This is a genomic window from Candidatus Chromulinivorax destructor, from assembly GCF_003366055.1.
Classification (GTDB): Bacteria; Babelota; Babeliae; order Babelales; family Chromulinivoraceae; genus Chromulinivorax; species Chromulinivorax destructor.
Window position 1 is genome coordinate 1,095,759 of the sequence record NZ_CP025544.1, and the last position, 57,671, is coordinate 1,153,429.

Consider the following 57,671-nt stretch of genomic DNA (forward strand, 5'->3'; position numbering starts at 1 on the left):
AAAAGCTGGGACAACTGACTTAAATATAATGCTACCTGATTATAATAAATATAGAGTAATGCATTGTAAATTTTATTCTAATCGGTGTAATGACCTAACCCAATTTAATTTAACAACTGATAATCATGTAATTCCAGAAGTGGATGCAAAAAATGATGATAAATCACGTTATTATGTTGAAAAAAATACAGGAGAGGCAGGTTGGGTTCCAGTAGCTAAAAAAGGAGGTCTATTAGGTCAAAGTCAAAATAAAAAAGATTCATATTTTGGAGCGGGAGACTTTAAGGGTTATGCTGGCTGGAATTTGAGAATTGATGCAAATGGCAATGTAGTTCGTGAAGGTTTAGATTCGGATAAAAAAACAATTTTGTATCAAGAAGTTAATGGTAATGTAACTTATGATAAAAGAAAAAAATAGGTGTATGATAAAAAATTTTATCATACAAAAGTAGTAAAAGAAAAAGCGGAATCACTGTGATTCCGCTTTTTCTTTTATTATCTTTTTAAAATCGCGAGGAAAGCTTCTTGTGGAACTTCGATGTTCCCAACTTGCTTCATACGCTTTTTACCTTCTTTTTGTTTTTCAAGAAGTTTACGTTTACGCGTAATATCACCACCATAACATTTTGCTGTTACGTTTTTACGTAGTGGAGAAACTTGGTCGCGTGCAAGAATTTTTGCACCAACCGCAGCTTGAATCACCACTTCAAAAAGTTGACGATGGATTACGGTCTTTAATTTTGCACATAATTCACGACCGATGGTTTGTGCGTTGCTTCTATGCACAATGCATGAAAGAGCATCAACCGATACGCCGTTAAGTAAAATGTCCATTTTAACAAGATCAGAAATCTCGTAACCAGAAACTTCGTAATCTAAACTTGCATAACCAGATGTTAATGATTTTAATTTATCATAAAAATCTGTTGCAACTTCGTTTAACGGAAGTTTGTAGTTGACAATAACACGGTTTTCGTCCAAAAATTCCATTTTTGTCTGGTGGCCACGTTTTTCTTGGCAAAGCGAGAAAACGTTTCCAAGGAATCTTTCTGGAACAATAATCGTCGCATCGATCATCGGTTCTAAAATCGACTCAATTTTTGCAGGATCTGGGAAGTCTGATGGATTTTCGATTTCGATTAAACCACGATCATGCGTCAACTGAATTTTGTACAGTACGCTTGGTGCAGTCGTAATAATAACTAAATCATACTCTTGCTCAAGACGTTGTTTAAACACGTCCATGTGTAATAAACCAAGAAATCCGCAACGAAACCCAAGACCGAGTGCAGTTGATGATTTTTTTTCAACCGTAACGCTGGCATCGTTTAACGTTAATTTTGAAATCGCATCAGCTAAATTTTCAAAATCAGTGTTAACAACAGGAAATATACCGGCAAACATCATTGGTTTTGATGGTGAGAACCCCGGAAAAGGTTCTATTTTTGTATGTTTGTGCCCAATCGTGTCACCAATTTTTGCTTCACGAACTGTCTTCATACCGGTGATAATGTAGCCTACTTGTCCTGCATATAATGCTGGCATCGGTGTTTCTTCTGGGTACATTAAACCGATTTCAAGTACTTCGTAGTACGTGTTTGTTTGCATTAAGAAGATATCGTCGCCTTTTTTAATGACGCCGTCTTTGACTGCAATTAAACAGATTACACCACGGTAATCATCATAACGAGAATCAAACAAAAGAGCTTTAAGCGGTTTGTTGATGTCTGATTCTGGTGAAGGAATTCGAGTGATGATGTTTTCTAAAACGTCTTTAATCCCGATACCTGATTTTGCAGATGTTAAAATTGCATCATTTTCATCAAAATCAAAAAGCCGGTTTAATTCACCGGTAACTTTTTCGATATTTGCTGTTGGTAAATCGATTTTATTAATAACTGGCAGCACTTTTAAATCTTGATCAAACGCTAAGTAAAAGTTTGCCATGGTCTGAGCTTCAACGCCTTGGCTTGCATCAACAAGGAGTAATGCACCTTGGCATGCGTACAAAGAGCGAGAAACTTCATACGTAAAATCAACGTGGCCTGGAGTATCAATTAAGTTTAAGAGATACAGCTCGTTATTATAGGTGTACAACATTGAAGCTGTTTGAGCTTTTACGGTGATTCCACGTTCTTTTTCTACTTGAAGTTTGTCTAAAAATTGTTTGTTTTCGCCAGTACGCGTTGAAAGTGTTCCTGTAAATTCTAAAAGGCGGTCGGCAAGGGTTGATTTGCCGTGATCAATGTGTGCAATAATTGAAAAGTTTCTAACATGATCTGGAGCGATATCTTGAAGGTTTATTTTTTTTATATCCATACCGTCGCAAAAGTAAGAGGGACGCAATATCTGATTAACATATTAAGTGTATGCAACAGTCGTACATTTGTAAATATATACAACTTTTTTTTAAACTTCTTTGGATGTTGATCGTCATAAAATCAGCTCAATATTTTAAAGACTCAGCTCTGTTCTCATGAGATTGTTTATGATATAATTACGTATGGAAATATTTGTGTAATAATCGTATGCGAATTTCGTTAGTATGAAAACTTTAAAAAAATATGCTTTATCAATTTTAATAATCGTTGCCACCGTGCAGATGTGCGCTATGGAAGAAACGAAAAAGAAAAAGCTCAATAAAAACATTCCAACGTTACAATCGATTGCAGGCAGAGCTGTTGCGTGTGAGTTTAAACGTATGATTGATGCAAGAGAACAGTTTGAAGATGGCCAATTTCAAGAATTTGTTAATTATGTACAACTCCATGCAGATACATTAAAGCCATTTTTGAGTGATGAGATATGCTTACATACTGGTGAAATTCTGATAGAAAAACGAGAAATATTCAATGAAGCTGTCAAAGCTCAGCATAGTCAGGTGGTTGCATTGCTTCTTGCCGCAGGAGTTGATGTAAATCTTCATGATTATTTTGATGATCGTGTAAAGAATTCGGAAAGAAATGTAAAAAGAGTAAAATTATTGCTTGATCATGGAGTGAATGTAAATTTGCAGACTGATCGTGGTTGGACACTATTGCATACAGCGGCTTATTATGGACATGTAGATCTAGTACAACTGTTGCTTGATCATGGAGCAGATAAGGATAGTCAGAATAAAAAAGGTCGAACTGCCTTGCATCTAGCTATTTATAATGTGGATTTTGCTGAATATGATGGTAAATTATCTCAACATGAAGATCCTATAGGTGTTAGGACAAAAATAGTTGCATTATTGCTTGAGTATGGAGCGAATGTAGAGACTCAAGATCATAATGGCAAGACTCCATTGCATCTAACAGGGTGTTCTTATACGAATCAAGAAATAATAACCATGTTGCTTGATTATGGTGTTCATCTAGATGTTCAAGATACGAGTGGTAAGACTCCTTATGATTCTGAATTGATACAAACTATAGTCTTTTCAAGAAAGCTACATCAAATAGCGTTCTATGTTTTTGAAACAATACAGGCAAGGTAACTAGGCTGTGTGAAGCAAGTTTAAAAGTAGCGTGCAATCATATGATATAGTTTTGCTCATCTCCGGAAATATAGGTGGCGGCCACGTTACGCTTTTTTAGTTTAAAAAATAGTGCATCAGGCCCACTGGCCTGCAGATTCCCGGAGTTTTCATAGAAAACGTAGGGCAAAACTCTTTGGTAAAAAATTGGTTCACACAAGCTAGTTTAAAGTTAAAAATAATTAAATATTTTGATAGGTTTATATGAAAATTGTAAAAGTCTCTTTGTTTTTATTAGTAATTTTTGTAAGTTCATGTTCGTTACAAGCAATGACTCGTAGTAGAAATGTACCTATAGTTGATAGAAGACTTATTTGCCAGTTGCCTGATAATCACAATGCAGCAACTGATGATGTGGATGATGTTGATAGTCAAGCACCAACTCCGTTGACTACTCCCCGAAACATTAATAATGAAGATGAAGAAGGGTGTACTCCTTTATATGAAGCTGTGTATTGTGGGCACATAAAAGAAGTGAAAAAATTATTAGGCGAACATGCTTCTCTGTACTGCTCAGCTCTTCAAGGCAGAAACCTTGAGGATATGACTCGTAACAAAAAAATTAAACATTTGATAAAAAATGCTCGAGAAGACAGAAACATGGTTTTGGATCTATTTGCTGATTCATTGCAACAAAAGTAAATTGATACATATTGCTTGCAGGGTATAAACTCAATCTTTATATCAATTTTTCCCTCCTTTCTTTATAAAAACTCCGGTTTATAATCGCATGAATTTCAACAACGCACTTTTATTAAAGTTGCGCACGTGAAACTCATGCGATTATTTATTTATTGTATTATTGACTATTTGAAAGCTTATTTGATAAGTTGTGTGTAGTTATAAATTATAAGGGGGAAGTATAATGAAACTACAATTCTATATCACTGCATTTCTTACACTCGCTCATGGTGGGTATAGTCATGCTTCACAAAATATTTGTCCATCGCCATTACCTGAACAGTATCAGTCATTAAAGCCAGGAAAAATGGTATCTGCATACGTTGCTAATTGGGATATGTATGGCCAACAAAGTTATAAGATTGATGATATTCATCAGATTGCGCATCGTTTAACGCATGTTATTTATGCTTTTATGAAGCCAGATCATGTGACGGGAAAATGTCAGCCTCATGACCTTTGGGCTGATATTGGCGCAGTTGATGATTTTCAGTCAAAAGTAGGTGGAAATTTTGCAAAATTATTAGCATTAAAAAAGAAATTTCCGCATTTAAAAATTTTATTATCAGTTGGCGGTGGGACTTATAATAAAAATTTTATAGCACTTGCGCAAGATCCAAAAGTGTTGAAAAAATTTGCTCAATCGTGCGTTAATATGCTTGATTTTTATGACCACACTTTTAAACATTTTCAAGATAAGTCATTGCAAACAACTCACTTTACCTATACAGGTCTATTTGATGGTCTTGATATTGATTGGGAGTGGGATGCAGGTGCTTTAAATCCACAATTATCACAAGCTTTTACTTCCTTTATTCATGAATTACGTCGATTGCTTGATATTCGAAAAAAACAGACCAAGCAAAATGCTTTGTTGTCTATTGCATTGCAAGTGACGCCAAGTATTTATAAAAATCTAAATTTAGCTGCAATAGCAAAAGATGTGAATTGGTTTCATGTGATGGCGTATGATTTTTTTGGTCCTCAAAATCCTATTATTGGTTTTAATGCTCCAATTTGTAGTACATGGTCAGTTTATTCAATTGATGGTGCTGTACAAAGAATTATGGAGCAAGGTGTTTCGCCAGCTAAGATGGTGTTATGTGTGCCTTTATACGGCTATTTGTATGAAAATACTGATGGGTATCAGGCAAAAATTGATAAAAAAAATAAAAGCAAAGCGGTATCGTATCGCATTATTAAAAGCAAATATATTGACGATCCTGATTTTACAAAACAATGGGATGATTTTTCTCATGTTCCTTCTTTGTACAATGCAAAAAAACGAACATTTATTAGTTATGATGAAGAAGCATCGATGATAAAAAAAGTTGAATTTGCTCAAGATAAAAAAATGAAGGGTGTTGTCGTATGGCGTTTATCGGGAGATGATAACGAAAATACGATGCTGCATACGATTGCAGATAGTTTACATGTATAAGATGTTTTGATTTTTGATAGTACAACGATACATCTTGCTTTGAGTAAGCAAAATATTGACTATAAATTTTTGAACGAGGTTGAGTAAACACAATTTTTATGAAAAAGTTATACTCTACGTTTTCTATGAAAATTTTGGGAATTTGTTGAGCGGTTGGCATGATATACTGTTATTTCAACTAAAAAAGCGTAACGTGGCCGCCGTAAACAATGTTTTACAAAATAAGCGCAACGATATCGCTGATTTTGTACTACCTTTGAATTTGGTTGAGGCAGCTTGATCAAGTAGCGCAAAAAACCTTAATACAAGCTATGTAATGGATTTGTACTTTTTTTTATATTACACTTGAAGCGTGTAAAACTTATATTTCAAAATTTTATAAAAAAAGTGCTTTCATTCATGACAAAATATTTTTTGTTGTATGCTCTTGTCGTAAATATATCAACTATATTTGCAAGTGAGGTACAGTTACCTTTATTACAAAAAGAAAATCGAATATCTATGAAGGCTGCTGATTTCCCTATTATTCAAGAAGGGTTTGAGCTGTGTGGCCGTTATAATCTACAAGAGTTTTTGGATCAAAAAGTAGAAGAATTTATTGCTAATAACGTTAGTCATGATGAAGATGAAGAAGATACGTATGTTTTTGATACGATTATTTCTGCGCAAGATTTAATCGTTTCAATATTGTCAAAGGATGCTGCTTGTTTGCAAAAATTTTGTACAATTTTAGATGAAATTCTTGAAAATGATCTTGATCTTAATTCTAATCCAGGTTTTTTTGCGTGTAAAAAAGTTTCATATGATTCAGATATAGTTGATTATGATAGCGTTAGATTTATGGGAAAGCTTTATCAATATCGTACATTGAGTAGTAGGTTTAGTTATTTATATCACTATACGAGATTTGAAAAATTTTCTAATCATGCGACTGATCAATTTTTTCAATATTGTATACAAGCTTCTTTTATGAATCCTGTTGTAACTCACTATGTACGTACCTATAAAGATAAAAATAATAGAGGATTTTTAGAAAAAACTATTATGAAAAATAATTCTCAGATTATGCAATTTTTGATTGATAAAGGGGTTGATGTTGAAAATACTAAATTTCATCCACATGGATGGACTCAATCAACTGTTTTTACACCATTTGCATTTGCCATGGAATGCTCTGCTGATAAAATTATTCCAATATTAGCTGCAGCTCAAGAACATGATCAAGTTCAGGGAACGTTATGGAATTTTGTAGAATTAAATAATTCTGTCATGATGCAAACCTTAATTGATGCAGGCGCAGATGTGAATGCAGTCAATCAAAAGGGGGAAACACCTTTGCATTATGCAGCAAAAAATCAATATAATACTCTCATTCCTCTACTTATTGCGGCCGGTGCAGACTTGCATGCAAAAAATAAAGATGGAAAAATAGCATGGGATGTCGCGGCAGAAAAAAATAAAGATCCTTTAAATTTGCAGCATACGCGAGATTTATTAAAACCCGTAGCAGCTCTTATCCATAAAAAATAAGGTTATTTTCCCTTCATGAATATATTTAAAAAAACCGTCTTGTTTTGCACTTTCATCATAAGCCCATGTTTATATAGTTCTGCTGACACTGACTCAGAAACAGTTCCTTTATTAGGAGATAATCCACGAGCTGTTGTCATGAAGGCCACTGAATTAGGAGATAATCCACGAGTTGTTATCATGAAGGCCACTGATTTCCCTGTTCTTCAAGAAGGGTTTGAGCTGTGTGGTCGTTATAATTTACAACAGTTTTTGGATCAAAAAGTAGAAGAATTTATGGCTAACAACGTTAGCCATGATGAAGGAAATGATGCGGGGGAATATGCCTTTGATACCTTAGCGCATGCTATAATTCCGGCACAAGATTTAATCGTTTCAATATTGTCAAAAGATACAGCTTGCTTGCAAAAATTTTGTACAATTTTAGATGAAATTCTTGAAAATGATCTTGATCTAAACTCTAATCCAGGTTTTTTTGCTTGTAAGAAGTTGCATCTATCTGACAATTATTCTGATGATGCAATTGTTGAATGTTGCGATTTTTATTGTGTACTCACTCCTTGTGTTCGTAATATTCGTTATTTGTGTGTTTTTGAAAAGTTTTCTCATCATGCCACAGATCCATTTTTTCAATATTGCATACAAGTTTCTTTTATGAATCCAGTTATAACTCACTATGTACGTACCTATAAAGATAAAAATAATAGAGGATTGTTAGAAAAAACTATTATTAAAAATAATTCTCAGATTATGCAATTTTTGATTGATAAAGTGATTGATATTAAAAAAACTAAATTTCATCCACGTGGATGGACTCAATCAACTGTTTTTACACCATTTGAATTTGCTATAAAAAGCTCTGCTCACAAAATTATTCCAATATTAGCTGTTGCTCAAGAACATGATCTAGTTCAGGAAAAGTTATGGAATTTTGTAGAATTAAATAATTCTGTCATGATGCAAGCCTTAATTGATGCAGGCGTAGATGTGAATGCAGTCAATCAAAAGGGGGAAACACCTTTGCATTGCGCAGCAAGAAATCAATATAATACTCTCATTCCTGTGCTTATTGCTGCCGGTGCAAATCTTTATGCACAAAATAAAGATGGAAAAATAGCATGGGATGTCGCGGCAGAAAAAAATAAAGATCCTTTAAAGTTGCAGCATACACGAGATTTATTACAACCTCCAGCAGCTCTTACCCATACAGATAATTCTTGGAGGATATTCTAAAATATTACAGAAAATTGCATCATAGAGCTTATGAAGAATTAAAAAAATACGATAAATAAAATGGTCTTGTACAACATACAAGGCCATTTTTTTTTTAGGCTTAGGCTGTGTAAACCAAATTTACATGTGTACAAAAACCTACGATATCGCTTCGCTCATCTCCGGAAGCAGTGGTGGCGGCGGCCACGTTACGCTTCTTTAATGAAAAACTACGTCAATCTATGCAAAAAACGAAGCAAACTTTGAGAAATTAAACCTGGCTAAGATTTAAAAAGAGTGCATCAGGCCCACCGGCCTCCCGACCCCCGAAGTTTTCATAGAAAACGAAGGGCAAAACTCTATAGTAAAAATTTGGTTCACAGAACCTAGATTATTTTTAGATATCAAAAAATATCCATAGATTGAAGATTTGCAAGGTGAGGCTATACTGGTAGTAATCTTATGTATAAAACATCTATATATTAAGTTTTATATTTTTTATCTTATTTCTCTTTTTTATGAAAGTTTTCATGATACATTCTTTTCGATCATCGTGGTTCATTCTTCCGTTATTTGTACTGTGCATGACGGGTTGCGCAAAAAAAAATATAAAAATTAGTTCTTTAGAGCAAATAAAATCAACGCAAGAAAAAATTACTGATACATCAGGTAAGGACCGAGTTTTAGAAATTATAACGACGATTGAACATAACGTTGTTCCTGCACAGAGTCAACCAGTTCAGTATGCTCATGTGCAAAATATACAACAAGATCTTTCTCTAGAAAATATAGCTGCATATTTTGATTGCAAAACCGTGATGGGTAAATCTTTTTTAACTCAAACATTAAATCATCCAGTTTGTGCTGTTGATGAAAGTGGTATTGTGGCACATCGCAAAAAAGCTATTGAGCAGTTAGTCAATAATCCTGAACTGAAAAAGCAAGTTGATGAAATTTTACAGCTTGCAGCGCAGCAAGAGCAGTTGATTATTCAATTAATGTCAGATTTTTTTATTGGAAAAACGTGTCCTGAGTTACAAAATCTTGCATTGTTAAAAAATCAAAATCCGTATGTATACCCGTTTGCGGAGTTCTGTACAACGAATAAGTCTATGCAAACAGCAAAAACAGTTTTGCAAATGTTATCATTGTTTGGTTGCACTGCAGGGACCATTGGTTTTGGAATTACTGCAGCAAATGCTGCTCATATGGGTGCTGAGTACGGCCAATTAGCATGTCTTTCAGGATATTTTGGTATTTTAACAGGTTTGTATGGCTACATTATTTATGACGATTTTACCAAAGCAGGTGAAAAACGTTCTAAAATACATGCGTTAAATCAGTTAATTCATGTTGCAGAACAAATTGAGCGGTTGTGTGATACGTACCAGATAGATAATCAGTTTAAAATGAGTTTAATTCAAGATGCACAGGGTGCTCGGTTAGTCAAAGAGTTGAAACATTGTCGTTATACTCAAAAGAAAAATTACTGTTTTAGTACACCTGCAGTGCATACATTGCTCTATAAAGTGTATAAAAATGATAAACACTTAGCACAGATGTTTGCTTCTATTGCAGAAATGGATGCTTATCATGCAATCGCAACCAAGATGCTTGCAAGCCAAGACAGTCGCAATAGATTTTGTTTTGCAGAGTGTATAGAATCAGAAAAGCCCTTAGTGTCTTCAACTGGATTTTGGAATGTTTTAATTCCTCATGCAGTTCCTAATACCTTGTTACAGTATCGTAACATTATATTAACCGGGCCAAATGCCGGCGGTAAAACAAGTCTGATTAAAGCTATTTTGCAAAATATTGTGTTAGCTCAGACCTATGGTGTCGCAGCAGCTGAAAAATTTGAATTCACGCAGTTTGATGTTATTCTTTCGTATCTTACGATTTCTGATGATTTGATACATGGACAATCATTATTTCAATCAGAGATCAATCGAGCTCAAGAGCTGTTACAAACCATAAAAGCATTGCAGCCTCATCAAAAATTATTCTTTGCACTTGATGAATTATTTACTGGTACGGCTTCACAAGGGGGTGAAAGAACTGCGTATAAATTCATCGATAAAGTTGCAAGTTTTGATAGAGTGCTTTCTATCTATGCAACTCATTTTGATGCATTAAAAGATCTTGGCGCAGCTCATTCGTCATTGATGAATTATAAAGTTAATGCACCAGTTAAAAACGAAAAGAATAAATTTGTATACCCATACACAGTAAGTGCAGGGCATAATGATATTTGTATTGCTGTCGATATGGCAGAACAAGCAGGTTTGTTTGATTAGTTTATAAAGAAAAAACCCCTGAAATAATTTCAGGGGTTTTTTCTTTTAATTTTTTGAATTAATTATTTTTTCATACATATCTGCTAATTTATATTTTCGAGCTTTGTTAGAAGGATTAGCTATTTTTAAAAATCCAATTTTAACCCATTGAGCAGATAGCTTAGCAGCTGTTCTTGGAGCAAATCCAAATAATTTTGCAATTTGACTTGTTGTTATCATCGTAGAGTCTATAAATAATTCTACTGTTTTGCGTTGCCGAGGGTCTAATGTTCGAAGCAACTCACTTTGATCAGACATTGGTTGTTCTTGTTGCATTCTTTTATAAACATTTTCAAAGGATTGTGTCATACCTTGGATAAAATAATCGATCCATTTTGTGATGTCAGCCTCAGCTCTTCCCATGTAGTAATTATGAGACGAACCAATGGTAATAGCATCATAATAGCCACCAAGATTTTGTGCGTAATATTCTTCTAGAGAGTACAAGCCTTTTAAATCATATCCATGCCGATGAAGGATGAGTGTTGTTAGTAATCGTGCTGTTCTGCCGTTGCCATCATAATAAGGATGAATTGTTGCAAATTGATAATGAATAATCGCAGCAACAATTGGATATGGGGTTTCAGTTTGTTCATTGAGCCATTGCACCATTGATTGGCATAAATTAGCAACATCTTTTGCTTCGGGCGGCATATAAATAATTGATTTTGTTATACCGTCACGAATAACATTTTGGCCATCGCGATATTTTGTCGGAGTAACTTTTGTAGAGCCGTTGCCCATTACCAATGCATGTAATGTTTGAACCATTTCCTCCGTTATTTTTGTTGCATTATGAGCCCATAGTTCAACTTGTTCTAACGCCGTATAGTAACTTTTCACTTCATGTTCATCACGTTCTCGGCCTGGAAAATGGCTATTTTCTTTAATGACCGCTTCAATTTGCAATGGATCAAGTTTGTTGCCTTCTATCATAGTAGAGTAATGTGTTGTGTATAAACGAGCTGTCTCTCGCAAAGAGCGTAATATATGAGGAGTTAAAGGGAGGTGTTGAATCGATTGTTTGACCGTTTCAATCTTGAGTAAGTTTTGAGCTGTTTTTACGGTGATAGTATAGTTTGGTTCAAATTTTATCAGCACTTTATCGGCCCTTTATCGGCCCTTTATCGGCCCTTTATCTGCATCAGTTATAAATTTCGATACATATAAGATGCTGATAAACTTTAAAATAATCAATAATTCTTTTGAAATGGTTTTTTATTAAGGTATGCAGCTCAATTGTTCACATGACCTACATAAGGGTGGCCTTTGCTCAAAAGTAAAATTATTGGTATGTTCAATGTGTAGATGATCTTGTAACTATATAATTGAATATGTAAGAAAGCAGGTGTCCTATGTATAAAAAAATAATGGTATGTGTACTTTTCAATTTTTTTGGAACTCATACAGTAAGTGCATCGCAAAACTTTGGTTCTGTAACAAAACAACATGAATTTTTATACAAGCAAGCATGCCTTGAGGAATTACGAGAAGGCGTTAAAGATCATGCGAAAAAATTATCAGTTGGGCAGGAAGTTATGTATGCAGTAGCTCGATGTCTTATGCCAGTTGCGATTGAAACAATAATCAAAACATCACATGAAAAAATAACACCAAGTGAATTAAAACGTCATAAAGCTTGTGCTGTTGAAATAGCTCAGTTCTACAATAAAACTCGTCGGCAAGATGAAGTGACTCAGCAGGCTGAGATAGAAAAATTTGTGGATCGTTATATGGAATGTTCTCAACTGGCGCAAAGTCGCACTTTTAAATTATAAATATAAAAAAGAGGATCTAATACAGATCCTCTTTTTTTAGTCCAGGCTATGTGAACGAAATTTAAAATAAGTATGTGAACCTACGATATCGCTACGCTCATCTCCGGAAATATGGGTGGCGGCGGCCACTTTACGCTTTTTTAGTTTGAAAAATAGTGCATCAGGCCCACCGGCCAGCAAGTTCCCAGAGGTTTCGTAGAAAACGTAGGGTAAATTTTTAGAATTTAAATTTGGTTGAAAGAGCCTAGTTTCTAAATATTTTGATTATGCATTATTTTGAGCTTGTGTTAAAAACTCAACTATTTGCGTATAGCCTTTTCGTGTTGCTATATCAAGCAATGTCTCATTATGAATTGTTATATGATGATGAGCACCTGCGTCAAGTAAGAGCTTAACCATTGCAGGATTATTTTTGAATATTGCTATATACAAGGGAGTCCATTTGTTACGATTAGCTATTTCTGTATCTATACCAGGTACACTCAAGAGTAAAGAAACAATTTCTAAATTTCCTGACTGTATTGCAGCTATTAAAGGAGTTATGCCATTACTATTTTGTTCATTAATAGCAATGTTTTGTTGCCTTAATAAGAGAACAACGATATCAAGAGAACCGTTTTGTGAGGCTGTTATTAAATAATTTGAAATTTTTAATTTTTCTTGATCAGCATCATCTGCGTAATTATCTTGTAGATACAGTAAAAGTAAGAATGCGTCTGAATCATTTGCCCTGATTATTGTATGATAGGAATGAAGGGTTACGTATTTTTTAATAGCAGGTATTTTATCAATCCAACTATCAATAAATTTTTTCATAAAATTATTTTTGTCAGCCATGATATATGAAAATACAGGGTCTTTTTTTATTGGTTCACTTTGATCATTATTTATAAAAAATTTGTTATGTATCATACGTTGTGCAACAGCTAAGAAATTTCTTTCCATTTTCTCAGCAATATATTGCTGAGCTTTTTGAGTTCCAGTAATAATATTAAATCGTGAATCAGATAAAAGATCTTGAAAATTTTTAAATGTTAGATCGTATTCAGATTTATAAACAAGATTAAAGCCTTGACTCAAATGATACGTATCTTCTATCCATGTACAAATAAAAAATTTCATAAAATCATGTTGATATGAGACAACATATAAAAATATTGAATCATTAATAGCAGATAATGGAATATTGTTTTCGATTGCATGTTCTAAAACTGTTAAAAATTGTTGTTTCATTCTTTCAGCAATATATTGTTGGGCTGTATGAATTGTTATTGCGGGATCAAAATCTTCTTGTACAACAGCTTTTTTTAAAAAAAATTCGAAAGAATTTTGAGTATTGGGTCTGTAGTTACTAACTAATTGAAATCCTGTTATCAGGTATTTGTAGTTTTCTATAATGTAGTTATATGTTTGAAGTTGATCTTCAGTAAAATTGATATCATGTACTTCCTCGTAATTTTCTTCTGGATTAATGACAACTTCATATTCTTGTACTACAGGTTTGAAGTTTGGATGGTCATAAATGTAAAGATCATGATTATGTAGATCGTATGCATCTTTATGGAGAGCAATATATGTTGCATGATCAAACAATTTTGGCCATACAATATCGTATTCTCCGTGGTATTCAAGATTAGATTTTACAATATCTTGTAAATAAGGGATCTTTGGATCATCTTGATGTAACGAATTATAAAATTCAACAAGAGGTTTTTGAGCAGAAATTGACCAGGTAATAAATTCTTCATTTTGACGTACGAGTTCTTCTGGTTGACTTGTTAATTCTTGACCAGAGCAGGTAGTACATTGATACGTGCTCAGTAAAGATATGATGAGTAAATACTTTATATTCATAATAAAAACTTTTTTTACAATAATTGATTATATTTGTAAAAATATTATACCAGGATGATCTATATTGAATCAATCTATTTGTGTGTATGTTTTCTATCTGTCTGTTTTTGATCTGTGATGCATATATCTTGATATGAAATTGAGAAATTTGTTGAAGTTTTAATTTTTGTAAGATAAATGGAAAAAAGAGCAACTATTCAAAGTTGCTCTTTTTTAATAACCATGATGTTTGTTAACTATATCTACGTACTGCTATGCATGAGCTCTTAAGTTATTTTGATTTGCTTGAGCAAACATTGATTTTTGAAAATCTTTCTTTGGGATACATATAATCCCAGAAGCTGTTTGTCCAGGAGCAAGAGTTTGTTTGCGTAATTCTTTATTACTCAGTATGTCATCAATGGTATCATTAAAATCTTGCGCTCCAACGCCTTGCACTATTGCTGTAATAATAAATGGAGACATAACTACAAGAGCTGGAAGGCATAACCCGAATAAAACAGCTCCAGGAGCAGCTGAGCTTGCTGCTGCCATAGCACCACCATAGACACAAGCCGCGGCAACTGGTGCGCCAACAACAACTGCTGGTGCAGTAAAACCAAGTCCTCGAGCAAGATTATTTCTATGCAGTTTTTCTGCAACTTGTAATGCTGGGACATGTATTGGAGTAAAATCTTGAGGCGAAATAATAATATCATGAGATGTACTATTTTTTACAGTAATTTGTATCGGTTGATACCCTTTGCGTAAAATACTTCCTGATTTTAAATATTTTTTACAATATTTTTTGTTAAAAACTTTATAGTCCCATGTAAAATCTTTTTGTGTTGCATGATCCGCTTGTAATTGCAAATGTTGTAAAGGGATTTCTTTATATCGAGCTTGCAAGTTGTAACTCATGACTGTCATAAAACTCAGCATAAACGTTGTTGATATTTTTAAATTCATATGAGATCTTTCGATTTTTATTAAAATAATTCATGCTTAACGCACTCTTACATAAGCATGTTGAAAAATATCTAGGTTCTGTGAACCAATTTATTATGAGAGAGTTTTGCCCTACGTTTTCTATGAAAACTCCGGGAATTTGTAGGCCAGTGGGCCTGATGCACTATTTCTTTACACAAAAAAAGCGTAAAGTGGTCGCACCACCAATATTTGCAAAGATGAGCACAGCGATATAGTAGGTTTTTATTCATATGTAAATTTGGTTCACGCAGCCTTAGCAAACATTGATTTTTGAACATCTTTTTTGGGGATAAATATAACGCCAGAAATTGTTTGCCCAGGCGCAACAGTTTGTTTTCGTAGCTCTTTATTGCAAAGTATTTCATCAATAGTATCATTAAAATCTTGCGCTCCAACGCCTTGAACTATTGCAGTAATAATAAATGGGGACATAATTATAAGAGCTGGAATAAAGAGAGTAGTGAAAATATTTCCAGCGGCATATGAGCTTACTTTTGTCATTGCTATTGCATATACAAAAAGAGCTCCCATTGGTAAGCCAATAGCAATTGCTGGTGAAGCAAAACCAAGCCCTCGAGTAAGATTATTTCTATGCAATTTTTCTGCAACGTGCAATGCTGGGACATACATTGTAGCAAAATCTTGAGGCGAAATAATAATATCATGAGATGTACTATTTTTTACGGTAATTTGTATCGGTTGATACCCTTTGCGTAAAATACTTCCTGATTTTAAATATTTTTTACAATCTTTTTTGTTAAAAACTTTATAGTCCCATGTAAAATCTTTTTGTGTTGCATGATCCGTTTGCAATTGCAAATGTTGTAATGGTATTTCTTTATATCGAGCTTGCAAGTTGTAACTCATGACTGTCATAAAACTTAGTATGAAAACATTTGATATTTTTAAAGTCATATAAGATCTTTCGATTTTTTAATAGCTTTGTATGGTAAGATCTTAATTTTTTTTGAAATAATTAATGCTTAAAGTATTGTTACATAAGCATGTTAGAAAATATGTAGTATCACTGTTAGTTTTATGTATGAGGTGAGAGTTGTCAAAAGGGTGGCTTTGTTTTGATTTTTTAAAAAAGAAAAGAGCACTTTTATAAAAATGCTCTTTTGTATCTTGAGTTATATAATTAATTATTTACTCAGAAATGGATTCAGAATCTTGTGGTTCTAATTTTTTTGGAATTTCGCGTGCTATATAATTACATTTTGCATTTTTTATTACGTATGAATCTTTTAGTTTTCGTAATGTAACAGAGCTTTTATACAATATACCTGATTTTATATCTTCTTTCATATTGCCTGTGTTATATAGCATAGTATATTCAGCAGATTCTTTAAATCTTTGTAAGAATGGACGATTATCAGCTCGTTGATTTTCTTCCTCAATCAGCTTTAAGCAGGCAAACATTTCTTGGTAACAGTTAATCAGATCATCTTTTTTTTGTTCACGTACGTCATCAACGGTAATAGCAAGAAGATTTACTGATGGGGCTGTTGTAAAAATGAATGTTGCGATGAGTAAAAAACGTAGATTTTTCATATAATAATTCCTGGTTAAATTTAATACATTATACATAATAATAATATCTATTTGAAATTACTCAACAGCGTGGCTTTGTTTTGATTTTTTGAAGTAAGTATAGGCAAATGTTTTAAATATATCTATTTGCCATCTGCATAAATATTGTGAATTAGTTCTATTGCAAGCAAAAAATATTCTTTTGCTCTTGTTAATGACAATTATTTTTGAATAATTTAATACTATACAGATCTCTTTTTTATGATGTTTGCAATCTCTTGCATTATAGATTGTGTCTATATCATGATATTTTCTACGTAACGATTGTTCTATCAAATTGTTTAAGAAGAGGTAACTTTCCATAAACATTTTTTTTGATCTTGATAATGTAAACAAATTTTTTAAATACGAAGGTATATATGAAAATAGTATCACACTATAAAAAATTTTATCCTGAAATTGCAGGAAGCTTGATCTGCTTGTCGCTAGGAATGTTCTCTGGATTTATTTCCCATGCATCTGATTCTGTATGGTATCAACAGCTTGATAAGCCATTTTTTAATCCACCATCATGGATTTTTGCACCTGTTTGGACAATTTTATATTGCATGATGGGTGTTGCGCTTGGAATTTTATGGAGAGACAAGCGTAAAAATAAAAATCTTATCTCTCTTTTTTATTTACAGTTTTTGTATAACTTTGCATGGTCTCCACTATTTTTTTATGCGCACCGTATTGATATTGCTTTATTAGATCTTTTGGCGTTGTGGCTTACCATCATAATATTTATGATACGTGCACGAAAACAACAAGCAGTTTTTATGCTATTTGTTCCGTATCTTGTATGGGTTACTTTTGCATTCATACTTAATTTGAGCATGTTTATAATGAACTGATAGAGTGGTAGCTTGTAAAAAGAGTATGCAAGATTCTTACATATTCAAGGACATTCTTCATAAAGAATGTCCTTATTTTTTATGAAATTATTTTGTCAGTAACCAATATGAGCTCTTGTATTTTTAGAAATATGATGCAAATTTTCTATGGTTTCTTATTTCGAAAAATTCTGAATCACATTTGTTAATCGTGTTTTGTAAAAATATAAGGCAAATATTTATCATGTAAAATTGATACAGGCTGTTTTATGATATTTTAAAATAGGTTTGACCCATTTGTGAATTATTGCATGCCTGGTAGTATTTATTACAGATAGTCATTATATTAAGTTTGAAATTTAAGGAATTTCTTATGAAGAATCTAAAATTATTATTTTTATTAGCAATGAGTGTTGGTTTTACCGTACAAGCAAATGAATTACATGACGCAGTGGCAGCTAATGATATTGTAAAAATAAAAAAATTGATTAAAGAAGGTGTAAGCGTTCATAGTCTTGATGCTCATGGTTTTACACCGCTTTTTAGATGTAAGACTAAAGAAGCTGCGCAATGTTTAATTGAGAATACTGCGGATGTAAACTGTTCATGTACATATAATGTATATGATGCATCTGGATGCAAATCTTTATATACTGTTACTGGATGGACTCCTTTGCAAGAAGCAATTAATAAAGATTTAAGTCCTGAGTATATCTTGTATTTACTTGATTGTGGTGCTGATGTGAACGCACAATCTATATGGGATGGTGAAGAGGCAAGTTGGCCATTCAATTTGAATTTTGATTTTTATATTGTACAGACTCCATTAAGTATTGCTTTTGCACCTTATTACGATATTAAAAATGATATACTTCCTAAGTGTCTACAGATGACATTTCCAACATTAAATAATGAAGTTTTGAGAAGTGATAAACTAACTCCAAAAAATTTTTTGTATGCAATTTTACAAAAAGAAGTTTTGCTGGAAGCAAGATCTGAAAATAAATATACCTATACTGTAGAGGTTGAAGTTACCCCAGGTGTTATGGTGCAAATTTTTTAAAATATAAAATTAATAAAAGTTGGTTGAAATAGCTTTCATCTGATATAAAAAAAGCAGGTAATTAAGATTTAATTCTTAGTTGCCTGCTTTTTTATGTGCATACTGCAAACCATGTATTATCAATGTAAAGATTTTTTATACAATTTTTTTACGACTATTTTTGGCCTTGAACAATTACATAGTTACTATTTATTTCTATGACTGCTGCGGCTATATATTTTTTTATTCGATTTCTCTTGTGTGTCTTACATAGATAAGATTTTATTATTTTTTAAACATGTAGCATATCTCTTATAATAAATTATTTTCTTATAAAAGTTATGTAAGATGCTATTCTATCAAAAAAATTTTAACAATGAGGAGTATGTTATGAAAAAATATCTAATTGTGCTTTTGATCTTTATAGGTTGCATACAAAGCTTGTGCGCAGATGACGATAAGGGACTCTTTGATTATGTTGCATCCAGGGATGAAGTTGCAGTTTTATCGATGATCAAAGAAGATTTTGATGCATTTACTCAGCAAGGGTTGCAGCTTGACAATAATGGTAAGGTGTATGATAAATACGGAGTTGAGTGTGCAATTAAAGTGATGCAAGAAAACAATTGTACAATTGGAGCGATCTTTTATGTATTAGATTACAATAATTTGTCTGTGTGGTGGGAAATTAATTTTTTAGTTGTTGATGAATTGCATCAAGATAAAGGTTATGGATCATTCATGATAAAATCTCTATTCAATCAGATGAATGAATTAACAGGTGGTGGCATTTGTATGTTTTGTCCATTGATAAATGTGTCTATTTGTCGTGCATTTGATGAAAAATGTACTGTTTGTTATTTGTTAGGACTACCACCTCTTGATGAGAGTTTTTTTGATCGATTGCAATGTATAGATTATTCCAATTTAGAAATGGATTTTGTCCAAGCTTGTACAGATCTAGATATTGAAACAGTAAAAAATGGTATAGCTCAAGGTATAAACGTTAATCATCTTTTTATGTTTAAATATATCCCAGATCACGGTTTAGTACTTGTTGAAGATCTTCAATTACCGTTGTGTTTTGCGATTGAAAATAATAGTTGTGAACTCGCTGAAGTCTTTATTAATGCCGGATCAACTACTATTGGGATTTTTGATAGTAGCACGCCGTTAATAGAAGCATTGAAACAACATAATATTGAGATGGTGTCATTGTTAATTCAAGCAGGTTGTGATCCTAATGAACTCTCTTGTGGTCGCACACCGTTAATGTTTGCAATGAAAGAAGGTGATAAGGATATAATTTTATTGTTACTTGAAGCTGGTGCAGATGCAACTCTAGAAGATTTAGATGATGAATCTCTACTGTATATAGCAATCAGTGATATTGAAGATCGAGAGGTTGTCAAAGCGCTTATAGATGCCGGTGCAAATGTGCATGGTATATTGCCTTGGGAAGAATCTTTATTGCAATGTGCTATATTCAGTTATGATCCTGAGGTAGTCTTGATATTGGTTCAAGCAGGTTGTGATCTTAATTATCAAGATGCATATGGAGATACTGCATTGCATTACGCAGTTGAAAATATTTGTGATGTGGTAATATTTCAAGCACTTTTAGCTGCAGGTGCAGATCATACTATGATAAATTTTGAAGGTGAAACACCTTTAGATGCAGTAGAGAAGATGATAGATGAAAAAGAGAGTGAGGTATTGAGTAGTGATGAATTAAGAGACGAAATTACTCAATTAGAAAAAATTAAGATGATTTTGCTAGAGCACCAAAATAAGCAAGAATAGATATAAAGACTATTGATTTTAAAAGGGAGCATTTTGAATTCAGAATGCTCCCTTAATTTTTTTATAAAACTACTTTGCATGTATGAGTTAAAAACGCCAAAGTTAGTTATTTTATAAATAAATCACGCATTTTTTTTGTTTTGCAGTAGCTATATGGTTGAAATCCAAATTTATCACGAATAGTGACATTTGCACCAGATGTAATAAGTAATTGAGCCACTTCAAAAGCATCGCTTAAAATTGCGTAGTGCAATGCAGTCGCATGATCATGGTTATCGCAATTATTTATATGAGCACCACGATCTATTAAAAGCTTAGCGATTTCGACTGCATTATCCATTGCTGCAACATCTAACGCTGTTACCATTCCATCATCTTGTGCATTGACATCAATATTTGCAGAAGATGTCAGTAATAGTTTTGCTGCTATATAAGATTGATGAATTAATGCTCTAAGTAGTGGTGTTTCTTCAGCTTTGTTAATGATGTTAAGATCTTTCATAGATTGAATATAAAGATTTACAAGGTTTTTATATATATTTTCTAGTTCAGGTTCATCTTCATCTATAAATAAATCTTCAAAAAAAATAAGTTCATGCAAGGGTGTATTTCCCCAATGATCTTGAATGTTGGGATTAGCACCTGCATCTATAAGCATTTTAGTAATCGTATAATCATTTTCCTCAGTAAGACCGATAAGAAAATGCAATATTGTATAACCTTGATCATCCTGTTCATTAATATTGACTGTTTTAGATGTAAGAATTTTTTGAAATTTTAGTATATCTTCATCTGCAAGGGCATCGTACAATTGATTTGCATTGCAAAGAGTTGCTGATATAAGCAAATATTGAAATAAAATATATTTGATATTCATGATTAAATCCTATGAGCTTATTATTATTCTATAAGCAGATTATATCAATCTATCAAAAATAGTTACATCGAAATTTAGACAATAAAAAAAGTGACGATAAAGGGTCACTTTCATTTTTAAAGTTCAGATTATTTATTTTTTTAAAATGTTACTATAGATGTAAGTTGAAAGGGCTTATATTATGTGGTGGGATTTGTTAGAAAAATTATTATGTGGAATTGATGAAGAAGAACGTATAGAAATTTTTTAAAAATATATCCGGAAATCGATATACGGCAAATTATAAAGAAAGTTGATATCTTTAACGAGATAGTTAAAAATAGAGATGTAGAAAAAATTGAGGAGCCGGCATTACTCTTTGATGAAGGTTTAAAAGAAGATGTGAGACAAGCGGTAGAACGATCTAAATTTTTACGTAAATATTCATTTCGGACTTTAATAAATATATATATATTTTGCAAGATGATACGTTAAAAATTTCCATGAAATATATAAGAAGACAGTTTAGAAGTAAAAGTTATTTTTCTTATCATCTTATTTTTAAGCAATTTGAACATGACTGGATTATTGTAGAAACCAGTTTGTTGTATAATTTACAATGGCGAGAGTGGATGAATTTATTTGGATGGTCAATAGCGTTATTTTTGATTGTGATTTGTAATATGAAATAAAATTTATTTGAAGCGCAAAATCAATAACCGAAAATATAAAAACTATTGAATTTAAAAGGGCACTTTAATAAAAGAGTGCCCTTAATTAGAAGAATTTTCACCAGTTATTCATTGATTTTGTTTGCGACGTGCAATTTCATCTTTAATAGCCTGCGGATTGATTTTATTATTTTCAAACAATAGAATTGCAGCATCTAAGCAATCTTTATCGCAATGAGTGCATGCAAAATTGTAGGCTATGTTAACATAATGTTTGATAATGCACTGATATGCCGGAAATGTAAAAATAAGCTGAGCTAAACATAAAATATAATAATTGGATTGAAATTGAAGAATTTCGTTTTGAAGTTCAATGAAATTTAAAGATTTATGTTTATGAATATTATCAATGTCAGATTGAGGATGAAAACATCTAAGGAAAGGAATCATTAAACTTGATGTGGCTATAAAAAAAGTAAGAGCCGCTATTCTATAGTTAAAAGCGCAATTTTGCTCAATATATCCAGCTTGGTACAAGAGTAAAAATTCATTTTGTACCATAAACAATTGTTCATTATCAGTTAAATTCTGATTTTCTAATTTCTTTTTATAAAGATTGTTTATGTTTATTAAAGAGCTATCTGAAAAGTAGATATTATAAAATGAAGGCGATTGTGCATAGTCAGCAGGTAAGAATTTTTTTTGATCAAAATGAGCTTCAGGATATTTTATACTCATTTCATCATACCATGCTTGAGCGTATGGGTATATTGCAGTAACTAATCTATTTTTTTTAGTTGAATATGCATCGTCTATATAATACATTGCACTTATTGAAATTATGATTGCGGACAATAATTGAATTGATTGTAATTGGTTGCTTTGTTCAAAAGATACATATTTTTCGAATTGATTATTATAGTTTTGATCAAAATTTATTTCAAATGATGTATGCGTTATTGTGTAATTTATGTTCAATAAAAGAAGCATTAAGAATATTGATTTTTTAAATTTCATGATTAAATCTTTCAATGTCAAAATAATTTGAATAATTATATATTTCTAGAGTAAAAATATGATTTAGAGATAGGCATAAAAAAAGTGATCTTGAAGGATCACTTTGATTTTTAAACTAAGACGATTTATTTTCAAGTTAGCCGCGAAAAAATAAATCGTCTTAAGTAAAAAAGAGCATTCTTTTTCAAGAATGCTCTTAAAATTTTTTAATGGTCGGGGCGGCGAGACTCGAACTCACAACCCCTCGCTCCCAAAGCGAGTACGCTACCAATTGCGCCACGCCCCGACTCAATGCTATAATTATAAAGAATTAATCACAAATATCAACTAAAAATTTTAGATTTTTTAGCGCCATAAAGAGTTATCAAGTAACAATAAAATGGGGTGGAATGTGGGGCTCGAACCCACGACCCTCAGAACCACAATCTGATGCTCTACCAGCTGAGCTAATTCCACCATATATTTGAAATATGATTAATTATAAGCGGTATTGATAAAAAAAGCAAAAAAAATTAATAAATTTGTAATTATAACGTAATGTATCTGAAGTTTTTAAATTTTTGTAATAAAAAAGAGCCTTTATTTTACTAAAATTCAAAAAGCCGGCACACCTTTTGTGGTTATACGGTCAGTGTAGTATAATTTCAATAAGTAATTAAATAGGTCACTGCTTTTAAAAGTAATAATTCTTAAGCAGAGCCATAATCTTATATAAAAAGGTTTTTAGTATGAAAACAAATAAAGTTGGTTTACTTGTGGCAGGATGTTTTGTTGTTATGAGTTCATCTGTTGATGCCCGTTATAAATCGCAGACTCTTAAAAAAGGATCTTCACAAGTTATAACTCATGCAAGCAAAGATTATATTGCTTTTGAGTATAAAATTTTGACTGCAAAAGATTGCCAAAAGTTTTTTAACAATAAAAATATCATTAAAAAAGGCTTCCAGCCAGTACAGATTACCTTTATAAATAACAGTGATAAAGCTATTTCAATTTCACCTGAAGGGTTTGATTTTGAAGTTGTGCCAGCACAAAAAATTGCTGATAGTTTACATAGAAATGGTATGAAGCGTGGCGTTGGTCTTGGTGTTGCATCGTTGGCAGCTGGTTGGGTTACGTTAGTTCCAGCGCTTGTGCAAGGATGTGGCGCAAAAGAGTTTAACGTTGATATGGATAATGATTTTGCAAATAAACAGTTGAAAAATCAAGTTGTACTTCCTGGTAAAACAGTAACAGGAGTTGTATTTGCTAATAAAAATAGTTTTGAGAGAGATTTTACTTTTACTGTACAAGATCAAGATAAAAATCTTGTGTTAAGTACGTATCAACCAAGTTTACATATGCAAAATGTTGCACCAGTACAAGTAAGCTAAGATACATTTGTAGCTTTGAAAATATACAGGCCATGGACCATGTTCAAAAAACATAGTCCATGGCCTTTTGTTGTATCAGGAATCTATTTGTTTGGTAATTATAATCTAGATGCTCTGAACCAAATTTTTACTCTAGAGTTTTGCACTACGTTTTTTACAAAAACTCTGGGGATCTGCAGGCCAGTGGGCCTGATGTACTCTTTTTTAAAACTAAAAAAGCGTATAGTGGGCGCGACTAACCATGTTTTAAGAGATGAGCGTAGCGATATTATAAGCTCGTATCGTTATTTTAAATTTGGTTCACACAGGCTCGATATATAACTTATGAGTTAAAAAATACCGCTATTACTATATTGTTACAGTTTTGTTACAATATAATGTATAGATTATTATAACAGGGGGTATAGATGAACGATAAAATTACTGTTATCGGTGCTCGTGAGCACAACCTAAAAAATATAACCGTTTCTTTTCCTAAAAATCAGTTAGTTGTTATTACCGGGCCATCGGGTTCTGGTAAAAGTTCCTTAGCGTTAGATATTTTGTATGTTGAAGGTAAACGGCGGTATATGGAGTCGTTGTCATCATACGCCCGACAGTTTTTAGGTATTCCTAAAAAACCTGACTTTGATCGCATTGATGGTCTATGTCCATCAATTGCTATTGAGCAAAAAACAGTTGGGTCAAATCCGCGATCAACCGTTGGTACGATTACCGAAATTTATGACTATTTCAGGATTTTATTTGCACGCATTGGGACACCACATTGTCCTTCGTGTGATGTTGTTATTGAAGCTCAATCAGCAACCAAAATTGCTGATGCTATCACACAAAAGTTTCAAGGTCATCTGGTAACGATTGCAGCTCCGCTGGCTATTGAGCGTAAAGGTGAATTTATTCATGAGTTAACTGACTTGATGCAAAAAGGTTTTTACCGATGCATCATCGATGGAGTAACGCATAAATTTAATCATGTTGATGATATTGCGAATTTAAAATTAAAAAAGACGTATAAACATACGATCGATATTCTTGTCGATAGTTTTACCGTTGAAGATCAAGATTCACTCGCTCGCTTACAAGAAGCTATTCAAAGAAGCTTTGGTATAGCGCAAGAAATGTGCAAAATTATGGTTGAAGGGCAAGAGCCTGCGCTCTATTCATCAAAGCGTATGTGTTTAGCATGTAATATTGCTATTCCTGAACTTGAACCACGATTTTTCTCATTTAACTCACCAGTTGGTGCATGTACAAAATGTCATGGTCTTGGGATTTATAATCGTTATGATCAGACGCATTCGGTTATGGATGGCTATGCATTAATGATGGGTACGCATGTACAGACGTGTGATCAGTGTCATGGTATGCGTTTGAAAAAAGATGCGCTTGCGGTAAAAATTGATAATAAAAATATTTTTCAGCTCTCTGACTATTCGATTGAAAAGTTATTATTGTTTTTCCAAAATATACAACTATCTGAATCGCAGACTGAAATTTCTATGGATTTACGCAAAGAGATTGTCAGTCGTTTGCAATTTTTATCAGATGTTGGCTTAAACTATTTATCATTAAATAGAACAGCTCGTACTTTATCTGGTGGAGAAGGGCAACGAATTCGACTTGCAAAACAGGTTGGCTCTGCATTAAGTGGTGTTCTGTATATTTTAGATGAACCAAGTATTGGTTTGCATCAGCGCGATAACGATCGTTTGATTCTTACGTTACAATCACTTAAAAATTTAGGCAACAGCGTTCTTGTTGTAGAACATGATGTTGATACCATGCGCATTGCTGATTATTTAATTGATATGGGACCTGCAGCAGGTATTCATGGTGGACAAATGACTGCATGTGGAACGCCACAAGAAGTTGAAAACAACCCAAATTCATTAACCGGTAAATATTTAAGTGGTGTCTTATCGATTGCAACGCCTGCACAACGCCGAAAAGCAACAAAGTGGCTTGAATTAAAGCATGCCAGAGCAAACAACTTAAAAGACGTCAGTGTGAAGTTTCCGCTCGGCGTGTTTTGTGGTATTTCAGGAGTTTCGGGATCGGGCAAAAGTAGTTTGATATTCCAAGAGCTCATCCCAGCGCTTGAACGAGTTTTATCACACCATAAAAGCAAAATGTACGATGCTGATACTGATTTACAAGGTGTTGAACATTTGCGTAATTTAGTGCAAATTGACCAGAGTCCTATTGGTAAATCATCTCGATCTAACCCTGGGACGTATATTGGTGTATTTGATGATATTCGTAAGTTTTTTGCAGCAGTACCAGAAAGTCGTGCTCGTGGCTATGAAGTAGGGCAATTTAGCTTTAATCGTCCACAAGGCAGATGTTATGAATGTTCTGGCGATGGTGTTATTAATGTTTCGATGCACTTTTTACCAGACGTGGTGATGATTTGTAAGGTGTGTAAAGGTAAACGTTACAACCAAGAAACATTGCAAATTTTATACAAAGGTAAAACTATTGCCGATGTGTTAGACATGACAGCGCTGGAAGCATTAGAATTTTTTGCTGCACATAAAATTTTAGCAAAAAAATTACAGTTATTGTGTGATGTTGGCTTAGATTATATTAAAATTGGTCAGCCATCAACGACATTATCAGGTGGCGAATCACAACGAATTAAGCTTGTTAATGAGCTTGCAAAGCGCGATAAAGACACGCTGTATATTCTTGATGAGCCAACAACTGGTTTGCACAGTCATGATATTGTAAAATTATTAGTCGTTTTAAACCGATTAATAGCAAAAGGAAACTCAATTATTGTCATTGAACATAATATTGATGTGCTTAAAACAGCTGACTACATCATTGATATGGGCCCAGATGGTGGTGACAAGGGTGGGACAATTGTTGCAATTGGAACTCCAGAACAGGTAGCATTAACTCAAGCAAGTTACACAGGCCAGTATCTTAAAAAAAGTTTATAACGCTTTGATGTTTTTAAAGTCATAATAGCAATAGAGATTTTTTTTAAAGAAGTTATACTTAGTATTGATATACACTCTATATCAATATTACATGCCAATGTCGTAATGCATATACAAACAGATAGTCACATTGTGTTTTCTTAAGTGAAATGAAAAAAAAGATGAAAAAATTAGGTTGCTTATTTTTGTGTTTAATGGGTTCTCAGATAAGTGCTATGGGTAAAAATGATATATATACTCCTTGTGCACGACGTGCTGTTTTATCTGCTTTTATGATACAGCAACCAGAATCAACCGATTCATTAAATTCATTGGCTGATTGTCCTGTTTCTCCAGCACCAAAAAGAAATGGTAGAGATTTATCAGATTGCCCTGTTATTACAAACACACCATCTCCAAGAGTTGAAACAAAAACAAGAGGTCGTTGTGTTGTTTCTCCTAGAAAAAGAGCTCCATATGAGTATGCTAGCTAAAAATTAGCATGTTTTTTAGATAGTAAAAAAAGCTTACCAGATTTATCTGGTAAGCTTTTTCGTTATATATATTTATTTTATATGACGAAGTCTTGAGATCAGGCTTATCCATTTGTGATATTGTAGATAGTTTGGTACGATCGTTATATCAATTTACGTTTATAATTTGGAAATTATATGAATGGTATAAAAAAAATCAGTTTGCTTTGCATGATGTTATTTTCAACAGTTTGTGCTGAAAATGCAGATCAGTATAAAATCATACGAATATCACCTGAATCTTTACAGCATTCCGTTGATATAGCAAAATCTCAAGAAGATTATCGATACATGCAAAAAGTTGTGATAACTGTAGCTGCAGCCGCTTGTGTCATTGGTCTATTTCAACTGCAACCTTATTTTGCTCAAAATTCTAAATATGTTTTAAAAGAGGGTGACGTGATTGTATCATTGGGTAGTGAAGTAAAATCAATGATCGATCAAGACAATTCAAACTTTTTATATACATACATGTGTGCTGTTGGTAAAAATATTGCAGAAAATTCTATATATTTTACAAAAAACATAGGTGCTGCAGTCTCTTCATGTATTGGGATGTTTATGCTCAATACAGCCAGCCAACAAATAAGTTCGTCATGGAAATATTTATATGATGTTGACTCTTTAAGGGGTTTTATTGAGCATCAAACAAACCTTGATAAACTGCTTTTTATGCTCAAGGAATTTGCTGTACCATTTGATTTGTATTCCCAGCGATTATCGATGGACGTAAATTTTGGACAACAAAGAATTGTGCTTGCAGAGTTTATGCAAGAGATTATTCGTATTGCAGAGACGTCAAATAGTTTAAATAAAGGTGCTATTGTATCTGCTATGAAAAAGATTATTTACGAAAAACTTCATCACTTGAAGAGTTGCAAGATCTTGCTTTGCAAGCTATTAACTATCGACAGCAGATTGAGCAGGGATTGGTTACAACTCCTTTACAAATTGAACAATTTAATCGTGCAACAATTGCTGAATTTTGTAATTTTTTAATTCTTGATATAGAAAAAATTGCTGCGTTTGTTACCAATAAGTCGCAAGATCAGTATGTAAAATTATTATATGTTGATAAAATTCAAAGTCTTATCTCTGCTACAAATTTGTTTGCAGCTCAACTAGAAGAAAATTTAGCATGCTCGCTTGATGATTTATATCAACAAAGTAAACAGGGCCATGGATTATTTGATCTTATATGTAACTTTCAGATGATTGTTAATCAACATATCGAAATTATGGGATATCGATTATAAAATTTCTTGCAAAGCTATAAGTATCTTGTAATAAAAAAGGGTGTTCATTATGAACACCCTTTTTTATTATTGTAGAATTTTACTCTGGTTGGCTTGCAGGTGCATCATCTTGTTCTGATTCAGGCGAATTTGGTTCTTCTGGAGTTGACTCAGGTAAAGACTCTGGTGTTGATTGATCTTCAGTTGGTGTAGCGCCAAAATCAAATGAAGCTCCAGTTGAAGCAGGTGCATCATTCATTGGGATTGGTTGACTTGCGATTTCAGTTGTTGCTGGTGCTTGTTGTACAGAAGATGCTATTTCAGGAGAGCTTGTTTTTGCTGGAGTAACGACTGGTGTAGATGAACCAAAATCGATATCAGTGGCTGCATCTTCTGGATAAATTTGATTGATTAATTCATTACAAAGTTTTTGAAATTTAGCTTTACTAAAATTCTGTACAATAAAATTTTTTAATCCTACAAAGTTATTAAATAACTGAGTGTAAGAACTATCTTGTGTTGTTTTAAGATTATTGGTATCGATGTTATTAATGAGTGCAAGTTTTTCTAAAATGTCTTTTGTATCATCTTTTTCTACAGGTTCATTTTGAATTTCAGGAGCATCTAAGGTTACTTCATTTTGATCAAGTAATTCTACTTGGTTGTCATCGATATTTATAATTGATGCATTTTCTATTGGAGCAATTTCTTCAGTCAGGACTGTTTTTTTTGTAATGGAACGAATTGGAGCTTCTTTTTTTACAACAGAATTTGTTACTTTGCTTGCACGAGGGGACATAGCTCGCGTTGGGATTGAAGAAATTTTTGTGGTATGAACTGTTTTTGATCGTTCTTGTGCTGATATTATGCTATCTAAATTAGATAACACAACGAACAAAATGATCAAATTGATTTTTTTCATAGTAGGCATAACAATTCTCCAAAAAAGTTTATTTTTTATTGGTATCTATACTGATATCCTACCAATTTTAAGATTTTATGTGCAATGGTTTGCGGCAAAAAGGCCAGATACCATGGTGAAAATTTAGTTCATGGGCAAAGCATGGATTTATATGTTCGTTTGTAGTTTGTTTGATGTCAATTCTGATTTTTTGTATACTGAGAGTGATTGGTATTCTTTCTTCAATGTCTGGAAAAAAATTCATGGATCTATCGCAGCTGTCTGGGTTAACTCCCTTAATGCAACAATATTTTGATATTCGAGTGCAGTTTAACGATGCATTGTTATTGTTTCAAGTCGGTGATTTTTATGAACTATTTTTTGATGATGCTCAAAAAGCTTCATCTTTTCTTGGTATTGCTTTAACAAAGCGAGGCACGTTTCAAAATGAACCAATTCCTTTATGTGGCTTTCCTGTTCATGTGCTTGACCATTATGTAACCAAGTTGGTTAAAGGCGGTTTTAAAGTTGCTTTATGTCAGCAGCTTGAGCAAGCAGTCACTGGAAAAATGGTGACTCGTGGAGTTACGCAGGTTTTTACGCCAGGTACCTTAACATCTGAAACATTATTAGACTCTAAAACATCATCGTATCTATTTTCTTTTTTCCCGACCAAAGATTCATGGGGTCTTCTTTTTTCTGAACTTTTAACATCACAGATTCATGCAACGGTATTACCAGTTGGTGGGGATCGATCACTTGAAACAGAGCTCTTTAGATTTTTACCTGACGAAGTTTTGCTCCAAGCAGAATCTGGCATGGGCAAATTTGAAGATTTTTTTAAACAACGTGGGTTTTTTACAACGCGTCATAAATTAGCAATTGATCAAGAACAGTTAGATGCTGTTACAGCATGGAGTCAGCAACAATTTTCTGGTGCATCATGTGTAGAACTTGAAAAAAATCCATCATTAGTATCTGCATTAGCTTTATGGCATTCGTACTTAGTGAAAAATCAGAAAGATGCTGCTCAGCAGTTTAAAGAAATTCATTTTTATCGACCAGATGAGTTTTTATTATTAGATCCAGCAACACAAAAAAATTTAGATTTGGTTGCAAATAACGTTGATGGTTCTAAAAAAAATAGCTTACTTTCTTGTATTGATAAATCGGTGACGCCGATGGGTTCTCGCATGATTCGTCGTTGGTTATTGCGACCATTGGTAGATCGTGATGCCATTGTACAGCGTCAAGACGTTGTCGCATTTTTTATCCAACATCCTGCTTTATTGCATCAATTAATCATACTTTTTGAGCAGTTTGGTGATTTACAGCGTATTGTAGGGCGCATTGCTTTACAAAAATCTGGCATCAAAGATTATGTGCAACTAGGTACTATTACCGGTTTAATTCCAAAATTATATGAACTATTAAAAAATTGTCCTGCCGTTATCGTCCAACATCTATTGAGTACGTGTATTGATTTCTCAGCGCTTCATGATCTGCTGACTGCAGCTTGTTATGATGGTGAGCTGCAAGATATGGTAATTAAGCAGGGGTTTGATGCACATTTAGATTCGTTGCGTGAGTATGTTACGCAGGGAGATCGTAAAATTTTAGAATTAGAAGCTGCAGAGCAAAAGCGCACAGGAATCAATTCTTTAAAAATTAGACAAAACAGCGCGCATGGTTATTACATCGAGATCACCAAAGCTCATGCAGACGCAGTTCCTGCAGAGTATATTCGGCAGCAGACGTTAGTTGGGCGTGAGCGATATACCATTCCATTTTTACAACAGATACAAGCGCAAGCGCAACAAGCAGCATTTTCGATCGAAAGTTACGAGAAAGAAGTTTTTCAACAGGTCAAAGATAAAGTAGCTGCATGCATAACGCCATTACGGCAGTTAGCTGAAGCTATTTGCGTAACTGACGCTTTGCTTGGTTTTGCTCGTATAGCTTATGACCAAGGGTATGTTCGTCCAGAGTTTAATGCAACACGAGACATTATCATTCAACAAGGTAAGCATCCGGTCATTGGAGCTCAATTAGTACACCAATTTATAGCAAATGATACTTTTTTAACCGATGAGCAATCGTTATGGATTGTGACGGGTCCAAACATGGGTGGGAAATCAACATACTTACGACAAACAGCGTTGATCTGTATTTTAGCTCAAATTGGCTCATTTGTTCCAGCGGCACACGCATCATTGCCAATCTTAGATCGAGTGTTTACTCGAATTGGTGCAGGAGATAATCTTGCCGAAGGAAAAAGTACATTTTTAATCGAGATGGAAGAGACTGCACAAATCTGTTTACAAGCAACAAAACATAGTTTAGTCATCTTAGATGAAGTTGGCAGGGGCACGAGTACTTTTGATGGATTAGCTTTAGCACAAGCAGTCGTTGAATATATTTATGAAGTTGTGCAAGCGCGTTGTCTATTTGCAACGCATTACCATGAATTAACCTATCTGCAAGATCATTACAAAGGGATCGTGACATACTATGCTGATAGCAAAAAAACAGAACAGGGTATTTTGTTTTTACATAAAATTGTTAAAGGTGTTGCTCGCCAAAGTTTTGGTTTAGAAGTTGCTAAACTTGCTCAATTACCAGCTCCATTGTTACTTCGGGCACATGATCTGCTCAAACAATTTGAGCACAAAGACCAGGGTAATACACAATTAAACTTTTTACCGGTACAAAAAAAATTACCTCAAGACAATCAGTGGGAACAAAAGTATCATGCATTATCGCAAACTCATAACCAGCAAGCAGGTTTAATAGATACGCTTAAACATATCGATTGTGATAATTTATCACCAAAACAAGCATTTGATTTGTTATGGCAATTGCAGCAAGAGAGTAAAAAAATATAAATGAGCGTATACATCTAAAATTAACTGAGTTGTATAAAAAAAAAGCCTGTCACACGATAGGCTTTTTTTATAATCATGTTCTATAAACTTTATAAAAAATAATATGTTGTATGCGCCAAGTAAAATTTTTATCGTACAAGCAGTAATAAAAGTAGCAAAAGTTAACATTGCCTGAACAAATGAGCGATGTTTTTAGATTAAAATAATATGATGTTTTTCAAAATTCATGTGCATCACAAATTAATAAAGTTTTATAATTTTTAGTTAGACTGGGAAGTCAATAAAATAGTTGCTGTTTGTAACTATTCGCTATATATAGTATACTGTATATAGTATTATATTTACGACAGACTATTAAATAATGGATTTTCTATGAATTTTTTTAAAAATATAACTTTGCTACTTTTTTTTGGTATGATAACATCGCCTATGCATTCTATGGATTTTTCTTTTCGTAAAAAGCTTATAACATCTTTAGAATTTAGTTCACAACTTGTTTTATGTGAAAAAAAATTACAAGACATTACAAAAGCTGCAAATGCTGCCGCTCTTGTAAAACAGATAAACGATCAGCGGTTGCAAGAATTAAATGAAAAAATAGATGAATTTAAATCAGTTGATAAAGATCATTACAAAACACAGCAAGTGCTTAAAACTCCTCAGTTTTTTGAATATGTAACTTTGTACGCAGAAAAAGAAAGAATAGAATTTTTTGCTAAGAGTACCCCGACATCTCCAAACAGCGTAGCGAGTTATACACGAAATGTTGAACAAAAGTATTTCAAAGGTATTTTGAAAAAATCAAAGTAATTTTCTTAAAAATTATATAATAAAAAAGAGCTCTTATTTCATGAGCTCTTTTTTATTATACGATAATCTATTATGACCTAGTCCCACTTATCATTAGGTGTGTATCGACCGCTGCCAAAGTTGCTGCCAAAATCTTCTTGAATTTTTTCTTCAGTTCGTACATCAGCATCAGGAGCATCATTAATTGGTTCTGGATCACTCTCTCTACCAAAGAGCGCATATTTTTTATCATCTTCAACGAGCATGCCTAAATAAGCTTTTCTAAAAGGCTTTTTTGAAATTTTTCCTGAGTCAGTTATTAAAACTCTGCTAACTTTTTTATACGCGTTCTCATCAATATATGCTTTCCCAGTGTTTGCTTGATAAATTCCAAGATTTCCATTTTCCGCAATAAATACTTGCTGCTTTGGTACTAATGGTTGTATCACCGTTTTATTAACCACAATGCAGGTGTTATCAGGTGTGGGTTTTACATTTTTTGCAAACACTACTGATGCTTGTAGTCCTATCAAACTGATAGCAAGCATTAATGTATATATTTTTTGCATGAGGATATTCCTTTTTCATTGGTTACCATCGCATCTTTAATCTCTTTTAGCATACTTAATCAGGATAATGAAATTCAATGATATTAATTATAGTTGTGCGTTAAATATTTTCGGTTGGGTAATTTCCGTTTGCATCAAGCGGATCAATTGGCGCAAGGGTGTTTACGTAACGGCCGTATAGATAGTAAGTCTTGCCATCTTCTTCACCAATAAATGTGCCAAAATAAATTAAATATCCAGGATTAAATTTACCACTTGCAGCGTGTTTTGCATTATTTTGGGCGTTATAAACATCAGTTATTTCTTCATCAGAAACTCGACTTGCTTGCACAGCTACAACACTGACATAACGATCTTGTTCTGCACGAGCAATGCCACCATATTGCAATTTATCATCAGTATTTTTAAGATCCCAATAGTAACCTTGAATTCCAGAAGAGTCAGGATCTGTAACACTTTCTTTTCTCAAGAAGGGTATGCCACTTTTTTTTAACTGTTCAAACGTGTCAATAGCATCTTTATTACCAGACGTAATCTCTGAAAAAGAATTTTCTGGGAATAACTCTCGTGCTATCTGGCTATCAGACTCTTGGTTTGACGGATACGTCATTGAATTTGGAATAGGAAATGGTACGGTGGGCCGACCAGCTCGTAGGGCACTTGATAGGCTTGCGACCAAAAACAAAGAAACTGTTATTAATATTTTTTTCATGAGCATGCTTTCGTGATAAAAAGCCAAGATAAAGGCTACCTTGCGATAGCCTTTATGGAGTTTATTTCTTACTGTTGTAATACTCCATGCAAGTATTCTCTTAACATGGAAAAATTATTACTGTCGTTATTAGAAAGGTACCCAATTTGTACTTTACCATCTATGTGTTGGTCTATCGATTCTTCCACATCATTAAATACATAGTTATTAATTGTAGCAGTTTTACTGCTTGGGAAGTAATTACCTTCGGTTTGATTTTCATCCGCGAAATCTTCTGAAGCTGTAAATGATAGTGGAGCATCTGTCGCAGAAGAAGTTCCTACCATTGGTGAAGAAGAACCCTTCTTTCGTTTTAGTGGTTTATCAGTTCTATTATTAACATCATGACAATCTGTTGTTTTGCCATCAGAGTCTACTGTACATACATCAGTTGCATGCATACTAACTGCTCCAACCGTCATCATCAAAGATACCATCATCAATTTAGTAATATTTTTCATACTATTTTCCTTTTTTAGATACAGATATTTTTATTGAACTAATTTTCCATATACAGAAAAAGTTGGGGATTGAAAAGCAGCAGCTTTAGGTAAAGTAAATGTTGCAATGAGTGATGTTTCTTCTGGAGCTACATTGTTTTTTTGATCTAATTGCACGCTAACATTTTCAAATTTACATACAAATGTATTATCATTTATATTTTTTAATGAAAGTTGTTGTAGTAATGGATAATATTTACCATAAACTTTAGTTGCATCTACTTGAGCTTGATTAAGAGCTGATTGATCTAAATGATCTGAAGTAAAAATAAAATAATTTTGGGTTTCTTTTCCAGGTCTGTATGTATCCGGGTCTACACCCATGCGATTTCCACCAAATGCACTTAAACTTCCAACTGTCATCATCAAAGATATCATCATAAATTTAGTAATATTTTTCATATAATTCCTTTTTTTTGTTGGTAAAATCTGAATTGATATTACCAAATTGAAACATTAGACTTCAATAGATTTTAATATTATTTCAATTAATGGTGTTTTAAAGTGGTGCAATATAATTTTTTTATTGATATATGGATGGCAAGAATAGTAAGGATAGATAGAATTATTCTGTAGTTACACGATAAAAATATTACGATTTATTTAAAAAAATTAAAGATTATATGTTGTTGAATATATTTTTTATATTATCAAATTGAAAAAAATGGTATATAATAGTTGTATCATGACATTTATATGAAACCATCTAGGTACAAGCATTTTGTGAAAAATTTTTCGCCATGATGCTGTTTGATTCAGCTGGACATCATTGTAATCTCTTGTTAGAATAAGAACATAATAAATTTGTAAAGATCTGGAGTTTAAAGGTTTTTCATGGAACACAAAGATACATTCGCACGTTACGCTATTTTTCAAATAGGTACAAACCAATATCAAGGTATTGAAGGTAAAACAATTCAAGTACAAAAACTTGAAGGTGAATTCGGTGATATCATTGAATTTGATGAAGTTTTACTAAGAAAAACATCTGACGAAGCAATCGAAATTGGACAACCATTTGTTGGTGGTGTGGTTAAAGCATCTATCGTTAAACAAATGAAAGGTCCGAAGATTATCATTTATCATTTCAGACGTCGTAAAAAAAGCCGTGTGAAAAATGGTCATCGTCAACAATTGACTATTATCCGTATCGAAGCTATCTAAGCTAAGAAAAAGATTAAAAATTTAAAAAGCCATACAGTAATGTATGGCTTTTTTCTTTATGTATACTGTCTTAACAGTCTTGAATTGTTTTCTATTGTGAAAATTGTTATTATTTATAGTGTAATATTGTTCTTCATTGTATTGAAAGTTTGTTGATGATACGGTATAAAAATAAGTTATTTTTTCTGGTAAGTGTTGTTTTGTCGAATTTTGTAGTAATTGGCTCTTCATCGACTCAAATTCAGTTGGAGAAAGATTCCGCACAAGCTATTACTGCTGATAACAATAGAGAACAATTTTTAGATGAGCAAGTTATGCAAAATCCTTATTTAGATCAAGGATTTTATTTATTGCGTAATCGTAATCTTTTAAATATTGATATTCCAAGCAGCTCTAAGTCTCCTTTATATAATTATTTTGATAAGCATATATCACATGATATTGATGATGATGCCCAGTCGCACGAGGTAAATTTTGGAGATGTCCATGGGCAAGCTTTAGATCTTGTTGTCGGCGGTTTAAAAACTCCTTTTCTTACAGATTTTGAACAATATATCAAAGACCCTGCTTTAGTTACCGATACTTCAGTTATTGAATATGTTATGGATCAAAATAATAGAGTTATTGTACAAGTAGTTCGTAAAGATTTTATTAATACACCTATAGGTGAAAAATTTAATACTAATTTTATTTTTATTCATGGTCGATTACAAGATTCTTTATTACATATAGCGGCTCAAGCAGGTAATTTAGAAATAGCTGAACAGCTACTTTCATTGGGAGTTGATGTTGACTTGCTAGGCAGACATAATAATACAGCGTTAAAGATTGCGGTAAGTCGTGATGATATTCCTATGGTTAAAAAATTACTTAGTTATCAAGCACATATATCTCCTGGCCGTAATAGCTTTGTTAATGCGTTGACTGAATTAAAATCTGCTGCCATGGTACAAGTTTTTGTCGATGATGATGCATCAAAAAATGCTGACAATCAGATTGGTACAAAGCGTAAAAGAGTAAAAAAGAATAAAGATTTTGAAAATGCTTTAAACTATACATGTAATTACCTTTTTAGTCCTTTATATACTGCTATTAAAAATCAAAATGTAGAAGTTGTTGAAACTCTTTTAAAGACAAATAAAACAAAACTAGTAGCTTTTTTAGATCCAAATAGGGCTGCTTGGTGGTCTTCAAAAAATAATATTAAAATGGTAGCGATCTTATTGAAGCATGGATTTGATAAAAATTTAAAAAATGCAGCTAAAGAAACGTTATTTTTTCAGGCTTGTAAAGATTCAAATATACCTATGATAAGGCTTTTGCAAAGCGTAGGTTGTCAGTATGTTGACCAGGCCAAGAATCAATCTGGTAAGCCTTCAAGATGGCCTTTAGATTATGCTATAGACAATTGCAATGAAAAAATTGTGCGCGAGCTTATGATGTATAATAAAAATTATGGCGTTCCATTTGATTATCTTATCGATTGTCTTGGTAAAGCTTACGCAAGCAAAATAGATCAAGATGTTGTAAATAAAATTTCGTATAAAATTTTAGATCAGTTTGTACGAGTTGAAGATATGCAAAAGGTTGAAAAAATTCTTGCTATAGATGAAATAAATTGGGACAGCTTAGTACATATGGCAGCATCAGAAAATAACATAGAAGTTGTTAAGAGGCTTATAGAAGAAAAAAAGTTGCTATTAATGTCGTTGATTCTCACAATTGCACTCTTTTACATCATGCAGTTGCTCAGAATAATTGATATTTAACTAGTTTTTTGTGAACCAAATTTTTACCAAAGAGTCTTGCCCTATATTTTCTACAAAAACTCAAGGAATTTGCAGGCCAGTGGGCCTGATGCACTATTTTTTAAACTAAAAAAGCGTAAAGTGGCCGCCGCCACCTATGTTTCCGGAGATGAGCGAAGCGATATCGTAGGATTGTACGCAACTTTTAAATTTTGTTCACACAGCCTAGTTTTTTGTTACAAGCTGGGATTGATATCGATATTGAAAATGAATTTGATGTACCTGCTAAACAGCTTGCAAAAAATTTATATATAAAAAATTTAATCAGCAATGAAGAGCGTGAAAGAAGTCTAAAAACTATTGCAAAATAGGTAACTGTTTTTTATAAAGGGAAGATTCTATTGAAATTTAGAATCTTCCCTTTATCTATTTATACATGGAGTAATTGTTTAATTTTGTGATTTTCACCAGAAACAATGAGCTTATCTTCTGCTGTAATAACATAGTTGCCGGTAACTGATAATATATTTTCACCTTGTTGCACTGCAGAACAATTTATATGATAATATTCAAATAAATTTGTTTCTTGAATGCTTTTACCTATAAAATTTTTAGGCGGATTAATTAATGCAACTGAATAGTTTGCATTAAGCCGAGCTAAATTAGTAAAGGGAAAGCTTAACGTATCTGCAAGGTCGGTTGCAGTTTCTTCTTCTGGGCATATAACTTGGTCAACGCCAATTAATCTAAATATATTTTTTTGAATTGCACCATTAGCTCGGGCAATAACTTTATATTTTGATTTTTTGCTTTTGAGCATTGCTGCAAGCAAAACTGATTGAGAAAAATCTTCTCCAATTGCAATAATGATGACATCCATTTCATCAATGCCAATAGCTTCTAACGTTTCTTCATCATGAATTTTGATACATACAGCTTGAGCTGCATAATCTTTAATTAAGTTAATATTCGATTCAAGTTGGTCAATTGCAAGTACTTCTGCACCATTTTCGTGTAATCGTTTAACGACTTGTTTTCCAAATCTGCCAAGACCAATGACGCAAAATTTCATAACTATAACTTTCGTTTAATTTATCCTAAAATAACTCGCTCTTCTGGATACGAATAATTTTTTGTATCTGATGAACTTCGCATGCCAATAATTAAGGTAAGTGCCCCAATTCGTCCTACAATCATCGTTGCAATCATAAATAATTTACCCACAGGAGTAAGCCATTTTGTCAGGCCTGTTGATATGCCATTGTTTGCAAATGCTGATATAGTTTCGAGAAATATATCCATAAATCCATAGGTATGTTCAGTAATCAAGAGACAAAATGATACAACAATAATCCATGAGCTTGCAAGCGAAATAATAGAAAGCGCTTTGTAAACTTGATCGCGTGCAATTGAACGACCTTTCATATCAATATGAGATGTTCCGTAAATTGTTGCGCGAATGACTGCAAGAAAAATTGCAAAAGCACCAGTTTTTATACCACCACCAGTTGAAGATGGTGCAGCGCCAATAAACGCTGTAGCCGCTAAAAGCAAAATTGTAGCAGGTTGAAGATAATTTATATCAACAGGTAGAAAACCAGAACTTTTTGTACCAACACCAACAAGTAACATGTTACATAAAGTTTGTAGTGCAGACATCGAGCTCAGGGTATTATTACGTTCTAAAAGCCAGAATAGTATCGTGGTAACTGCCATAGTTAAAAAAAATGTTTTGACGACAATAATTGTATTCCACGAGAGTCGAGGATGACGATTCCATTGCTTACAATATTTTAAAAATTCATGCCAGGTGACAAATCCAAGGCTTCCAAATAAAAGAAGCAATGTCGTTGTCATGCACATCAAAATATTATTGTTATATGAAATAGAATCGTGAGCAAATAATGATAAGCCTACATTGCAAAATGAAGAAATTGCATGAAAAATTGATAAGAAAATTGCACGTTTTAGGGTGTAATCATGGCGAATAATGAAAAACGTGATAATCGCACCAATAAATTCACAGGCAAATGTTAATTTTATAATAAATAACAAGATTCGCTTGGTGTCTTTAAAGCTTTGAATTGATAATATTTCACTGGCAAGAATTTGTGTATAAAGTCCAAGATCAACAAAAAGTGACATTAAGAATAAGCTCATCGTCATAAGCCCAAGGCCACCAATTTGCATGAGTATGAGCATGATACAATGCCCATAGATAGTAAAGTCTTGTAAACTGACGGTCATCATGCCAGTAACAGTTGTCAATGATGCAGAAGTGAAAAAAAGATCAAGCAAACCAATCGATTTTGTTTGGCAGACAGGCAATGCTAAGAGAATGAATCCAACACAAATCGTTACAAACAAAGATAACAGCACTGAATGGGCGGGGTAATTTTTTATAAATTGCTTTGTACGTTTTACAGCCATAACAAACCTTTATGAGTATGAATTACAGAGAGTAATAAAAAAGCGATATGTTTATTACTATAAACATATCGCTTATGAAAATTAAGCTTTTATGAATTAATCACACCATGTTCAGTTAGATACGACATAATATCAGTGATAGCAATTCTATCTTGCTTGCCTGAATCTCTATCTCGAATCGTTACACAGTTGTCATGTTCTGTATCAAAATCATAGGTAATACAGAAAGGTGTTCCAATTTCATCTTGACGACGATAACGTTTTCCAATTGATCCTGTCACATCGAATTGAATATTTGGGACTGTTTTTTTGATCGTTTTAAAAAGTGCTAGTGCAGGTTCTTCTAGCTTTTTAGTTAAAGGGAAGATTGCAAGTTTGATTGGGGCAATGTGTGGAGCAAATTTTAATACCACACGAGTTTCGCCATCCATTTCATCTTCGTAATACGCATCAAATAACAGTGTTAAGAAAAGACGATCAACACCAACTGAAGTTTCTACCACAACTGGAGTATGCGATGTTTTTGTTGCTTCATCAAATACGGCAAGATCTTTACCAGAAAATTTAGAATGTTGTGTTAAATCAAATGTCCCGCGATGCGCAATACCTTCAAGTTCTTTAAAACCAAACGGGAATTCATATTCTATATCAGTACAGCAAACACTGTAATGAGCTAATTCTTCTTTGCCGTGTGCATGGAAGCGAATTCTATCCATATTCAGGCCAAGGCTTCTATAGAACTCACGACGTTTTGCCAGCCAGAATTCAAAGTTTTCCATTGCAGATTCTTGTGAACAGAACCATTCAAGTTCCATTTGTTCAAATTCTCTTAAACGGAATAAGAACTGTTTTGGGGTGATTTCGTTACGGAAAGATTTACCAATTTGCGCAACACCAAACGGCATTTTTGCACGGTTGGTTGTCATCATATTTTTAAAGTTAATAAAAATAGTTTGTGCTGTTTCTGGACGTAGGTATGCGTGGGCTGTTCCATCAGCAACTGCACCCAGTTCAGTTTTAAACATTAAGTTAAAATTACGAACCTCTGTCCAGTTTTTAATACCGCAATCTGGGCAATTTTTATTGAGATCGATGCTGCCATCGTCTGTTCTAAAACGTTTTTTGCAATTTTTACAGTCAACCATTGGGTCATGAAAGTTGTCGATGTGTCCTGATGCTTCCCACATACGTTGTGTACCAAGTAATGATCCTTCAAGGGTGTAAATTTCACCAAGATCATTTTCGATCGAATTTCTCCATGCGCGTTTTATATTTTCACGTAATAAAAATCCAAGGTGCCCAAAATCATAGACGCCATTTAATCCGCCGTATATTTCAGCTGTTTGAAATACAAATCCTTTGCGTTTGCACAAGGATATGATTTTATCCAGTGTTGCTTGAGTTGGTTTTTGCATGATAGACCTTTTAATAAGCGTTTAAATCTACATTTATTTATGAACTACAGTATATAAGATTTATCATTTTGATGCTATTCTTTATACGTTATATAAACGTATCAAAATGTAAATTTAGGTCTTGTATGAATTTGTTTATTGGAAAAAAATATTTTAAAAAAATATCTCTTGGACTCATTTTTTTCTTCAATGTAATTGTTAGTATGGAGCAATCGTCTTTATCAATGAATCATGGAGATGAACATGTTATGCATGTTGGATCATTGATAGCTCTAGAAAAAAATATGAAATTTCCTGTTGAATATTTAGATGATCTTTTGTCTGATAGCACTGATACGCTTGGAAATATTATCACCTTTAAAGATAAATATAGTTTTTTTGTTCATGAATTTTCTCATTTGGGGCTTGGCAGTTTTGAAAATTTTTTTAAAAAGCAGGTATATAAAAAAGTTCAATTACACAACGATAAGATTATAGTGACTCCACAGCAGATAGACGATGCTGTTTGTGCAGCAGAAAGAAAGATTGTACAAGCTTATCTGCGCCATCAAGAGTATAAAAATCATATTCATGAAGTAATTCTAGATGCTATACAAGCTGGAAAAAAAGTAGATGAAGTTGGAGATGCTTTATTTGAAAATCTTACACATATTTCATTTTTACAACCTGTTATGACTGCTTATATTGATTTGTACACAAAGCTACCTTATCACTTTGATAGTCAAGATGAGCAAGATTCTGATTACGAAGATTGTTATTCTTACAACGATGAAGTAGAAGGAAGAGATCCTCTTTTTTTGAAGCATTGTCGTGTGAAAATGATAGTTTTATAGATTTTTTTATAGCGTATAAAGTTAATGTAGATTTAACTGACACATCAGATAATACCTTACTTCACCAGGCAGCAAAGTATAATAATGCAAAAGTAGCAGCATTTTTACTTGCAAAAGGTTTTGCAATGACGAATAATGATGTGTATCAATATCCTTTACATGTAGCAGCACAATATGATGCTGATCAAGTTGCATTGCAACTTTTACAATATGAAGATGATGCAAATCTTTCGGTATATAATAAAAGTCCTTTACATTATGCAATTGAATGTAATGCTGATAAAGTTGCAAAAATTTTAATTGATCATGGTGCAGATGTAAAAGATTATTTTTTAAATATTGCAGCTGAACATAATGCATATAAAATCATACCGTATCTGCTAAGAGCAAAATTTCAAAATTCTCATCAAGATATTATTCATGCATTATCAATCGCAGCTAAGCAAGATGCTAAGCAATCAGCAGAAATTTTACTTGATTCTTTAGCAACTGAGTATATACCAGTTTTTTCACAATCTTCTACTGGAATGGAGTTTTGTTTTGAAGTTGCAGACCAATCGATGAGTTATTGTAGAAAAGATGTTTTATATGCAGACCCTTTATTTTGTGCCGTATCACATAATTCAGAAAACGTTATGCAACTGTTTTTGCAGCATGAAAAAATTAATCAGCATAATTTTTTACACAAAAGTAATCTATTAGAAGTTGCTGTATCACATGATGCAGATAAAATTGTTACATTATTGATGGCAGCTGGTATGGATATTCATGTTCTTGGATATCAAAATTTAAATTTATTACAAAGAGCAGCTGAAAATACAGCTTATAAATCTATTCGGTTATTACTTCAAGCAGGTCTTCAGGTGGACAATCGCATGTTGCTTAGTTGCTTGCAACCATATTTGTCTAAGTTATCGAGTAAAGAGCAATCGTGTGCAACCAGTTTAATACGAGCAACAAATAGCTCTCCTCAACAAGTTTCTAAAAAAAGAAAATTTAAATCTTGAATTTACATGAACTTGTATGATTTTTATGAAAAATAGGCTTACTAAAAAAAGTTGAACATATTCTTGCATCATATGTACTAAAACATACAAGCCTTGTATCATATGAGCTGTCACATTATATTTTTTTAAAATGGATTCTTATGATGAAAAAAATTTTGTTATTGGTTCTTATTGCAAGTCACACTCACAACATTATGCCGATGCTGAGTGCATATGTTTGCTGTTATTCTTTTGGTTACCCAAGACCTTCAGGTGTTAGTTGTTGTGAGGTACATTGTTGTTGTGTGGGATGTGAATATTGGTGTCCAAATCAAATTCCTGCTGTAAATAACACTGATAATGATAGTATAAGCGATATTTCTTCTTGCCAAGATCTTGAAGATATAACAATTGATGGCATTGATGCCCCTCATATTGGCATGTCTCAAGAAAGGGCTTACAATGGAGTGGTATGTGTACAGCCAGATGCTCCTGCAAGCACATCACTTACCAATAATACAACTGTTGGCAATAGAGATACATTTTTGAGTGAAAAAGTTACTCAGAGCATGGTGGTACATAGTTATTCTGTAGCTAAGTCCAAGAGTTCTTCCTACAATTATTCATACCATTCTGAATCAATTGAAACGTCAAATTCTTATAGTAAGCGTACAGTTGAGCAAGTCAGTACTCCTTATGAAAATACAGAAAGAAGGTCAGCAGTTGTTTTTGTCAATGAGCCTGATCAGCAAAATCGATTGGGACTGCAACACTATAATTCAGCTTCAGGTGCCCCTATTATACATAAAATTGATTAACATAAACTGTAGAGAGCAAGCTTTCTTATAAATTATGGTATGGAATAAATGTAGCCATTTGTTGACTTAATCGTTATCCTAGGTGAAAAATAGTGACATTTTTACATTTTTAAGGAGTCTGTATGAAGTTCACTCATATAACATTTACTGCTTTACTTATCATGGTATCGGTGTTTTGTGGTTTTTCTGGGTACCTAATGTATCTCAACCATCAAGAAGTGCAACAAGCTTGTATGTATTTAGAAGATAAAGTCAAAGCGCTTGAGTCACAGCAACTATCAATACATAAACAGCAAAGTATTGATGCAAACAATTGTCCGATGGTGACGACCGCAACATCAGCTCAATTATGGGCAAATTTACAAAAGAATGTTCAGAATACTGTTGTTCAACTGTTTGTGCAAAGTGCTAATTTTAACTGGGTTGAGCCGTACAAAGTTCCTCAAATTGGAGCAGGGTTGGGTTCAGGATTCTTTATCAGTGAGCTTGGTGAAATTATTACCAATGCACACGTTGTTAATCAAGCAGCAGTTATTCATGTGCAAATTCCATCGTTTGGTAAGCACCAGTTTGAAGCTGATTTAGTTGGTATTATGCCAGAAAAAGATTTTGCCTTAATTAAAATTCGTCCAGAAGGGCTTGCACTTATTCGTTCAGTGCTTGGAAAAATTCCGTACTTACATCTTGGTGATTCTGATTTAATGCGTCGCGGTGATGAAGTTATGGCACTTGGATATCCACTTGGTCAGCAATCATTAAAAAGTACGACTGGGGTAATTAGTGGTCGTGAAGGTGGGATGATTCAGATGAGTGCACCAATCAACCCAGGAAATTCAGGTGGACCATCTATTAATACATCAGGCCAAGTTATCGGTATTAACACTGCAGGAATCGTATCAGCCCAAAACGTTGGGTACATTATTCAGATTAATGATGTTAAAGTTTTCCTTGATGAATTACGTTCTGAAAGATTAGTGCGTAAGCCATACCTTGGTATTTTGCAGTCGATGGCAACTGAAGATTTAGTAAAAAGTTTAGGTAATCCATTGCCAGGTGGGGTATACATTATTGAAGTTCTTTCAGATAGTCCATTAAATGGGCAGTTACAATCAGGTGACATGATCTACGAAATTAATGGAATTAAAATTGATCTGTATGGTGATATGACAGTGCCATGGAGTGAAGATAAAATTTCGACAGCAGAGTATGTTGCTCGTCTTGCACTTGGTGAAAAAGTAAGTTTTGTGGTGTATCGTAACGGTGTTCGTAAGCAGTTTACCTGTGACTTTGGACGTAGAAAATTAGCTCCAATTCGTCAAATGTTCCCAGGTTACGAAGCTATTGAGTACGAAATGTTTGGTGGTTTAGTTGTTATGCCATTAGCATTAAATCATATTCAACCGTTAATTCCTGTTGCATCAGGGCTTGCTAAGTTTGTTGAAGACCGTAATCAGACTGAACCAGTGCTTGTTATTACGCATGTTATGTCAAATTCTCCGGCGCAACGTTGTCGATTACCATTGACTGGATCGATCTTAAAGACAGTTGATGGTAAAAAAGTTTCAACAATTGCTGATTTACAAGATGCAATTGCTCACGCAGGTGATATAATTAAGATACAAACAACAGATAATGCAATGGTTGCACTATCGAAAAAAGATATTCTTGAAAATGAATCCCGTCTTGCTCGTACCTATGCGTACGAAATTTCAAAAGGTGTTGCAGCTATGATGGAAAAATCATTACAACAGACACCGGTGAAAGTCAGTGGGGCAAAGGTGATTCCAGCAAAAGAATTACAAAATAAAAAAAATATTGGAAACAATGGAACTCTTGGAAAATCAGGTAAGTAGAGAAAGATTAGACGTTGTGATTCATAAGCAACGTCCAGATTTAAGCCGTTCATTAATTCAGTCATGGATTAAAAATGGCATGGTGACGATTGCAGGAAAAGTAATCATTAAACCAGGACAATTAGTGGATCAAGCTGTAGCATTTACGCTGCAGCTTGACCAACCAGAATATGTAAGCAGATCTGGAGCTAAATTAAACCAGGCATTACAGGCTTTTAATGTTGATGTTGCAGGTTTAACTGCATTAGATGTTGGCTTGTCAACAGGTGGTTTTACTGATTGTTTATTACAGCATCATGCAGCAAAAGTTTTTGGTGTTGACGTTGGAACAAAGCAAGTGCATCCAAAGATAGCAGCAGACAACCGTGTGGTTGTTATGGAGCAAACTGATATCAGAAATTGCCTTGGTAAAATAGATCCAGTTGATTTTATAGCAATCGACGTTTCGTTTATTTCGGTTGTTAAAATTATTGATGTTGTTGCGCAATTATTAAAGACGCAAGGCAAAATGATTATTTTAATTAAGCCACAATTTGAAACGGTTAAAAAATCGTTAGCTCGTGGTGGAATTGTAAAAAACACCGTCTTGCGCAAGCAGATTGTTCAAGATGTTATTGCCGCGATAGAACATGCAGGATTTAAACTACAAGGTTGCGTTGAATCATTAACTATTGGTGGTGATGGCAACGTTGAGTATTTAGTTTGTTTTTCTAAAGGTAAATAACCTTTAAAATTTTGTAAGTATTAAAAAAGAGAGTCTGACTATACAAGTCAGGCTCTCTTTTTGTTTGTGATAAAAAATCTCATTGCATCTTGAAAAAAGTGCATCAGGCAGACCGGTTAGCAAATTTTCTGAGTTTTCATAGAAAACGGAGGGCAAAACTCTCTTGTGAAAATTTGGTTCACTCAACCTATATTCTATAGACTTTTTATAAGTATCTTCATCTGTAACTCATGAATAGAATTTTTAAAATTATTGAATTTTGTTGTATATATTGTGTAATATGTACAATGTATTCAATATGATAATTAATTACAAGGGAAACGCATGAAAAAACATTACATAACATTAGGGTTACTGATTTGCATCTTATCGACGTATGTAACTCAGGCAAGTGTAGATGCAAATTTGTGGTTTCCTAGTACAAATCCAGAGCATTTTCGTAATACATTTGATGGAGATACTAAAAGTTCATTGGATATTGCTGCAATTATGAATAATGAAAAGCCGCTTACTCAGATTGAAAAAGAAGTTGCGATAGACTATGCAATTATTTTTAATGGAGACATAGATTTTCAAGATGCTTTTAAAGTTTACATGATAGAAAAGTTTGGAAATCACCTTGAAAAATCTAGATTTTATGAAAAAAATTTAAAAATATTGATGTCTGATATTGAATTTAGATATGCGTATCAGACTAACTTAGAAATTTTAAAATTATCACAAAGTGATGAACAATGTACGGTCAATGCATTTCAATTATATTTTGAAATGCTTTTGTTTCAATTATTTGTACCAAATTTTTTAGATAATATAGCACATATAGAATATTCAAATAAGAACATTTCTTTGCCTCCAAGAATGTTAGTAAGTCGATTTATTCGATATTATCGCCATCACCAAGATGATCAACAAAAGTTAGCTGAAAAATTTTATCCATTACTTAAAAAAATTGATCAAGTATCTTTTGACATACTTTCAAACATGACTGAGAAAAATAAAACTTCTGAATATTTACAAATATACCAGACACAAAATTTTCAAGATTTATTACATCACATGGCTACTTCAACTCATGCTTCTACAGTTCAGGCTAATTGAATCAAATTTAAAAATATCTTATTGAGTAAAAGGTTAAAAATGAAAATACATAAAGCGATACGATATCTAGTATTTTTCGTATTATATACATCTGGCATATATGCTAGTTTGCATACAAGTTCTTGGCATCCAACAATAAGTTCTAGAAGTTTAGATGAACAGCTTTTAGATTTCAACGAAAGCTCGTTAGATTTGCAAGCAATTGAGCAGGAAAATAAAAAGTTATCACTGTCAAATGATACGTGGGAAGCATGGGATTTGAATGCAATGACTCAAGAGGCTACCAGCGATGCGGATTATCAATTATGGAATTCGTCTGTTTCATTAGATAGTTTAGAAGATAACAAAAACAGTTCTACGACAATTACGCAAGATGCTATAAAAAATGTAAATATTTTTGATGACAATGTTGAAAATTTTGAAGAGATATTTAAAGCATACGTAATAAAAAATGTTGGTGACAATTATCCCTTCGATTCAGAAAAACTTATTTTACATCCTGCTAACCGTAATAATGAAAAAAAATTACAAGTGTTGATGACTGATGATGAATTTAATTATGCAGTTCAAGCAAACATTGAAATTCTAAATTTATTAAAAAATAAGGTTTTATTCACAAAAGAAATGTTTAAATTTTATTTTGAAATGCTATTATTTCAGCTATTCGTACCAGATTTTTTAGATACAGTACATGATTTACAATATAGGTTTGATTTTATAGTAAGAATTTCTAAAAAAAATAAAAACTTTGAAATGTTTTTAGCCCCTCAGGAATTATTACGTAAATTTATTGCATATTATAATGATCACCAAGATGAGCAAGAAGAATTAGCTCAACTATTTTATCCTTTATTGAAAAAAATAAATCATATAGCTATGCAAAAATCTTTACAATATGATGCAAAAAGCAACGCTGTTTTGTATCTAAAAGAGTATTATCATAATTATCTATTTCATGATCTATTAAGTGCAATGCGTGTATTTTGTAATCAAGCTGTAGATAATCATGTTATCGAAGATCGATTTTGGTAATAAACAAAAAAGGTTATAGTATGAAGAGTAAAGTTGTTGTGATTTTTTTATTTAATTTTTTATGTATATCTGCTGCAGATGAGCAATTTTATTTGCATGATAATTTTATAGTTAATTTAGATTTTGATTCCCTAAACGACCTGAATTCAGTGTACAATGATGATGATGTATTATTGAATGATGTAAACAATTTTGATCTTATAAGTAATTGTTTTGATAATATTTTAATGAAAGACTTCATCGAAAAAATTATTGGCAAAAACGTAAAAAATGATAATAAACCAATTGAAAACCTTATAATAACTATAAATTCATGGCCTCATGTGATGTCGCCTAAAGAATTTAAAGATATTTTTACTATGATTAAAGATGTTGCAACTTCTGATATGTATGAGAATCTACCAGAACTACAATCTGCTTGCAAAAATGTAACTGAATTTATTATGAATTTTATTAATATGCCAACAAACCGTTTGCGAGCTGAGTATTTGGTTGATCATGCAGCTGCATGGCAACAATCGGTTGATACTATTCATCAGTATCTTTGATTTAGGTTGCTTGATAAAAAACTTTTATAATCTGAAAAGATCTTGTATACTTATGGTATCAAAAAATTCTCAAAAAATTACGCGCCCGTAGCTCAATTGGATAGAGTACCGGATTTCGAATCCGTCGGTTATAGGTTCGACTCCTATCGGGCGCACCAGTTTCTAGTTTTCACTGTTTTTAGCACTTCCCCAAACACTGGTTTCAGCTCCACATCGATGTTTCCATCTTTGTAAACGCAGTTCGATGTTAGCATGTCAATTACTCTTCTTTTCTTAGCAGTATTTCCTGTTTTAAATAGCTGGCCAGCATTTTGAGCAAGTTCGATGATAAAGTCTGCGTTTTCTAAATAATGTACATCAGCTTTTTTAGCTGCAAAAAGTTTATCGTTGAGATTTTCTTGTTCTGTTGACCATTCTTTTGTTTTTGTCTGCCAAAAAGCCTCACTTATTTTTCCATCAAGCTTATCAAGATACGTTTGGTCTATTCTATTTTGTAGGCGTTTAATTTGTTGTTCAAGTTCAGATATTAATGCATTATGGTATTCAATTTTATCTTTAAAACTTTCACGTAAACCTTGTAAGATGATTGTTTGAATCTCTGCTGAAATATGAATTTGATCAAATAATGAACTAAAGAGGTCGTCTATAGTTTCTTGTTTAAGATATGTTTTATTACAGTCATCATTACCCGAGCAGTGATAGTAAATGTATTTCTCTTTTTTGATTTCAGCAGTGAAGTTGCTATTACACATTCCGCATCTAATTAAATTGGTAAAAGGAAATAAACCTTTACGGGATTTACTTTTATTTGGATTGATTAAGACGTCTTGCACGCGTTGGAACATTTCTTTGCTGATCAATGCTTCGTGTGATGCATTTTCATATTTTTTGCCTTTCCAAAAAAAGACACCGGTATAAAATTCATTTTTAAAAATCGTTTCAATAGTGCTGGTATAAAAGTTCTTACCATTGCGATAAATCATACCGTCATTGATCATGGTTCTTCGTAACGTTAGCAAAGAATAGCTACCAGTACTGTACAGCTCAAACATTTGCTGAACAAAGATAGCAGCTGCAGGATCAACTTTGATAACACTTTTCCCATTTTCTTTTGCATTTATGTATCCATAAGGCGCTAAAGAAGGGTAAATTCCTTGGGCTGCTTTTTCCGTCATCCCTTTACGAACTTCTTCGCTTAGGTTGTCGACGTAATTTTTAGACATTAATGCTTTGATTCCAAAGATGAATTTTTCGTTAGAGCGTGAATCCTTGCTTAACATTCCACCTTCTTTAATGAGGTGAATTCGAACATCACAATACTCAATTAAACGATCAATTAATGCATAGTCAGTGATATTGCGTAGCAGTCTATCTGTTTTTTCTACTAAGATATGTTTAACAGATGTATCTTCAGCTAAGAAATTAAGCATCTTGTTGAACTGTGTTCGTCCTGCTTTTTTTGCAGTTTCAACATCAGTAAATTCTTTGACGATAATAAAGCCATTTTTAGTAGCGTACTCTTGCAGACATTTTAGTTGGGCAGGGATTGAATATCCTTCAACTTCTTGTTCTTTAGAAGATACACGAGCGTAGACTATTACTTTTATCATGATGTGTATTGATCGTTATTTATGATTTTCTGAGGACCCAATTTCTTTTGCATAAAGCAATCGGATTCCTTCGCAAAGAAGTGCAGATCTGTCGGTTTTATTTTTATCTCTCATGCGTTTAATGAATAACTCATCTAAAAGTTGTTCATCTTCATCAGAAATATAAATAGTCGTCTTTAGTTTGGTAGTTATTTTTTGAATTTCCATATTAGTTCTTCCATGGAAAATATAGGTTTCGTAGTAAATGTATGCTATAAGTATCTATTATTTTCATCATAGAGTCAAGCCGTCAATTGCTGTGCAGTAAACTTATTCATTAATTTTTTATGTGAAAGCAATTAAAAATAGTTGTGATAAATTATAAACCGATGTTATTAATTCATTCACAATTAATTTCAAGTCATGTAAATATAGGAACAGGGATGAAATAAAAAAACCATATTGTTTGATGAAGCAATATGGTGCGAGTAATGGGAGAAAGAATAACTTAAATATAAACAGTTAAAACTCAAGCTATCTTTACTTATGCAACAAGATAGCTTGAGTTTTAGATTCATTAAATTATTTATATTTTAACTGATTTGATATAACCAGATACTAAAACATATTATTGGTACCATCCAATCAACAATAAATAGTATCAAATCAAATTCATTTTCTATTTTATTAAATTTATGTTGTGGAAATAACAATTTTACTGTTAGTACACCCAGTACTGTTGCAATCCACGAATGCATGTTTTGATTCAAAATTTATCTCCCAATATATGAACTTTTATATAATAGGATATAGCAACACCAATCATCGCTATAGTATACAACATATACCATGGATACATGAATAAATCCTTATTTTATTATACTGGTCCTGTAGCAACGCCAACAATCAATCCACCAGCTAAACCACCGACTTTTGTAGCAACAGTTGCAGGACCCGCTGTCCATAAACACCAAATTGGTACAACTACAGGTGCAGCAGGGCCTGATAAGACTCCTACCAGACAGGTAAGTCCACCATATGCGCCTGCAACAGCACTTGCTCCCACGAAGACTCCTATGGCCGCTCCTATTGGCCCATTATGAGTTAAGTATTTACCTTGAGAAGCTAAGAAGTTATGTTGATTATCAACAGAGATAAGGAACATGATGCTTTTACCCTCATGCATTTCAACGTTGGTTATAGCAATATATTCTAGATCTTCGTTTAAAAGACAGTCGCCTTTTTTAAGATCTTTTGCACATACCCATTGATTTTCAATTGGTAGATAAAAACGTTCCATTAAACCTGTAGTCATTGAAATATTATCTTGAGTGGTGATATTCATTGTTGCATCTACCATAAAAGCACAGACACCCTTAATCGGATTTATTTCAGGTTCAAGATTGTTATTATAAGAAACAACTTCATCACCGACTTGTAACTCTTTGATTGATTTTAAACGACCACTTGAAGTTGTAACTAAAGTATTACCATCAAATCCGCTTGCATTCATACAAGTAAAATTTAAAAAACATAGCAATGCAAAGGCATTAACTTTAAAACTATTTTTTATAAGCATAAGGTAGACATGCTGTATCATAAAAACATTCCCAACGGTAAAAAATAAATTGTTGTTTTCTCCTTTTTACTACTCTCTTTAAAATACGTTGTTATTTTGCCCCTTCAACTGTTACGAAATTATACTATCGTATTTCAAGGTGAACCTATTTTAACAATAAGTCAAATGTAAAAACCTCTATAACATGCTGTCAATCGACATTGTAATTTCAATGCGTAACAAATTTAATTGAGCTCGAAGAAATCATTTCTCTTATGCATTATTGCTTGTTTGTTGCATACAATGATGAATTTATTGCTCGTATAAATGATTCAGTAGGTTTATTAAGCACAGCAATAAGTCATATTTTTAATGTAACGTAACAAATTCAATAGTATAAGAGAAAACATTGCGCTACAAATCAGCCTGAATTCATGCTTATTTGTAATCTTAAAAAAATGACATATTTTTATAAAGTTTTTCGAAATTAGAAACAATCATCAGAAGATTTCGAGAAATTATTTTCATATTGATAATGGATATTTAAAAACAAGACTCTATCAACCATTTGTTATTAATTGACAAATGAGCTAAGGTTTCAACTAGACATTGTTTGAGTTTTTTCACACATCAAGCTGTTCTTAATTAAAAGTTATCGATAGGGAAATTATGAATAAAAAGTTCATGGGTATATTATCTGGAATGTTACTATTGACGTCATTTGTATCTGCAGAAAACGGTTATTTAAAACAAAAGCGAGATCAACAAGCAGCTGAAGTTTTAAAGAATAACAATTATGACCTATATCAAGCAACTTCAAAAAATGATCTTGCAAAAATATCTTCATTAATTCGAGGTTTTGGAGCAAATGTTAATTATATATATCTTAATGGTCATCATGCTACATCTTCATTGCATATAGCTGTTCAATCAAATTTTATAGAGGCTGTTAAATTACTTGTTGAATGTGGCGCTAATATTAATATAAAAGATTCAAACCAGATGACTCCATTATATGAAGCAAAGTCTAAGGAGATGATACAGGTTTTAATTGATTTGAAAGCGGATGTGAATTGTAAGGAGCAACAAGGACTAACTCCATTGCATTATTTATCATCTTGTGGTCATCAAGATCAATTAGAAATGATTCGACTGTTAGTTAGAGCAGGATCTGATATAAATTGTCGATCCGGAGGTAATTCATATCGTGGACCTTGGAATGGATTAACACCATTACATCGATGTCATTCAGACATGAAAGTTATTCAATTGCTTATTGATTTAGGAGCTGACCTAAATAGTAGGGATTGCGAAGGTAATACTTCATTGCATAATGCTGGTATAGAAAAAGCACGTATTTTGATTAATAATAAAGCTAATGTAAATAGTCAAAACAACAAGGGACAAACTCCATTGCATTTAGTTGCAAGTATTAATCATTATGCAATGGGTGCAGTTGATGCAATATCACATGCTCAATTATTGATCAAATCGGGTGCAAATATAAATGCTAAAGATGTTAATGATAAAACCCCTTTTCAATATGCACAAACAGAAGAGATGCGAAATTTGTTAAATAAAAAAATAGATAATAAGTAGGCGCCTTTTTGGTTTCTACTACATTCATAATAAGGAAAATTATGACAAAATTAATTAATATGCGATCAATTATATTTGTCGCAATAATTTGTTTGAATATTGTACCTCAAATACAAACCCGATTTCATACAAGTCGTCGTTCAGGTGATGTTATATATACAGATACTGATCATGGGATGTATACAACTTATAGATCTGGTGATTGTGATTATGTTAATGGACCAAATGGTTATTCTGGAACGGGTCGTCACGTAGGTGATACTTATTATTATAGCGATGGATATGTATCAAAAAATGGAGGATATATTAAAGAAAACGTTGGATACTCCACGAGTCGTCGAGTCGATAACTCTAATTATGAATATAATCAGCTCAGTTCATATGCATCTCCCAGCAAAAAAAGGTCGTATTTTAGGTGATTTTTATTATTATAATTATTAATTATCTAGCTAAACAAGATAATAAGTAGGTACTGAGAGGTTAAATCTTCTTGGTCCTACTATTTTTTTAGCGATTGGATGGTTAACATTATAATATCTATACTTATTTATCTATAACTGATTTTTTGTTTTAAACTACTATCGTCATTTAATCAAATGTAAAAGGAGCAAACATGATAGAAAATAAAATGATTAATAATAACACAAAAGAAGCTATCAAGTCCAAAAAAACACCTGGTCCTAAGAAGAGTAAAACGATGTTAGAATCTGATCATACAAATGAAGTAAAACAGCTTGTTTATGGTGAGTTTTTTAATTTACAGACCATGCAAGTTCATTTCGAAACAAACACCTTTATTGAAGAAGAAACTAAAAAACTTAAAGAGTGGGCTGCGTTAGATACATCTTTGAGGCTTAATGATTTTATTGATGAGCAAGGATATTCTCCAAATGTATTTCGTGGTTGGTGTGTTAAATATCCTTTGCTTGAGCTTGCAAGAGATTTTGCATTACGACGCATTGGTGGTCGAAGAGAAAATGGTGCAATGTTTCGTAAATTTGCTGAATCGACTGTTCATAGAACTTTAGGACATTATGATGAAATTTGGCGTGAAGAAACTGCACTACTTCATCAAATGAAAGACGATAAAAACAATGGTCCTGGCAATATAACTGTTGTAATGGAAAGTTTTTCAAGACTGCCTGGACCTGATGCTCCGTGTGTGCTTAAAGATTTAGAGTTACAAGGACAAATTTCAAGTAGAACACCGGAGAACGTTGCCGGAAAAATACATCAATCGACTGGAAAAAACATTGGAAGTCATTATTAAAATCATTTTAAAGTCATACTAAAAGAATTACCTTGATTATATGCCTGAATAATTTCATTGAAAGATTTGAAATGCATTGATAATGTTCTCAACTTAAAATATGGCTCAACAAAGATGTTTGATACGTAATTTGCATAAAAGTTGAAAGATTGAACATTCTGAATATCTCTTGAAGTCTTGATAAGAGAGCTATCTATGTCAATCTTTCAACCTGTACAACAAAATGTAATAAAACAAGCCTGCAATCAATAATTTTGTAGTGTCAGCACTGCTTCAATTACCCTTCAACTTTATCAGTTAAAAAATATTGCGATTTCTTTTTTGGTTTAAGTTCTCGATATTCAATGAGTCCCTGATCTATTAACATAGATAAAACTTTTTCATATTCTTCTCCGCCAAAATCTAACTGTTTGGATGTTACAATTTCTTGCCAAGTAACTGGTCTGTTAAACTTTTTAATGCGAGAGCAAATCCATTCAAAAACTTTGCGGCACTTACCTTGAAATTGGGATTCTCCAAGCTCTTTCTGTAATAATAATTTTGTTGATTCTATTGCAGGTTTTAAAAAATTATCTGCCATCAAAATGGCAATATTATCAATTTCGTGAGCATCTGCATCAATAAACAATTGCATGATCATTGCAATCTTAAGATACGTAGGACTCCATCGTTTTAAATATGGCTGTAAAATTTCTTGAGCCGATTCATCATACTGCAAAGCTTGCTGATACATTGATTTATGAATTTCAGTAAATTGTTTCTGAGCTTCGGGCGTTAACGTGTATTCTTTTTTATCAGATACTTTTTCTAAAATTGACTTCAGTCGATCATGAAATGCAACTTCAACAAAACTTAAATCGTCGTCTGTTTTTTCTGGTAAAGCAGCAGGGATTTCATCTTGATGAGAAGGCATCATAATCAAAAACCGTGCAAAAAAACCACTTGAAATATCTGTTGGCTTTAGATTGGCAGTGATCCATGTCATCGTTGAAACGCCGCAAATAGAAACGAATGGCTGATGAATAATACAATCACCTTGTGTCTTAGTCTTGTATCGAAAAGATAAAGGGACATCATAAAAATCCGTGAGGATTGGCTTAAAGTCTTGATTATGATTTTTCTCCAAATTGCTTAACCAGCCACCAAATTCAGAGGAGTAAATAGTGCCGCAATGCCCCTGTGATAAGTACTCAAGAAAAGACTCAGAAGTTAACTTAGTTGGCAAAACAACATTTTGTCGCGATACATTTAAAATAGCTTGTGCATCAGCTGCATCATCTTTCATGATTTTCATTTGTTGTAACAATTTACTTTCTTGAGCCCTTGCTATAAAAGATCCTTTGTTTAATGCAGTGGTTTTGAATGAACCAGATTTAGCAATACACAAGATCCATAAATTTGGATACAAAACCTGGAAATATTCATTTT

Annotated in this window: 51 protein-coding genes and 3 tRNA genes (2 of these 54 cut by a window edge); 32 read left to right on the forward strand and 22 right to left on the reverse strand. The window is 32.9% G+C overall.

The genetic code is table 11. The annotated features are described in order from the left end of the window. On the forward strand, positions 1 to 418 hold the 3' portion of the coding sequence (locus tag C0J27_RS05250) for a hypothetical protein (RefSeq protein ID WP_115586124.1). It extends 68 nt beyond the left edge of the window; the window shows 418 of its 486 coding nt (coding positions 69–486); its start codon lies beyond the left edge, outside the window; it ends in the stop codon at positions 416 to 418. A 77-nt stretch (positions 419 to 495) separates the two neighbouring features. Here C0J27_RS05250 and lepA read toward each other — a convergent pair whose 3' ends face one another. Further along, positions 496 to 2,319: a translation elongation factor 4 gene (gene lepA, locus C0J27_RS05255; protein ID WP_115586125.1), complete on the reverse strand. Its 1,824-nt coding sequence runs from the start codon at positions 2,317 to 2,319 to the stop codon at positions 496 to 498. A 226-nt stretch (positions 2,320 to 2,545) separates the two neighbouring features. Here lepA and C0J27_RS05260 point away from each other — a divergent pair, with 226 nt between their 5' ends. The 6 genes from C0J27_RS05260 (at position 2,546) to C0J27_RS05285 (ending at position 10,681) form a co-directional block, all read left to right on the forward strand. After that, positions 2,546 to 3,481, forward strand: a complete 936-nt coding sequence (locus C0J27_RS05260; RefSeq protein WP_115586126.1) for an ankyrin repeat domain-containing protein — start codon at positions 2,546 to 2,548, stop codon at positions 3,479 to 3,481. Between the two features lie 243 nt (positions 3,482 to 3,724). After that, positions 3,725 to 4,162: an ankyrin repeat domain-containing protein gene (locus tag C0J27_RS05265; protein ID WP_115586127.1), complete on the forward strand. Its 438-nt coding sequence runs from the start codon at positions 3,725 to 3,727 to the stop codon at positions 4,160 to 4,162. 223 nt (positions 4,163 to 4,385) lie between these two features. After that, positions 4,386 to 5,642: a glycoside hydrolase family 18 protein gene (locus C0J27_RS05270; protein ID WP_115586128.1), complete on the forward strand. Its 1,257-nt coding sequence runs from the start codon at positions 4,386 to 4,388 to the stop codon at positions 5,640 to 5,642. Positions 5,643 to 6,041: 399 nt separating this feature from the next. Continuing rightward, the gene (locus C0J27_RS05275; protein WP_115586129.1) at positions 6,042 to 7,172 is read left to right on the forward strand and encodes an ankyrin repeat domain-containing protein; all 1,131 of its coding nucleotides are present in this window, start codon (positions 6,042 to 6,044) and stop codon (positions 7,170 to 7,172) included. 15 nt (positions 7,173 to 7,187) lie between these two features. Continuing rightward, positions 7,188 to 8,405: an ankyrin repeat domain-containing protein gene (locus tag C0J27_RS05280; RefSeq protein WP_115586130.1), complete on the forward strand. Its 1,218-nt coding sequence runs from the start codon at positions 7,188 to 7,190 to the stop codon at positions 8,403 to 8,405. A gap of 509 nt (positions 8,406 to 8,914) precedes the next feature. Then, the gene (locus tag C0J27_RS05285; RefSeq protein WP_162801829.1) at positions 8,915 to 10,681 is read left to right on the forward strand and encodes a MutS-related protein; all 1,767 of its coding nucleotides are present in this window, start codon (positions 8,915 to 8,917) and stop codon (positions 10,679 to 10,681) included. 45 nt (positions 10,682 to 10,726) lie between these two features. On the opposite strand, the gene C0J27_RS05290 is transcribed toward C0J27_RS05285, so the two are convergent. After that, positions 10,727 to 11,821 (reverse strand): Fic family protein, encoded by a 1,095-nt coding sequence (locus C0J27_RS05290; protein ID WP_115586132.1) that lies wholly within the window; start codon positions 11,819 to 11,821, stop codon positions 10,727 to 10,729. Between the two features lie 254 nt (positions 11,822 to 12,075). On the opposite strand from C0J27_RS05290, the gene C0J27_RS05295 reads away from it, so the two are divergent. Next, entirely contained in the window at positions 12,076 to 12,498 is a 423-nt protein-coding gene (locus tag C0J27_RS05295) for a hypothetical protein (protein ID WP_162801830.1), read from the forward strand. A gap of 264 nt (positions 12,499 to 12,762) precedes the next feature. On the opposite strand, the gene C0J27_RS05300 is transcribed toward C0J27_RS05295, so the two are convergent. The 4 genes from C0J27_RS05300 to C0J27_RS05320 all read right to left on the reverse strand — a co-directional run bounded on the left by C0J27_RS05300 (position 12,763) and on the right by C0J27_RS05320 (position 16,875). After that, positions 12,763 to 14,352 carry an ankyrin repeat domain-containing protein gene (locus C0J27_RS05300; RefSeq protein WP_115586134.1) on the reverse strand — a complete coding sequence of 530 codons (1,590 nt, stop codon included), beginning with the start codon at positions 14,350 to 14,352 and terminating at the stop codon, positions 12,763 to 12,765. Positions 14,353 to 14,604: 252 nt separating this feature from the next. Then, positions 14,605 to 15,300 carry a hypothetical protein gene (locus tag C0J27_RS05305; RefSeq protein ID WP_115586135.1) on the reverse strand — a complete coding sequence of 232 codons (696 nt, stop codon included), beginning with the start codon at positions 15,298 to 15,300 and terminating at the stop codon, positions 14,605 to 14,607. A gap of 264 nt (positions 15,301 to 15,564) precedes the next feature. After that, on the reverse strand, positions 15,565 to 16,236 hold the full coding sequence (locus C0J27_RS05315) for a hypothetical protein (protein ID WP_115586137.1): 672 nt from the start codon (positions 16,234 to 16,236) through the stop codon (positions 15,565 to 15,567). Between the two features lie 234 nt (positions 16,237 to 16,470). Beyond that, positions 16,471 to 16,875 carry a hypothetical protein gene (locus C0J27_RS05320; protein ID WP_115586138.1) on the reverse strand — a complete coding sequence of 135 codons (405 nt, stop codon included), beginning with the start codon at positions 16,873 to 16,875 and terminating at the stop codon, positions 16,471 to 16,473. 398 nt (positions 16,876 to 17,273) lie between these two features. On the opposite strand from C0J27_RS05320, the gene C0J27_RS05325 reads away from it, so the two are divergent. The 3 genes from C0J27_RS05325 to C0J27_RS05335 all read left to right on the forward strand — a co-directional run bounded on the left by C0J27_RS05325 (position 17,274) and on the right by C0J27_RS05335 (position 20,574). Next, on the forward strand, positions 17,274 to 17,750 hold the full coding sequence (locus tag C0J27_RS05325) for a TspO/MBR family protein (protein WP_115586139.1): 477 nt from the start codon (positions 17,274 to 17,276) through the stop codon (positions 17,748 to 17,750). Between the two features lie 352 nt (positions 17,751 to 18,102). Further along, on the forward strand, positions 18,103 to 18,792 hold the full coding sequence (locus C0J27_RS05330; protein WP_115586140.1) for an ankyrin repeat domain-containing protein: 690 nt from the start codon (positions 18,103 to 18,105) through the stop codon (positions 18,790 to 18,792). Positions 18,793 to 19,161: 369 nt separating this feature from the next. After that, positions 19,162 to 20,574 carry an ankyrin repeat domain-containing protein gene (locus C0J27_RS05335; protein WP_162801831.1) on the forward strand — a complete coding sequence of 471 codons (1,413 nt, stop codon included), beginning with the start codon at positions 19,162 to 19,164 and terminating at the stop codon, positions 20,572 to 20,574. Positions 20,575 to 20,680: 106 nt separating this feature from the next. Here the strand turns inward: C0J27_RS05335 and C0J27_RS05340 are convergent, their stop codons facing one another. The 4 genes from C0J27_RS05340 to C0J27_RS05355 all read right to left on the reverse strand — a co-directional run bounded on the left by C0J27_RS05340 (position 20,681) and on the right by C0J27_RS05355 (position 23,574). After that, a complete protein-coding gene (locus C0J27_RS05340) occupies positions 20,681 to 21,451 on the reverse strand; it encodes an ankyrin repeat domain-containing protein (RefSeq protein WP_115586142.1) in 771 nt (256 codons plus the stop codon). Positions 21,452 to 22,230: 779 nt separating this feature from the next. Then, entirely contained in the window at positions 22,231 to 23,118 is an 888-nt protein-coding gene (locus tag C0J27_RS05345) for a hypothetical protein (protein WP_115586143.1), read from the reverse strand. Between the two features lie 210 nt (positions 23,119 to 23,328). Continuing rightward, positions 23,329 to 23,404 (reverse strand) — tRNA-Pro (locus tag C0J27_RS05350). A gap of 94 nt (positions 23,405 to 23,498) precedes the next feature. Then, a tRNA-His gene (locus C0J27_RS05355) sits at positions 23,499 to 23,574 on the reverse strand. A 272-nt stretch (positions 23,575 to 23,846) separates the two neighbouring features. On the opposite strand from C0J27_RS05355, the gene C0J27_RS05360 reads away from it, so the two are divergent. The 5 genes from C0J27_RS05360 to C0J27_RS05380 all read left to right on the forward strand — a co-directional run bounded on the left by C0J27_RS05360 (position 23,847) and on the right by C0J27_RS05380 (position 29,204). After that, positions 23,847 to 24,491 carry a hypothetical protein gene (locus tag C0J27_RS05360; protein WP_115586144.1) on the forward strand — a complete coding sequence of 215 codons (645 nt, stop codon included), beginning with the start codon at positions 23,847 to 23,849 and terminating at the stop codon, positions 24,489 to 24,491. A 407-nt stretch (positions 24,492 to 24,898) separates the two neighbouring features. Further along, positions 24,899 to 27,436 carry an excinuclease ABC subunit UvrA gene (gene uvrA / locus C0J27_RS05365; RefSeq protein ID WP_115586145.1) on the forward strand — a complete coding sequence of 846 codons (2,538 nt, stop codon included), beginning with the start codon at positions 24,899 to 24,901 and terminating at the stop codon, positions 27,434 to 27,436. Between the two features lie 161 nt (positions 27,437 to 27,597). Further along, positions 27,598 to 27,909: a hypothetical protein gene (locus tag C0J27_RS05370; protein ID WP_162801832.1), complete on the forward strand. Its 312-nt coding sequence runs from the start codon at positions 27,598 to 27,600 to the stop codon at positions 27,907 to 27,909. Positions 27,910 to 28,086: 177 nt separating this feature from the next. Next, positions 28,087 to 28,947: a hypothetical protein gene (locus C0J27_RS05375; RefSeq protein WP_162801833.1), complete on the forward strand. Its 861-nt coding sequence runs from the start codon at positions 28,087 to 28,089 to the stop codon at positions 28,945 to 28,947. Then, positions 28,878 to 29,204, forward strand: coding sequence for a hypothetical protein (locus tag C0J27_RS05380; RefSeq protein ID WP_115586148.1), 327 nt, complete (start codon positions 28,878 to 28,880; stop codon positions 29,202 to 29,204). The genes C0J27_RS05375 and C0J27_RS05380 overlap by 70 nt, the downstream gene beginning before the upstream one ends. 79 nt (positions 29,205 to 29,283) lie before the next feature. Here C0J27_RS05380 and C0J27_RS05385 read toward each other — a convergent pair whose 3' ends face one another. Further along, positions 29,284 to 30,105, reverse strand: a complete 822-nt coding sequence (locus C0J27_RS05385; protein ID WP_115586149.1) for a hypothetical protein — start codon at positions 30,103 to 30,105, stop codon at positions 29,284 to 29,286. A 242-nt stretch (positions 30,106 to 30,347) separates the two neighbouring features. Here C0J27_RS05385 and mutS point away from each other — a divergent pair, with 242 nt between their 5' ends. Beyond that, entirely contained in the window at positions 30,348 to 32,969 is a 2,622-nt protein-coding gene (mutS, locus tag C0J27_RS05390) for a DNA mismatch repair protein MutS (RefSeq protein WP_162801834.1), read from the forward strand. Positions 32,970 to 33,341: 372 nt separating this feature from the next. Continuing rightward, complete coding sequence (locus C0J27_RS05395; protein WP_115586151.1) at positions 33,342 to 33,779, forward strand: hypothetical protein; 438 nt, start codon at positions 33,342 to 33,344, stop codon at positions 33,777 to 33,779. Between the two features lie 77 nt (positions 33,780 to 33,856). Here C0J27_RS05395 and C0J27_RS05400 read toward each other — a convergent pair whose 3' ends face one another. The 4 genes from C0J27_RS05400 to C0J27_RS05415 all read right to left on the reverse strand — a co-directional run bounded on the left by C0J27_RS05400 (position 33,857) and on the right by C0J27_RS05415 (position 35,980). After that, positions 33,857 to 34,327 carry a hypothetical protein gene (locus C0J27_RS05400; protein WP_115586152.1) on the reverse strand — a complete coding sequence of 157 codons (471 nt, stop codon included), beginning with the start codon at positions 34,325 to 34,327 and terminating at the stop codon, positions 33,857 to 33,859. Positions 34,328 to 34,427: 100 nt separating this feature from the next. Continuing rightward, complete coding sequence (locus tag C0J27_RS05405; protein ID WP_162801835.1) at positions 34,428 to 35,039, reverse strand: hypothetical protein; 612 nt, start codon at positions 35,037 to 35,039, stop codon at positions 34,428 to 34,430. A gap of 68 nt (positions 35,040 to 35,107) precedes the next feature. Further along, on the reverse strand, positions 35,108 to 35,503 hold the full coding sequence (locus C0J27_RS05410; RefSeq protein WP_162801836.1) for a hypothetical protein: 396 nt from the start codon (positions 35,501 to 35,503) through the stop codon (positions 35,108 to 35,110). 66 nt (positions 35,504 to 35,569) lie between these two features. Then, positions 35,570 to 35,980: a hypothetical protein gene (locus tag C0J27_RS05415; protein WP_115586155.1), complete on the reverse strand. Its 411-nt coding sequence runs from the start codon at positions 35,978 to 35,980 to the stop codon at positions 35,570 to 35,572. A 432-nt stretch (positions 35,981 to 36,412) separates the two neighbouring features. Between C0J27_RS05415 and rplU the strand changes: the two genes are divergently transcribed. Then, positions 36,413 to 36,742: a 50S ribosomal protein L21 gene (rplU, locus tag C0J27_RS05420; RefSeq protein ID WP_115586156.1), complete on the forward strand. Its 330-nt coding sequence runs from the start codon at positions 36,413 to 36,415 to the stop codon at positions 36,740 to 36,742. A 155-nt stretch (positions 36,743 to 36,897) separates the two neighbouring features. Then, on the forward strand, positions 36,898 to 38,511 hold the full coding sequence (locus tag C0J27_RS05425) for an ankyrin repeat domain-containing protein (RefSeq protein ID WP_115586157.1): 1,614 nt from the start codon (positions 36,898 to 36,900) through the stop codon (positions 38,509 to 38,511). Positions 38,512 to 38,920: 409 nt separating this feature from the next. On the opposite strand, the gene C0J27_RS05430 is transcribed toward C0J27_RS05425, so the two are convergent. The 3 genes from C0J27_RS05430 to C0J27_RS05440 form a co-directional block, all read right to left on the reverse strand. Further along, on the reverse strand, positions 38,921 to 39,562 hold the full coding sequence (locus tag C0J27_RS05430) for a potassium channel family protein (protein ID WP_115586158.1): 642 nt from the start codon (positions 39,560 to 39,562) through the stop codon (positions 38,921 to 38,923). Positions 39,563 to 39,582: 20 nt separating this feature from the next. Then, a complete protein-coding gene (locus C0J27_RS05435) occupies positions 39,583 to 40,920 on the reverse strand; it encodes a TrkH family potassium uptake protein (protein ID WP_115586159.1) in 1,338 nt (445 codons plus the stop codon). An 89-nt stretch (positions 40,921 to 41,009) separates the two neighbouring features. Beyond that, positions 41,010 to 42,335 (reverse strand): glycine--tRNA ligase, encoded by a 1,326-nt coding sequence (locus C0J27_RS05440; protein ID WP_115586160.1) that lies wholly within the window; start codon positions 42,333 to 42,335, stop codon positions 41,010 to 41,012. Between the two features lie 125 nt (positions 42,336 to 42,460). Between C0J27_RS05440 and C0J27_RS05445 the strand changes: the two genes are divergently transcribed. The 9 genes from C0J27_RS05445 to C0J27_RS05485 all read left to right on the forward strand — a co-directional run bounded on the left by C0J27_RS05445 (position 42,461) and on the right by C0J27_RS05485 (position 50,385). Then, a complete protein-coding gene (locus C0J27_RS05445) occupies positions 42,461 to 43,168 on the forward strand; it encodes a hypothetical protein (RefSeq protein WP_115586161.1) in 708 nt (235 codons plus the stop codon). Continuing rightward, positions 43,141 to 44,175, forward strand: coding sequence for an ankyrin repeat domain-containing protein (locus tag C0J27_RS05450; RefSeq protein ID WP_115586162.1), 1,035 nt, complete (start codon positions 43,141 to 43,143; stop codon positions 44,173 to 44,175). The genes C0J27_RS05445 and C0J27_RS05450 overlap by 28 nt, the downstream gene beginning before the upstream one ends. A gap of 140 nt (positions 44,176 to 44,315) precedes the next feature. Then, positions 44,316 to 44,972, forward strand: coding sequence for a hypothetical protein (locus C0J27_RS05455; RefSeq protein ID WP_162801837.1), 657 nt, complete (start codon positions 44,316 to 44,318; stop codon positions 44,970 to 44,972). 122 nt (positions 44,973 to 45,094) lie between these two features. Then, a complete protein-coding gene (locus C0J27_RS05460; protein WP_115586164.1) occupies positions 45,095 to 46,825 on the forward strand; it encodes a trypsin-like peptidase domain-containing protein in 1,731 nt (576 codons plus the stop codon). Then, on the forward strand, positions 46,806 to 47,549 hold the full coding sequence (locus C0J27_RS05465) for a TlyA family RNA methyltransferase (RefSeq protein WP_162801838.1): 744 nt from the start codon (positions 46,806 to 46,808) through the stop codon (positions 47,547 to 47,549). The genes C0J27_RS05460 and C0J27_RS05465 overlap by 20 nt, the downstream gene beginning before the upstream one ends. A gap of 324 nt (positions 47,550 to 47,873) precedes the next feature. Then, complete coding sequence (locus tag C0J27_RS05470; RefSeq protein ID WP_115586166.1) at positions 47,874 to 48,647, forward strand: hypothetical protein; 774 nt, start codon at positions 47,874 to 47,876, stop codon at positions 48,645 to 48,647. A 39-nt stretch (positions 48,648 to 48,686) separates the two neighbouring features. Further along, on the forward strand, positions 48,687 to 49,679 hold the full coding sequence (locus C0J27_RS05475; RefSeq protein WP_115586167.1) for a hypothetical protein: 993 nt from the start codon (positions 48,687 to 48,689) through the stop codon (positions 49,677 to 49,679). Positions 49,680 to 49,699: 20 nt separating this feature from the next. Beyond that, on the forward strand, positions 49,700 to 50,227 hold the full coding sequence (locus C0J27_RS05480; RefSeq protein WP_115586168.1) for a hypothetical protein: 528 nt from the start codon (positions 49,700 to 49,702) through the stop codon (positions 50,225 to 50,227). Between the two features lie 81 nt (positions 50,228 to 50,308). Then, a tRNA-Arg gene (locus C0J27_RS05485) sits at positions 50,309 to 50,385 on the forward strand. On the opposite strand, the gene C0J27_RS05490 is transcribed toward C0J27_RS05485, so the two are convergent. The 3 genes from C0J27_RS05490 to C0J27_RS05500 form a co-directional block, all read right to left on the reverse strand. Continuing rightward, on the reverse strand, positions 50,371 to 51,837 hold the full coding sequence (locus C0J27_RS05490) for a recombinase family protein (protein ID WP_115586169.1): 1,467 nt from the start codon (positions 51,835 to 51,837) through the stop codon (positions 50,371 to 50,373). The two genes, C0J27_RS05485 and C0J27_RS05490, sit on opposite strands and share 15 nt — an antisense overlap. 15 nt (positions 51,838 to 51,852) lie before the next feature. Continuing rightward, on the reverse strand, positions 51,853 to 52,044 hold the full coding sequence (locus tag C0J27_RS05495) for a hypothetical protein (RefSeq protein WP_115586170.1): 192 nt from the start codon (positions 52,042 to 52,044) through the stop codon (positions 51,853 to 51,855). 649 nt (positions 52,045 to 52,693) lie between these two features. Next, on the reverse strand, positions 52,694 to 53,416 hold the full coding sequence (locus C0J27_RS05500; RefSeq protein ID WP_115586171.1) for a Hint domain-containing protein: 723 nt from the start codon (positions 53,414 to 53,416) through the stop codon (positions 52,694 to 52,696). 627 nt (positions 53,417 to 54,043) lie between these two features. Between C0J27_RS05500 and C0J27_RS05505 the strand changes: the two genes are divergently transcribed. The 3 genes from C0J27_RS05505 (at position 54,044) to C0J27_RS05515 (ending at position 56,243) form a co-directional block, all read left to right on the forward strand. After that, entirely contained in the window at positions 54,044 to 54,973 is a 930-nt protein-coding gene (locus tag C0J27_RS05505) for an ankyrin repeat domain-containing protein (protein ID WP_115586172.1), read from the forward strand. Positions 54,974 to 55,014: 41 nt separating this feature from the next. Then, a complete protein-coding gene (locus C0J27_RS05510) occupies positions 55,015 to 55,392 on the forward strand; it encodes a hypothetical protein (RefSeq protein WP_115586173.1) in 378 nt (125 codons plus the stop codon). Positions 55,393 to 55,586: 194 nt separating this feature from the next. Further along, positions 55,587 to 56,243, forward strand: coding sequence for a hypothetical protein (locus C0J27_RS05515; protein ID WP_115586174.1), 657 nt, complete (start codon positions 55,587 to 55,589; stop codon positions 56,241 to 56,243). 277 nt (positions 56,244 to 56,520) lie between these two features. On the opposite strand, the gene C0J27_RS05520 is transcribed toward C0J27_RS05515, so the two are convergent. Then, a protein-coding gene (locus C0J27_RS05520) for a DUF3987 domain-containing protein (protein WP_115586175.1) crosses the window boundary here: on the reverse strand, positions 56,521 to 57,671 show its final stretch. It continues 1,183 nt past the right edge of the window; 1,151 of the gene's 2,334 nt are visible here — the last part of the coding sequence; its start codon lies beyond the right edge, outside the window — the gene reads right to left on this strand; the stop codon is at positions 56,521 to 56,523.

Bases quoted from the DNA above. Each gene is read 5' to 3' on its own strand.
- C0J27_RS05495 (WP_115586170.1), bottom strand. From the start codon at position 52,044: ATGGAAATTCAAAAAATAACTACCAAACTAAAGACGACTATTTATATT.
- C0J27_RS05325 (WP_115586139.1), top strand. From the start codon at position 17,274: ATGAAAATAGTATCACACTATAAAAAATTTTATCCTGAAATTGCAGGA.
- C0J27_RS05280 (WP_115586130.1), top strand. From the start codon at position 7,188: ATGAATATATTTAAAAAAACCGTCTTGTTTTGCACTTTCATCATAAGC.
- C0J27_RS05415 (WP_115586155.1), bottom strand. From the start codon at position 35,980: ATGAAAAATATTACTAAATTTATGATGATATCTTTGATGATGACAGTT.
- C0J27_RS05470 (WP_115586166.1), top strand. From the start codon at position 47,874: ATGAAAAAACATTACATAACATTAGGGTTACTGATTTGCATCTTATCG.
- uvrA (WP_115586145.1), top strand. From the start codon at position 24,899: ATGAACGATAAAATTACTGTTATCGGTGCTCGTGAGCACAACCTAAAA.
- C0J27_RS05340 (WP_115586142.1), bottom strand. From the start codon at position 21,451: ATGAATATCAAATATATTTTATTTCAATATTTGCTTATATCAGCAACT.
- C0J27_RS05475 (WP_115586167.1), top strand. From the start codon at position 48,687: ATGAAAATACATAAAGCGATACGATATCTAGTATTTTTCGTATTATAT.
- C0J27_RS05330 (WP_115586140.1), top strand. From the start codon at position 18,103: ATGAAGAATCTAAAATTATTATTTTTATTAGCAATGAGTGTTGGTTTT.
- C0J27_RS05510 (WP_115586173.1), top strand. From the start codon at position 55,015: ATGACAAAATTAATTAATATGCGATCAATTATATTTGTCGCAATAATT.
- C0J27_RS05270 (WP_115586128.1), top strand. From the start codon at position 4,386: ATGAAACTACAATTCTATATCACTGCATTTCTTACACTCGCTCATGGT.
- C0J27_RS05425 (WP_115586157.1), top strand. From the start codon at position 36,898: ATGATACGGTATAAAAATAAGTTATTTTTTCTGGTAAGTGTTGTTTTG.
- C0J27_RS05460 (WP_115586164.1), top strand. From the start codon at position 45,095: ATGAAGTTCACTCATATAACATTTACTGCTTTACTTATCATGGTATCG.
- C0J27_RS05455 (WP_162801837.1), top strand. From the start codon at position 44,316: ATGATGAAAAAAATTTTGTTATTGGTTCTTATTGCAAGTCACACTCAC.
- C0J27_RS05300 (WP_115586134.1), bottom strand. From the start codon at position 14,352: ATGAATATAAAGTATTTACTCATCATATCTTTACTGAGCACGTATCAA.
- C0J27_RS05360 (WP_115586144.1), top strand. From the start codon at position 23,847: ATGAAAACAAATAAAGTTGGTTTACTTGTGGCAGGATGTTTTGTTGTT.
- C0J27_RS05480 (WP_115586168.1), top strand. From the start codon at position 49,700: ATGAAGAGTAAAGTTGTTGTGATTTTTTTATTTAATTTTTTATGTATA.
- C0J27_RS05505 (WP_115586172.1), top strand. From the start codon at position 54,044: ATGAATAAAAAGTTCATGGGTATATTATCTGGAATGTTACTATTGACG.
- C0J27_RS05445 (WP_115586161.1), top strand. From the start codon at position 42,461: ATGAATTTGTTTATTGGAAAAAAATATTTTAAAAAAATATCTCTTGGA.
- C0J27_RS05315 (WP_115586137.1), bottom strand. From the start codon at position 16,236: ATGACTTTAAAAATATCAAATGTTTTCATACTAAGTTTTATGACAGTC.
- C0J27_RS05440 (WP_115586160.1), bottom strand. From the start codon at position 42,335: ATGCAAAAACCAACTCAAGCAACACTGGATAAAATCATATCCTTGTGC.
- C0J27_RS05490 (WP_115586169.1), bottom strand. From the start codon at position 51,837: ATGATAAAAGTAATAGTCTACGCTCGTGTATCTTCTAAAGAACAAGAA.
- C0J27_RS05515 (WP_115586174.1), top strand. From the start codon at position 55,587: ATGATAGAAAATAAAATGATTAATAATAACACAAAAGAAGCTATCAAG.
- C0J27_RS05320 (WP_115586138.1), bottom strand. From the start codon at position 16,875: ATGAAAAATCTACGTTTTTTACTCATCGCAACATTCATTTTTACAACA.
- C0J27_RS05305 (WP_115586135.1), bottom strand. From the start codon at position 15,300: ATGAATTTAAAAATATCAACAACGTTTATGCTGAGTTTTATGACAGTC.
- C0J27_RS05385 (WP_115586149.1), bottom strand. From the start codon at position 30,105: ATGAAAAAAATCAATTTGATCATTTTGTTCGTTGTGTTATCTAATTTA.
- C0J27_RS05430 (WP_115586158.1), bottom strand. From the start codon at position 39,562: ATGAAATTTTGCGTCATTGGTCTTGGCAGATTTGGAAAACAAGTCGTT.
- C0J27_RS05260 (WP_115586126.1), top strand. From the start codon at position 2,546: ATGAAAACTTTAAAAAAATATGCTTTATCAATTTTAATAATCGTTGCC.
- C0J27_RS05335 (WP_162801831.1), top strand. From the start codon at position 19,162: ATGAAAAAATATCTAATTGTGCTTTTGATCTTTATAGGTTGCATACAA.
- C0J27_RS05395 (WP_115586151.1), top strand. From the start codon at position 33,342: ATGAATTTTTTTAAAAATATAACTTTGCTACTTTTTTTTGGTATGATA.
- C0J27_RS05410 (WP_162801836.1), bottom strand. From the start codon at position 35,503: ATGATGACGGTTGGAGCAGTTAGTATGCATGCAACTGATGTATGTACA.
- C0J27_RS05275 (WP_115586129.1), top strand. From the start codon at position 6,042: ATGACAAAATATTTTTTGTTGTATGCTCTTGTCGTAAATATATCAACT.
- C0J27_RS05265 (WP_115586127.1), top strand. From the start codon at position 3,725: ATGAAAATTGTAAAAGTCTCTTTGTTTTTATTAGTAATTTTTGTAAGT.
- C0J27_RS05400 (WP_115586152.1), bottom strand. From the start codon at position 34,327: ATGCAAAAAATATATACATTAATGCTTGCTATCAGTTTGATAGGACTA.
- C0J27_RS05375 (WP_162801833.1), top strand. From the start codon at position 28,087: ATGAATGGTATAAAAAAAATCAGTTTGCTTTGCATGATGTTATTTTCA.
- C0J27_RS05345 (WP_115586143.1), bottom strand. From the start codon at position 23,118: ATGAAATTTAAAAAATCAATATTCTTAATGCTTCTTTTATTGAACATA.
- C0J27_RS05500 (WP_115586171.1), bottom strand. From the start codon at position 53,416: ATGATACAGCATGTCTACCTTATGCTTATAAAAAATAGTTTTAAAGTT.
- lepA (WP_115586125.1), bottom strand. From the start codon at position 2,319: ATGGATATAAAAAAAATAAACCTTCAAGATATCGCTCCAGATCATGTT.
- mutS (WP_162801834.1), top strand. From the start codon at position 30,348: ATGGATCTATCGCAGCTGTCTGGGTTAACTCCCTTAATGCAACAATAT.
- C0J27_RS05405 (WP_162801835.1), bottom strand. From the start codon at position 35,039: ATGAAAAAAATATTAATAACAGTTTCTTTGTTTTTGGTCGCAAGCCTA.
- rplU (WP_115586156.1), top strand. From the start codon at position 36,413: ATGGAACACAAAGATACATTCGCACGTTACGCTATTTTTCAAATAGGT.
- C0J27_RS05295 (WP_162801830.1), top strand. From the start codon at position 12,076: ATGTATAAAAAAATAATGGTATGTGTACTTTTCAATTTTTTTGGAACT.
- C0J27_RS05435 (WP_115586159.1), bottom strand. From the start codon at position 40,920: ATGGCTGTAAAACGTACAAAGCAATTTATAAAAAATTACCCCGCCCAT.
- C0J27_RS05285 (WP_162801829.1), top strand. From the start codon at position 8,915: ATGATACATTCTTTTCGATCATCGTGGTTCATTCTTCCGTTATTTGTA.
- C0J27_RS05370 (WP_162801832.1), top strand. From the start codon at position 27,598: ATGAAAAAATTAGGTTGCTTATTTTTGTGTTTAATGGGTTCTCAGATA.